Source organism: Pseudomonas sp. NPDC085632 (assembly GCF_044541255.1).
Lineage (GTDB): Bacteria > Pseudomonadota > Gammaproteobacteria > Pseudomonadales > Pseudomonadaceae > Aquipseudomonas.
Window position 1 is genome coordinate 1 of record NZ_JBITSX010000008.1, and the last position, 56,049, is coordinate 56,049.

The 56,049-nt window shown below is 58.6% G+C and carries 55 protein-coding genes and 1 pseudogene (1 of these 56 only partly in view); 33 read left to right on the top strand and 23 right to left on the bottom strand.

Features of this window, described 5'->3' with window-relative positions; all coding sequences use genetic code 11:
* The 8 genes from ACIF4X_RS08705 to ACIF4X_RS08740 all read left to right on the top strand — a co-directional run.
* Positions 1-196: superoxide dismutase (locus tag ACIF4X_RS08705; RefSeq protein WP_397481797.1), on the top strand; the 196-nt coding region annotated here is incomplete at its 5' end.
* A gap of 342 nt (positions 197-538) precedes the next feature.
* On the top strand, positions 539-2,590 hold the full coding sequence (locus ACIF4X_RS08710) for a putative bifunctional diguanylate cyclase/phosphodiesterase (protein WP_397481798.1): 2,052 nt from the start codon (positions 539-541) through the stop codon (positions 2,588-2,590).
* A 230-nt stretch (positions 2,591-2,820) separates the two neighbouring features.
* Positions 2,821-4,167: an imelysin family protein gene (locus ACIF4X_RS08715; protein ID WP_007918935.1), complete on the top strand. Its 1,347-nt coding sequence runs from the start codon at positions 2,821-2,823 to the stop codon at positions 4,165-4,167.
* Between the two features lie 274 nt (positions 4,168-4,441).
* Entirely contained in the window at positions 4,442-5,869 is a 1,428-nt protein-coding gene (locus tag ACIF4X_RS08720) for a di-heme oxidoredictase family protein (RefSeq protein ID WP_397481799.1), read from the top strand.
* Positions 5,870-5,896: 27 nt separating this feature from the next.
* Positions 5,897-6,961: an imelysin family protein gene (locus ACIF4X_RS08725; protein WP_397481800.1), complete on the top strand. Its 1,065-nt coding sequence runs from the start codon at positions 5,897-5,899 to the stop codon at positions 6,959-6,961.
* Positions 6,962-6,975: 14 nt separating this feature from the next.
* The gene (locus tag ACIF4X_RS08730) at positions 6,976-8,076 is read left to right on the top strand and encodes a DUF1513 domain-containing protein (protein ID WP_397481801.1); all 1,101 of its coding nucleotides are present in this window, start codon (positions 6,976-6,978) and stop codon (positions 8,074-8,076) included.
* Between the two features lie 168 nt (positions 8,077-8,244).
* Complete coding sequence (locus tag ACIF4X_RS08735) at positions 8,245-9,393, top strand: efflux RND transporter periplasmic adaptor subunit (protein WP_397481802.1); 1,149 nt, start codon at positions 8,245-8,247, stop codon at positions 9,391-9,393.
* 13 nt (positions 9,394-9,406) lie between these two features.
* Positions 9,407-12,433 carry a multidrug efflux RND transporter permease subunit gene (locus ACIF4X_RS08740; protein ID WP_397481803.1) on the top strand — a complete coding sequence of 1,009 codons (3,027 nt, stop codon included), beginning with the start codon at positions 9,407-9,409 and terminating at the stop codon, positions 12,431-12,433.
* A 135-nt stretch (positions 12,434-12,568) separates the two neighbouring features.
* Here the strand turns inward: ACIF4X_RS08740 and ACIF4X_RS08745 are convergent, their stop codons facing one another.
* The 5 genes from ACIF4X_RS08745 to colR all read right to left on the bottom strand — a co-directional run bounded on the left by ACIF4X_RS08745 (position 12,569) and on the right by colR (position 16,296).
* Positions 12,569-12,796 (bottom strand): hypothetical protein, encoded by a 228-nt coding sequence (locus ACIF4X_RS08745; protein ID WP_034153490.1) that lies wholly within the window; start codon positions 12,794-12,796, stop codon positions 12,569-12,571.
* 2 nt (positions 12,797-12,798) lie between these two features.
* Positions 12,799-13,515, bottom strand: coding sequence for a lipopolysaccharide kinase InaA family protein (locus ACIF4X_RS08750; protein WP_397481804.1), 717 nt, complete (start codon positions 13,513-13,515; stop codon positions 12,799-12,801).
* 4 nt (positions 13,516-13,519) lie between these two features.
* On the bottom strand, positions 13,520-14,188 hold the full coding sequence (locus tag ACIF4X_RS08755) for a class I SAM-dependent methyltransferase (protein WP_397481805.1): 669 nt from the start codon (positions 14,186-14,188) through the stop codon (positions 13,520-13,522).
* Positions 14,189-14,350: 162 nt separating this feature from the next.
* Positions 14,351-15,625, bottom strand: coding sequence for a sensor histidine kinase (locus ACIF4X_RS08760; protein WP_397481806.1), 1,275 nt, complete (start codon positions 15,623-15,625; stop codon positions 14,351-14,353).
* Positions 15,625-16,296 carry a two-component system response regulator ColR gene (colR, locus tag ACIF4X_RS08765; protein WP_095123294.1) on the bottom strand — a complete coding sequence of 224 codons (672 nt, stop codon included), beginning with the start codon at positions 16,294-16,296 and terminating at the stop codon, positions 15,625-15,627. The genes ACIF4X_RS08760 and colR overlap by 1 nt, the downstream gene beginning before the upstream one ends.
* Positions 16,297-16,516: 220 nt before the next feature.
* Between colR and ACIF4X_RS08770 the strand changes: the two genes are divergently transcribed.
* Positions 16,517-17,260, top strand: coding sequence for a phosphatase PAP2 family protein (locus tag ACIF4X_RS08770; RefSeq protein ID WP_397481807.1), 744 nt, complete (start codon positions 16,517-16,519; stop codon positions 17,258-17,260).
* A gap of 13 nt (positions 17,261-17,273) precedes the next feature.
* Here ACIF4X_RS08770 and ACIF4X_RS08775 read toward each other — a convergent pair.
* From ACIF4X_RS08775 to ACIF4X_RS08795, 5 genes and pseudogenes are all read right to left on the bottom strand, one after another.
* Positions 17,274-17,396: pseudogene (locus ACIF4X_RS08775) on the bottom strand (metal ABC transporter ATP-binding protein); the annotation flags it as partial.
* A gap of 57 nt (positions 17,397-17,453) precedes the next feature.
* On the bottom strand, positions 17,454-19,100 hold the full coding sequence (groL, locus tag ACIF4X_RS08780) for a chaperonin GroEL (protein WP_016986670.1): 1,647 nt from the start codon (positions 19,098-19,100) through the stop codon (positions 17,454-17,456).
* A gap of 50 nt (positions 19,101-19,150) precedes the next feature.
* Positions 19,151-19,444, bottom strand: a complete 294-nt coding sequence (locus ACIF4X_RS08785) for a co-chaperone GroES (protein ID WP_007916610.1) — start codon at positions 19,442-19,444, stop codon at positions 19,151-19,153.
* Positions 19,445-19,704: 260 nt separating this feature from the next.
* A complete protein-coding gene (locus tag ACIF4X_RS08790; RefSeq protein ID WP_397481808.1) occupies positions 19,705-20,181 on the bottom strand; it encodes an FxsA family protein in 477 nt (158 codons plus the stop codon).
* A gap of 65 nt (positions 20,182-20,246) precedes the next feature.
* A complete protein-coding gene (locus tag ACIF4X_RS08795) occupies positions 20,247-20,978 on the bottom strand; it encodes a HugZ family protein (RefSeq protein WP_397481809.1) in 732 nt (243 codons plus the stop codon).
* Between the two features lie 164 nt (positions 20,979-21,142).
* On the opposite strand from ACIF4X_RS08795, the gene ACIF4X_RS08800 reads away from it, so the two are divergent.
* Positions 21,143-21,901: an SDR family oxidoreductase gene (locus ACIF4X_RS08800; protein WP_397481810.1), complete on the top strand. Its 759-nt coding sequence runs from the start codon at positions 21,143-21,145 to the stop codon at positions 21,899-21,901.
* 81 nt (positions 21,902-21,982) lie between these two features.
* On the opposite strand, the gene apbC is transcribed toward ACIF4X_RS08800, so the two are convergent.
* Positions 21,983-23,077: an iron-sulfur cluster carrier protein ApbC gene (gene apbC / locus ACIF4X_RS08805; protein WP_397481811.1), complete on the bottom strand. Its 1,095-nt coding sequence runs from the start codon at positions 23,075-23,077 to the stop codon at positions 21,983-21,985.
* 155 nt (positions 23,078-23,232) lie between these two features.
* Between apbC and metG the strand changes: the two genes are divergently transcribed.
* The 8 genes from metG to ACIF4X_RS08845 all read left to right on the top strand — a co-directional run bounded on the left by metG (position 23,233) and on the right by ACIF4X_RS08845 (position 30,229).
* Positions 23,233-25,284 carry a methionine--tRNA ligase gene (gene metG / locus ACIF4X_RS08810; RefSeq protein WP_397481812.1) on the top strand — a complete coding sequence of 684 codons (2,052 nt, stop codon included), beginning with the start codon at positions 23,233-23,235 and terminating at the stop codon, positions 25,282-25,284.
* Between the two features lie 114 nt (positions 25,285-25,398).
* On the top strand, positions 25,399-25,968 hold the full coding sequence (locus ACIF4X_RS08815) for an electron transport complex protein RnfA (protein WP_397481813.1): 570 nt from the start codon (positions 25,399-25,401) through the stop codon (positions 25,966-25,968).
* Positions 25,965-27,173: an electron transport complex subunit RsxB gene (gene rsxB, locus ACIF4X_RS08820; RefSeq protein ID WP_397481814.1), complete on the top strand. Its 1,209-nt coding sequence runs from the start codon at positions 25,965-25,967 to the stop codon at positions 27,171-27,173. Before ACIF4X_RS08815 ends, rsxB begins: the two co-directional genes overlap by 4 nt.
* Positions 27,160-28,143: an RnfABCDGE type electron transport complex subunit D gene (locus ACIF4X_RS08825; RefSeq protein ID WP_397481815.1), complete on the top strand. Its 984-nt coding sequence runs from the start codon at positions 27,160-27,162 to the stop codon at positions 28,141-28,143. The genes rsxB and ACIF4X_RS08825 overlap by 14 nt, the downstream gene beginning before the upstream one ends.
* Positions 28,140-28,745 (top strand): RnfABCDGE type electron transport complex subunit G, encoded by a 606-nt coding sequence (locus tag ACIF4X_RS08830; protein WP_397481816.1) that lies wholly within the window; start codon positions 28,140-28,142, stop codon positions 28,743-28,745. Before ACIF4X_RS08825 ends, ACIF4X_RS08830 begins: the two co-directional genes overlap by 4 nt.
* Positions 28,742-29,311, top strand: a complete 570-nt coding sequence (locus ACIF4X_RS08835) for an Rnf-Nqr domain containing protein (RefSeq protein ID WP_397481817.1) — start codon at positions 28,742-28,744, stop codon at positions 29,309-29,311. Before ACIF4X_RS08830 ends, ACIF4X_RS08835 begins: the two co-directional genes overlap by 4 nt.
* Positions 29,308-29,946, top strand: coding sequence for an endonuclease III (nth, locus tag ACIF4X_RS08840; protein WP_397481818.1), 639 nt, complete (start codon positions 29,308-29,310; stop codon positions 29,944-29,946). The genes ACIF4X_RS08835 and nth overlap by 4 nt, the downstream gene beginning before the upstream one ends.
* 106 nt (positions 29,947-30,052) lie before the next feature.
* Complete coding sequence (locus ACIF4X_RS08845; RefSeq protein WP_178113747.1) at positions 30,053-30,229, top strand: PA3496 family putative envelope integrity protein; 177 nt, start codon at positions 30,053-30,055, stop codon at positions 30,227-30,229.
* 89 nt (positions 30,230-30,318) lie between these two features.
* Here the strand turns inward: ACIF4X_RS08845 and ACIF4X_RS08850 are convergent, their stop codons facing one another.
* The gene (locus ACIF4X_RS08850) at positions 30,319-30,945 is read right to left on the bottom strand and encodes a response regulator transcription factor (protein ID WP_007916656.1); all 627 of its coding nucleotides are present in this window, start codon (positions 30,943-30,945) and stop codon (positions 30,319-30,321) included.
* 538 nt (positions 30,946-31,483) lie between these two features.
* Here ACIF4X_RS08850 and ACIF4X_RS08855 point away from each other — a divergent pair.
* Entirely contained in the window at positions 31,484-32,167 is a 684-nt protein-coding gene (locus tag ACIF4X_RS08855; RefSeq protein ID WP_397481897.1) for a hypothetical protein, read from the top strand.
* A 132-nt stretch (positions 32,168-32,299) separates the two neighbouring features.
* Here ACIF4X_RS08855 and ACIF4X_RS08860 read toward each other — a convergent pair whose 3' ends face one another.
* Complete coding sequence (locus tag ACIF4X_RS08860) at positions 32,300-33,517, bottom strand: argininosuccinate synthase (RefSeq protein WP_016986656.1); 1,218 nt, start codon at positions 33,515-33,517, stop codon at positions 32,300-32,302.
* A gap of 129 nt (positions 33,518-33,646) precedes the next feature.
* The gene (locus tag ACIF4X_RS08865; RefSeq protein ID WP_397481819.1) at positions 33,647-34,558 is read right to left on the bottom strand and encodes an OmpA family protein; all 912 of its coding nucleotides are present in this window, start codon (positions 34,556-34,558) and stop codon (positions 33,647-33,649) included.
* 160 nt (positions 34,559-34,718) lie between these two features.
* Here ACIF4X_RS08865 and pyrC point away from each other — a divergent pair, with 160 nt between their 5' ends.
* The gene (pyrC, locus tag ACIF4X_RS08870; RefSeq protein WP_397481820.1) at positions 34,719-35,765 is read left to right on the top strand and encodes a dihydroorotase; all 1,047 of its coding nucleotides are present in this window, start codon (positions 34,719-34,721) and stop codon (positions 35,763-35,765) included.
* Entirely contained in the window at positions 35,762-36,439 is a 678-nt protein-coding gene (gene rnt, locus ACIF4X_RS08875; protein ID WP_007916667.1) for a ribonuclease T, read from the top strand. The genes pyrC and rnt overlap by 4 nt, the downstream gene beginning before the upstream one ends.
* A gap of 56 nt (positions 36,440-36,495) precedes the next feature.
* Here the strand turns inward: rnt and ACIF4X_RS08880 are convergent, their stop codons facing one another.
* From ACIF4X_RS08880 to ACIF4X_RS08890, 3 genes are all read right to left on the bottom strand, one after another.
* Positions 36,496-36,909 carry a hypothetical protein gene (locus ACIF4X_RS08880; RefSeq protein WP_397481821.1) on the bottom strand — a complete coding sequence of 138 codons (414 nt, stop codon included), beginning with the start codon at positions 36,907-36,909 and terminating at the stop codon, positions 36,496-36,498.
* 2 nt (positions 36,910-36,911) lie between these two features.
* Positions 36,912-37,382 (bottom strand): Panacea domain-containing protein, encoded by a 471-nt coding sequence (locus tag ACIF4X_RS08885; protein WP_397481822.1) that lies wholly within the window; start codon positions 37,380-37,382, stop codon positions 36,912-36,914.
* A gap of 218 nt (positions 37,383-37,600) precedes the next feature.
* The gene (locus ACIF4X_RS08890; protein WP_397481823.1) at positions 37,601-38,203 is read right to left on the bottom strand and encodes a peroxiredoxin; all 603 of its coding nucleotides are present in this window, start codon (positions 38,201-38,203) and stop codon (positions 37,601-37,603) included.
* Positions 38,204-38,517: 314 nt separating this feature from the next.
* Here ACIF4X_RS08890 and ACIF4X_RS08895 point away from each other — a divergent pair, with 314 nt between their 5' ends.
* A complete protein-coding gene (locus ACIF4X_RS08895; RefSeq protein ID WP_003227725.1) occupies positions 38,518-38,736 on the top strand; it encodes a bacterioferritin-associated ferredoxin in 219 nt (72 codons plus the stop codon).
* A gap of 201 nt (positions 38,737-38,937) precedes the next feature.
* Complete coding sequence (gene bfr, locus ACIF4X_RS08900) at positions 38,938-39,411, top strand: bacterioferritin (protein WP_007916671.1); 474 nt, start codon at positions 38,938-38,940, stop codon at positions 39,409-39,411.
* Between the two features lie 188 nt (positions 39,412-39,599).
* On the opposite strand, the gene grxD is transcribed toward bfr, so the two are convergent.
* The 3 genes from grxD to ACIF4X_RS08915 all read right to left on the bottom strand — a co-directional run bounded on the left by grxD (position 39,600) and on the right by ACIF4X_RS08915 (position 42,569).
* Positions 39,600-39,941, bottom strand: a complete 342-nt coding sequence (gene grxD / locus ACIF4X_RS08905; protein WP_159815396.1) for a Grx4 family monothiol glutaredoxin — start codon at positions 39,939-39,941, stop codon at positions 39,600-39,602.
* Positions 39,942-40,038: 97 nt separating this feature from the next.
* The gene (locus ACIF4X_RS08910; RefSeq protein ID WP_397481824.1) at positions 40,039-42,144 is read right to left on the bottom strand and encodes a molybdopterin oxidoreductase family protein; all 2,106 of its coding nucleotides are present in this window, start codon (positions 42,142-42,144) and stop codon (positions 40,039-40,041) included.
* Between the two features lie 134 nt (positions 42,145-42,278).
* Positions 42,279-42,569, bottom strand: coding sequence for a hypothetical protein (locus ACIF4X_RS08915; RefSeq protein ID WP_038369077.1), 291 nt, complete (start codon positions 42,567-42,569; stop codon positions 42,279-42,281).
* Positions 42,570-42,973: 404 nt separating this feature from the next.
* Between ACIF4X_RS08915 and argF the strand changes: the two genes are divergently transcribed.
* A complete protein-coding gene (argF, locus tag ACIF4X_RS08920; RefSeq protein ID WP_045123046.1) occupies positions 42,974-43,894 on the top strand; it encodes an ornithine carbamoyltransferase in 921 nt (306 codons plus the stop codon).
* Positions 43,891-45,000, top strand: a complete 1,110-nt coding sequence (locus ACIF4X_RS08925) for an ABC transporter ATP-binding protein (RefSeq protein ID WP_122589765.1) — start codon at positions 43,891-43,893, stop codon at positions 44,998-45,000. The genes argF and ACIF4X_RS08925 overlap by 4 nt, the downstream gene beginning before the upstream one ends.
* Before the next feature lie 78 nt (positions 45,001-45,078).
* On the opposite strand, the gene ACIF4X_RS08930 is transcribed toward ACIF4X_RS08925, so the two are convergent.
* Both ACIF4X_RS08930 and ybaK read right to left on the bottom strand, forming a co-directional pair.
* Positions 45,079-45,861, bottom strand: coding sequence for a PhzF family phenazine biosynthesis protein (locus ACIF4X_RS08930; protein WP_397481825.1), 783 nt, complete (start codon positions 45,859-45,861; stop codon positions 45,079-45,081).
* Positions 45,862-45,956: 95 nt separating this feature from the next.
* Positions 45,957-46,427 (bottom strand): Cys-tRNA(Pro) deacylase, encoded by a 471-nt coding sequence (ybaK, locus tag ACIF4X_RS08935; RefSeq protein WP_397481826.1) that lies wholly within the window; start codon positions 46,425-46,427, stop codon positions 45,957-45,959.
* A gap of 362 nt (positions 46,428-46,789) precedes the next feature.
* Here ybaK and ACIF4X_RS08940 point away from each other — a divergent pair, with 362 nt between their 5' ends.
* The 4 genes from ACIF4X_RS08940 to glpD all read left to right on the top strand — a co-directional run bounded on the left by ACIF4X_RS08940 (position 46,790) and on the right by glpD (position 51,854).
* Positions 46,790-47,641, top strand: coding sequence for an MIP/aquaporin family protein (locus ACIF4X_RS08940; RefSeq protein ID WP_397481827.1), 852 nt, complete (start codon positions 46,790-46,792; stop codon positions 47,639-47,641).
* 77 nt (positions 47,642-47,718) lie between these two features.
* Positions 47,719-49,221 carry a glycerol kinase GlpK gene (gene glpK / locus ACIF4X_RS08945; protein WP_038369082.1) on the top strand — a complete coding sequence of 501 codons (1,503 nt, stop codon included), beginning with the start codon at positions 47,719-47,721 and terminating at the stop codon, positions 49,219-49,221.
* 95 nt (positions 49,222-49,316) lie between these two features.
* Entirely contained in the window at positions 49,317-50,072 is a 756-nt protein-coding gene (locus ACIF4X_RS08950) for a DeoR/GlpR family transcriptional regulator (protein WP_007916700.1), read from the top strand.
* Between the two features lie 246 nt (positions 50,073-50,318).
* Positions 50,319-51,854 (top strand): glycerol-3-phosphate dehydrogenase, encoded by a 1,536-nt coding sequence (gene glpD, locus ACIF4X_RS08955; protein ID WP_397481828.1) that lies wholly within the window; start codon positions 50,319-50,321, stop codon positions 51,852-51,854.
* Between the two features lie 254 nt (positions 51,855-52,108).
* Here the strand turns inward: glpD and ACIF4X_RS08960 are convergent, their stop codons facing one another.
* Complete coding sequence (locus ACIF4X_RS08960) at positions 52,109-52,996, bottom strand: LysR family transcriptional regulator (protein ID WP_397481829.1); 888 nt, start codon at positions 52,994-52,996, stop codon at positions 52,109-52,111.
* A 105-nt stretch (positions 52,997-53,101) separates the two neighbouring features.
* Between ACIF4X_RS08960 and ACIF4X_RS08965 the strand changes: the two genes are divergently transcribed.
* The 4 genes in view from ACIF4X_RS08965 to ACIF4X_RS08980 are tightly spaced (at most 14 nt apart) and all read left to right on the top strand, a layout consistent with a single transcriptional unit that may run on beyond the window.
* Entirely contained in the window at positions 53,102-54,469 is a 1,368-nt protein-coding gene (locus tag ACIF4X_RS08965) for an MFS transporter (RefSeq protein WP_397481830.1), read from the top strand.
* Entirely contained in the window at positions 54,450-54,866 is a 417-nt protein-coding gene (locus ACIF4X_RS08970; protein ID WP_397481831.1) for a DUF4440 domain-containing protein, read from the top strand. The genes ACIF4X_RS08965 and ACIF4X_RS08970 overlap by 20 nt, the downstream gene beginning before the upstream one ends.
* Positions 54,863-55,795 (top strand): flavin reductase family protein, encoded by a 933-nt coding sequence (locus tag ACIF4X_RS08975; RefSeq protein WP_397481832.1) that lies wholly within the window; start codon positions 54,863-54,865, stop codon positions 55,793-55,795. The genes ACIF4X_RS08970 and ACIF4X_RS08975 overlap by 4 nt, the downstream gene beginning before the upstream one ends.
* A gap of 14 nt (positions 55,796-55,809) precedes the next feature.
* A protein-coding gene (locus ACIF4X_RS08980) for a Rieske 2Fe-2S domain-containing protein (RefSeq protein WP_397481833.1) crosses the window boundary here: on the top strand, positions 55,810-56,049 show its start. 1,059 nt of this gene lie beyond the right edge of the window; 240 of the gene's 1,299 nt are visible here — the first part of the coding sequence; it begins with the start codon at positions 55,810-55,812; its stop codon lies beyond the right edge, outside the window.

The window sequence follows — 56,049 nt, forward strand, 5'->3', positions numbered from 1 at the left end:
GGCCCTGGCCAGCACCATCGGCGCCGGCAACCCGCTGACCAGCGGCGACACCCCGCTGCTGACCTGCGACGTCTGGGAACACGCTTACTACATCGACTACCGCAACGTTCGTCCGAAGTATGTCGAAGCGTTCTGGAACCTGGTCAACTGGAAGTTCGTTGCTGAGCAGTTCGAAGGCAAAACCTTCACCGCTTAAGCTGCGCGCCAGTCAAAAAACCCGGCTTTTGCCGGGTTTTTTTATGGGCGTTCGATGATCGTTCCCACGCTCCTGCGTGGGAACGATCAAGCGGTCTGCCGCTGCTTGCCGCCATGCCACAGCGGGCTAACATCAAAAAGAGGAAAAAATGCGGCGAACCGCTCAAGTTGAGGGCCGAAACTACCGACACAGTACAAATAGGGCTAATACTCCAGACAGCAGCATTTCGGCCAAGGCCACGGGCAAATTATCCCCGGTCTGATTGTCCCTTTGACTGCAAACACGGGATTGCCAATACTCATGGCAACTTGACGCTACCCGCACGGAACAAGGAATAAACCTTTGAAGCTGGAACTCAAGAACAGCTTGTCGGTGAAGTTGCTCCGGGTCGTGCTCCTGTCGGCATTGATCGTCGGCGTAGTCTTGAGCTGCGCGCAGATCGTTTTCGATGCCTACAAAACCCGTCAGGCCGTTGCCGGCGATGCCCAACGCATCCTCGACATGTTCCGCGACCCGTCGACCCAGGCCGTTTACAGCCTGGACCGGGAGATGGGCATGCAGGTGATCGAAGGCCTGTTCCAGGACGATGCCGTACGTCAGGCATCCATTGGCCATCCCAACGAAGCCATGCTCGCGCAGAAATCCCGCGACCTGCAGCAGTCCAACAGCCGCTGGCTGACCGACCTGATCCTCGGCCAGGAACGCACCTTCACCACCCAACTGGTGGGGCGTGGGCCGTACAGCGAGTATTACGGTGACCTGAGCATCACCCTCGACACCGCCACCTATGGCGAAGGGTTTATTGTCAGTTCGGTGATCATTTTCATTTCCGGCGTGCTGCGCGCACTGGCCATGGGTCTGGTGCTGTATCTGGTTTATCACTGGCTGCTGACCAAGCCGCTGTCGCGGATCATCGAACACCTCACCGAGATCAACCCGGATCGTCCCAGCGAGCACAAGATCCCACAGCTCAAGGGCCACGAGAAAAACGAACTGGGGATCTGGATCAACACTGCCAATCAGTTGCTCGAGTCGATCGAACGCAACACCCATCTGCGCCACGAAGCGGAAAACAGTCTGTTGCGCATGGCCCAATACGACTTCCTCACTGGCCTGCCGAATCGCCAGCAATTGCAGCAACAACTGGACAAGATTCTCGTCGACGCCGGCAAGCTGCAACGCCGGGTGGCGGTGTTGTGCGTGGGGCTGGATGACTTCAAAGGCATCAACGAACAATTCAGCTACCAGACCGGCGACCAATTGCTGCTGGCCCTGGCCGATCGTCTGCGTGCTCACAGCGGCCGCCTCGGCGCCCTCGCCCGCTTGGGTGGCGACCAGTTTGCACTGGTACAGGCCGACATCGAACAACCTTACGAAGCAGCGGAACTGGCGCAAAGCATCCTTGATGATCTGGAAGCAGCGTTCGCCCTCGACCATCAGGAAATCCGCCTGCGCGCGACCATCGGCATCACCCTGTTCCCGGAGGACGGTGACAGCACCGAGAAGCTGTTGCAGAAAGCCGAGCAGACCATGACCCTGGCCAAGACCCGTTCACGCAACCGCTATCAGTTCTACATCGCCAGCGTCGACAGCGAGATGCGTCGTCGTCGCGAACTGGAAAAAGACCTGCGTGATGCGCTGTTGCGCGATCAGTTCTACCTCGTCTATCAGCCGCAGATCAGCTATCGCGATCACCGCGTGGTCGGCGTCGAAGCACTGATTCGCTGGCAGCATCCGGAACACGGTCTGGTGCCGCCGGACCTGTTCATTCCGCTGGCCGAGCAGAACGGCACGATCATCGCCATTGGCGAATGGGTACTGGATCAGGCCTGCAAGCAATTACGCGAATGGCACGATATGGGTTTCGCCGACCTGCGCATGGCGGTCAACCTGTCAACGGTGCAGCTGCACCACGCCGAATTGCCGCGCGTGGTCAACAACCTGTTGCAGATGTACCGCCTGCCGCCGCGCAGCCTGGAACTGGAAGTCACCGAAACCGGCCTGATGGAAGACATCAGCACCGCCGCGCAACATTTGCTCAGCCTGCGCCGCTCCGGCGCGTTGATCGCCATCGACGACTTCGGCACCGGCTATTCATCGCTGAGCTATCTGAAAAGTCTGCCGCTGGACAAGATCAAGATCGACAAGAGCTTCGTTCAGGATCTGCTCGATGACGACGACGACGCGACCATCGTTCGCGCGATCATTCAACTGGGCAAGAGCCTCGGCATGCAGGTGATTGCCGAGGGCGTGGAAACCGCCGAGCAGGAAAGCTACATCATCTCCGAAGGCTGCCACGAAGGTCAGGGTTACCACTACAGCAAGCCGCTGCCGGCCCGGGAACTGGGCGCCTATCTCAAACAGGCGCAACGCACTAACGCGGCCATTCTCTAGAAGATCAAAAGATCGCAGCCTGCGGCAGCTCCTACATGAATCGCATTCCCCTGTAGGAGCTGTCGAGTGCAACGAGGCTGCGATCTTTTGATCTGTGCCATCACGCCGACGTAAATAAGAAATATTTCCAGCCACAACCCTTTACACATAATGCGAAAGATTTGCATTATGTCGCAGTTTTGCGCACCCCCAGCGCGAGTCCACTCAACTATCGAAGCAGGATGTTCGCCATGATTCGTATGCCTCTGGCTACCGCCAGTCTGCTGGCCATCGCTATTTCCCTCGCCGGTTGCGGCGAAGGCAAAGACAAGGCTGCCGCACCGGCCGCACCGACTCCAGCCGCCAGCACCACCGCACCTGCGGCTGCGCCTGCCGCTGCCGGTAAAGTCGATGAAGCCGCCGCCAAGGCTGTGGTTGCGCACTACGCCGACATGGTCTTCGCCGTTTACAGCGATGCCGAATCCACCGCGAAAACCCTGCAAACTGCGGTCGACGCTTTCCTCGCCAAGCCGAACGCCGACACCCTGAAAGCCGCCAAGGCTGCCTGGGTCGCCGCGCGCGTTCCGTACCTGCAGAGCGAAGTGTTCCGCTTCGGCAACACCATCATTGACGACTGGGAAGGTCAGGTTAACGCCTGGCCTCTGGACGAAGGTCTGATCGACTACGTCGACAAATCCTACGAGCACGCATTGGGTAACCCGGGTGCCACCGCCAACATCATCGCCAACACCGAAGTTCAGGTCGGCGAAGACAAGGTCGACGTCAAAGACATCACCCCGGAAAAACTCGCCAGCCTCAACGAGCTGGGCGGTTCCGAAGCCAACGTCGCTACCGGCTACCACGCGATTGAATTCCTGCTCTGGGGCCAGGACCTCAACGGCACCGGCCCTGGCGCTGGCAACCGTCCTGCCTCCGACTACCTGGAAGGCGCCGGCGCCACTGGCGGTCACAACGATCGTCGTCGTGCCTACCTGAAATCCGTGACCCAACTGCTGGTCAGCGACCTCGAAGAAATGGTCGGCAACTGGAAGCCGAACGTGGCTGACAACTACCGCGCCACCCTGGAAGCCGAGCCGGGCGAAACCGGTCTGCGCAAAATGCTCTTCGGCATGGGCAGCCTGTCGCTGGGCGAACTGGCGGGCGAGCGCATGAAGGTGTCCCTGGAAGCCAACTCCCCTGAAGACGAGCAGGATTGCTTCAGCGACAACACGCACAACTCGCACTTCTACGATGCCAAAGGCATTCGTAACGTTTACCTGGGCGAGTACACCCGTGTTGACGGCACCAAGATGACCGGCGCCAGCCTGTCGTCGCTGGTGGCCAAGGCTGATCCGGCTGCCGACACCGCGCTGAAAGCCGATCTGGCTGCCACTGAAGCCAAGATCCAGGTCATGGTCGATCACGCCAACAAGGGTGAGCACTACGACCAGTTGATCGCGGCCGGCAACACCGCTGGTAACCAGATCGTTCGCGACGCCATCGCTTCCCTGGTCAAGCAGACCGGTTCGATCGAAGCCGCTGCCGGCAAACTGGGCATCAGCGACCTGAACCCGGACAACGCTGATCACGAATTCTGATCAACCGCGTCTGCGTCAAAAGAGGCGACCTTCGGGTCGCCTTTTTCATACCTGCACTACACAACCCACTGTAGGAGCTGCCGAAGGCTGCGATCTTTTGACTTTGCTTCTAAAAAGACAGATCAAAAGATCGCAGCCTTCGGCAGCTCCTACAGGGGTTTTGCATTGCTCTTCAGATTTGCGTTGTATCAAGCAAACGATAATTCCTCTTATTCAAACCCCCTCGCCCTGTTAGACTTTGCGCCTTTATTTTTGCCCGCCCGCAGGATGTCTGATGCCCTCGCTGCCTCTTCGCTTGTCTGCACTGTTGCTGGCCCTGGGCCTGAGTGCCTGCGATGACGCCCCGCGTTTCACCAAGGCCGAGCCCGGTGAAGCCCGTTCGGGCGGTGCAGCGACCGTGCGCAAGACCGATCAGAATGCGTTCTCCCTGCCTTCGGCGAATCTGCCGCCGTCGCGGCGGGTGGATTTCAGTGTCGGCAACAGTTTCTTTCGCAGCCCGTGGGTGATCGCGCCGTCGACCACCACCGCGCGCGATGGCCTCGGCCCGTTGTTCAATACCAACGCCTGCCAGAACTGCCACATCAAGGACGGTCGCGGTCACCCGCCAACCCCGGATGCGGCCAACGCGGTGTCGATGCTGGTCAGGCTGTCGATTCCCGATGCGCCGGAATATACCCGGCTCATTGAGCAAGTCGGCGTGGTGCCGGAGCCGGTCTACGGCGGCCAGTTCCAGGACATGGCGGTGCCCGGTGTCGCGCCGGAAGGCAAAGTGCGCGTCGACTACACGCCAGTGCCCGTGCGATTCAGGGACGGCACCGAAGTCGAGTTGCGCAAACCCGTCTTGCAGATCACGCAACTGGGCTACGGCCCGATGCACCCGGACACACGTTTTTCCGCACGGGTCGCGCCGCCGATGATTGGCCTTGGCCTGCTCGAAGCGATCCCCGAAGATGCCATCCTCGCTAACGCCGCCGCACAGACCAAAGCGAACAACGGCGTCAATGGCCGCCCCAATCAGGTCTGGGATGACGCGTTGCAGAAGACCGTCATGGGCAGATTTGGCTGGAAAGCCGGGCAACCGAACCTCAATCAACAGAATGTCCACGCGTTTTCGGGTGATATGGGCCTCACCACCAGCCTGAGACCTTTCGATGATTGCACCGACGCGCAAACCGCCTGCAAACAGGCACCGAACGGTAATGGCCCGGACGGCGAGCCGGAAGTCAGCGATAACATCCTGCGTCTGGTGCTGTTTTACAGCCGCAACCTCGCCGTGCCTGCACGCCGTGGTGTCAACGATGCCGAAGTGCTGGCCGGCAAGAACCTGTTTTTCCAGGCCGGCTGCGATTCGTGCCACACCCCGAAATACACCACCGCCGCCAACGCCGCCGAACCTGAACTGGCCAATCAGGTGATTCGCCCGTACAGCGATCTGCTGCTGCATGACATGGGCGACGGTCTGGCCGACAACCGCACGGAATTTCAAGCCTCCGGCCGCGACTGGCGCACGCCGCCGTTGTGGGGGATTGGCCTGACGCAAGCGGTCAGTGGCCACACCCAGTTTTTGCATGACGGTCGCGCGCGCAATCTGCTCGAGGCCGTGCTCTGGCATGGCGGCGAAGCGAAAGCGGCGCAGCAACAGGTTTTGTCTTTCAATGCCGAGCAGCGTGCCGCGCTGCTGGCGTTTTTGAACTCACTTTAAACACTGATAAAGAATCGGGAGCCCGACATGTTCCGTCCCAAGCTACTGTTCACCAGCCTTGCCGCGCTCGCCCTCGGCGCCTGCTCGCCGCAGGATCCGCAAGCGGTCACCTCGGCGGCCATCGCCAAATCGGTGATCCTGCCGACCTACACCCGTTGGGTCGAAGCCGACAAGCAACTGGCGGTCAGCGCCCTCGCCTACTGTCAGGGCAAGGAGACTCTGGAGACCGCCCGCGCCGACTTCCTCCACGCACAGAACGCCTGGGCCGAGCTGCAGCCGCTGCTGATCGGCCCGCTGGCCGAAGGCAACCGTTCGTGGCAGGTGCAGTTCTGGCCGGACAAGAAGAACCTCGTCGGCCGTCAGGTCGAGCAGTTGGTCGTCGCGCAGCCGCAGATCGATGCCGCCGCACTGGCCAAATCCAGCGTCGTGGTGCAAGGCCTGTCGGCCTACGAATACATCCTCTTTGACGCCAAGCCTGACGTGGCCAACGCCGAGCAGAAAGCCAAGTATTGCCCGCTGCTGATCGCCATCGGCGAGCGTCAGAAGCAACTGGCTGAAGAGATTCTGCAGAACTGGAACAACACCGACGGCATGCTCGCGCAGATGACCAAGTTCCCCAACCAGCGCTATGCCGACTCCCACGAAGCGATCGCCGATCTGTTGCGTGTGCAAGTCACCGCGCTGGACACCCTGAAGAAAAAACTCGGCACGCCGATGGGCCGTCAGAGCAAAGGCGTGCCACAGCCGTTCCAGGCCGATGCCTGGCGCAGCCAGTCCTCGCTGACCGCACTGGAAGCCAGCCTCGCCGCGGCGAAAACCGTGTGGGAAGGCGTCGACAACAAAGGCCTGCGCGGTTTGTTGCCGGCTGAGCAAAAGCCTTTGGCCGACAAGATCGATGCCGCCTACGCCGCTTCGCTGAAACTGTTCGACAGTACCCAGCGTTCGCTCGGCGAGATGCTTGAAGACGACGCCGGTCGCCAGCAACTGAACGACATCTACGACAGCCTCAACGTCGTCCATCGCCTGCACGAAGGCGAACTGGCCAAGGCGCTGGGCATCCAACTGGGCTTCAACGCCAACGACGGTGACTGATGAGGGCAACTGCCATGCTGCGACGTCAGGTTCTGACTTTAGGTAGTGCACTGCTGGGAGCAGTGACGCTGGGCGGCTGGACGCTGTTCAAACGCAAGGATCAGAGCCCGCTGCTGCTGTCGGCGCGCGACGACACCGACGGCAAGCATTACGCCGTCGGCTATCGGCTGAATGGCACGCGCGTATTCGCCACCGAAGTCGGCCAGCGTTGCCACGACATCATCAATCACCCGACGCAGCCGATTGCGCTGTTCGTCGCCCGTCGTCCAGGTACCGAGAGTTACCTGATCGACCTGCGCGACGGTCAGTTGCTGCAGACGGTGACCTCGCAGCCGAACCGGCACTTCTACGGGCACGCCGTGGTGCACAAGGACGGCGAATACCTGTACGCCACCGAGAACGACACCCGCGATCCTGGCCGAGGTCTGCTCGGCGTGTACAGGTTCGAAGGTGAGCGGCTGGTGCACAGCGGTGAGATTTCCACCCACGGTCTCGGCCCGCATCAGGTGTCGTGGATGCCCGACGGCGAAACGCTGGTGGTGGCCAACGGCGGGATTCGTACCGAGGCGGAAAGCCGCGTCGACATGAACCTCAACGCCATGGAGCCGAGCCTGGTGCTGATGCAGCGCGACGGTACGCTGCTGAGCAAGGAAACCCTCGCCCAGCAGATGAACAGCGTGCGCCATCTGGGTATCGCCAGCGACGGCACCATCGTCGCCGGTCAGCAGTTCATGGGCGCCTCGCACGAGCGCTCGGAGTTGCTGGCGATCAAGCGTCCGGGGCAGCCGTTCGTGGCGTTCCCGGTGCCGGAGCATCAGTTGCAGTCGATGGGGCATTACACCGCCAGTGTGGCGGTGCACAGCGATCTGCGTCTGGTTGCCCTGACGGCGCCGCGTGGCAACCGCTTCTTTATCTGGGATCTGGACAGCGGCGAAGTGCGCCTCGATGCGCCCTTGCCCGATTGCGCCGGTGTCGGTGCGGTGCAGGACGGTTTCGTTGTGACGTCCGGCCAAGGCCGTTGCCGCTACTACGATTGCCGTCAGGATGAGCTGCTGGCCAAGCCGCTGGAATTGCCGGCAGGGCTCTGGGACAACCATCTACACCTGATGGCCTGAACCCACCGCAAAAGATCGCAGCCTGCGGCAGCTCCTACATTGGAATGCAATCCCCTGTAGGAGCTGCCGCAGGCTGCGATCTTTTGCTGTGCAGGCAGTTGGATTCCCTGCCTGTCTCGGAGTAATGTTCGCGCCTGTCTCACCTGATTTATCCAAGGAACTGGAAATATGCTGCGTCGCCGCATGCTGATCATGTTGGGTGTTGTTTTGCTGATCGTCCTGGTGCTGGGCGGTTACAAAGCCTTTTCGATCTACACGATGATCCAGGGCTTTTCCAAGCCGAAACCGCCGATCAGCGTCGCCGTGGCCAACGCCACCGAGCAACCGTGGCAGATGCGCTTGCCCACCGTCGGCTCTCTCAAGGCGCTGCAAGGGGTCGAGCTGAGCCTGGAAGTGGCCGGCACCGTCACCGAACTCAAGTTTGAATCCGGACAGAAGGTCAAGGCCGGGCAACCGTTGCTGCAACTCGACAGCGCCGTCGAAACCGCCCTGCTGGAAACCGCCAAAGCCGACCTCGGTCTGGCGCAACTGGATTTCGGCCGTGGCGCGCAACTGGTCGACAGCCGCGCGATCTCCAAAGGTGAATACGACCGTCTCTCCGCCGTGCTGCAAAAGAACAAGGCTACGGTCAATCAGCTCAACGCCTCGCTGGCGAAAAAACGCATTCTCGCGCCGTTCAGCGGCACCATCGGCATCCGTCAGGTCGACATCGGCGACTACCTCGCCAGCGGCACCAAAATCGCTACGTTGCAGGATTTGAGCAGCCTCTACGCCGACTTCTACCTGCCCGAACAATCGGTGCCGAAACTGGCGATCGGTCAACCGGTGCAAATCACGGTTGGCGCCTATCCCAAGCAAAACTTCGCCGGCAAGATCAGCGCGATCAACCCGATCGTCGAAAGCACTACGCGCAATATTCTGGTTCGCGCCACCCTGGCCAACCCGGACGGCAAATTGCTGCCGGGCATGTTCGCCAGCCTTGAAGTGCTGCTACCCGATCCGCAGAAACACATCGTCGTGCCGGAGAGCGCAATCACCTACACCCTCTACGGCAACTCGATCTACGTGGTCGGGCAGAAGAAAGCCGAGGACGGCAACGTCGAAAAAGACGACAAGGGCCAACCGGTACTGATCGCCGAGCGCCGCTTCATCGAAACCGGTGAACGCCGCGATGGCCTGGTGATGATCAACAAGGGCGTGCAGAGCGGCGAACAAGTGGTGACGGCTGGCCAGATCAAACTGGACAACGGCGCACACATCGCCATCAGCGACGACAAGACCCTCGGCGAGCAGAACAGTCCGCCCCGCGCCGACTGATCAAGGAATCCCCATGGCTTTTACTGATCCGTTCATCCGCCGCCCGGTGCTCGCCACTGTGGTCAGCCTGTTGATTGTGTTGCTGGGCTTTCAGGCCTGGAGCAAGTTGCCGCTGCGCCAATACCCGCAAATGGAAAACGCCCTGATCACGGTAACCACCGCTTACCCTGGGGCCAACGCCGAAACCATTCAGGGCTACATCACCCAGCCGATGCAGCAGAGTCTGGCCAGCGCCGAGGGCATCGACTACATGACCTCGGTCAGCCGGCAGAACTTCTCGGTGATTTCGATCTACGCGCGCATCGGCTCCAACACCGACCGCTTGTTCACCGAGTTGCTGGCCAAGGCCAACGAGGTCAAAAACAAGCTGCCGCAGGACGCCGAAGACCCGGTGCTGAGCAAGGAATCCGCCGACGCTTCGGCACTGATGTACATCAGTTTCTTCAGCAAGGATCTGAGCAACCCGCAGATCACCGACTACCTGTCACGGGTGATCCAGCCGAAACTGGCAACGTTGCCGGGCATGGCCGAAGCGGAGATTCTCGGCAATCAGGTGTTCGCCATGCGCCTGTGGCTCGACCCGGTGAAACTCGCCGGTTTCGGCCTCAGCGCCAGCGATGTGACCAACGCCGTGCGCCAGTACAACTTCCTCTCCGCCGCCGGCGAAGTGAAAGGCGAGTACGTGGTCACCAGCATCAACGCCAACACCGAGCTGAAATCCGCCGAGGCGTTTGCGGCCATTCCGCTCAAGGTCAGTGGCGACAGCCGGGTGCTGCTCAGCGATGTCGCGCGGGTGGAAATGGGCGCGGAAAACTACGATTCGATCAGTTCCTTCGGTGGCACGCCGTCGGTGTACATCGGCATCAAGGCCACGCCAGGCGCCAACCCGCTGGACGTGATCAAGGAAGTGCGCAAGCTGATGCCGGAGCTGGAAGCACAACTGCCACCGAACCTGAAAAGCGAGATCGCCTACGACGCCACGCTGTTTATTCAGGCCTCGATCGATGAAGTGGTGAAAACCCTGTTCGAAGCGGTGCTGATCGTCATCGTCGTGGTGTTCCTGTTCCTCGGCGCGTTGCGTTCGGTAGTGATCCCGGTGGTGACCATTCCACTGTCGATGATCGGCGTGATGTTCTTCATGCAGATGATGGGCTACTCGATGAACCTGCTGACGCTGCTGGCGATGGTGCTGGCCATCGGTCTGGTGGTCGACGACGCGATTGTCGTGGTGGAGAACATCCACCGGCACATCGAGGAAGGCAAGACGCCGTTTGATGCGGCACTGGAAGGCGCGCGGGAAATCGCCATGCCGGTGGTGTCGATGACCATCACCCTGGCGGCGGTGTACGCGCCGATCGGTTTTCTCACCGGGCTGACCGGGGCGTTGTTCAAGGAATTTGCGCTGACCCTCGCCGGTGCGGTGGTGATTTCAGGGATCGTCGCCCTGACCCTGTCGCCGATGATGTGCGCGTTTTTGCTGCGTCACGAAGAAAACCCCAGCGGCCTGGCGCACCGCCTCGACCGTATCTTCGACGGCCTCAAGCGCCGCTATCAGAGCATGCTGCACGGCACGCTGAACACGCGGCCGGTGGTGCTGGTGTTCGCGGTGATCGTGTTGTGCCTGATCCCGGTGTTCCTCAAGTTCACCAAGTCGGAACTGGCCCCGGACGAGGATCAGGGCATCATTTTCATGATGGCCACTGCGCCGCAGCCAACCAACCTTGATTACCTGAGCACCTACACCGACGAATTCATCAAGATCTTCAAGGAATTCCCGGAGTACTACTCGTCGTTCCAGATCAACGGCTACAACGGCGTGCAGGCGGGCATCGGCGGTTTCCTGCTCAAGCCGTGGAACGAGCGCAGCCGCACGCAGATGCAAATCCTCCCGGAAGTGCAGGGCAAGCTCGAAGGCATTCCGGGCCTGCAGATTTTCGGTTTCAACCTGCCCTCCCTGCCCGGCACCGGCGAAGGTCTGCCGTTCGAGTTCGTGGTCAACACCGCCAACGACTACGAGTTGCTGCTGCAAGTCGCCGACCGGATCAAGAAGCGCGCAATGGAGTCGGGCAAGTTCGCCTTCGTCGACCTCGATCTGGCGTTCGACAAACCTGAAGTGGTTGTCGATATCGACCGCGCCAAAGCGGCGCAGATGGGCGTGTCGATGCAGGATCTCGGTGGCACCCTCGCCACCCTGCTGGGCGAGGCGGAAATCAACCGGTTCACCATCGAAGGCCGCAGCTACAAGGTGATTGCTCAGGTTGAACGGCCGTACCGCGACAACCCTGACTGGCTGAACAATTACTACGTGAAGAACACCCAGGGTGAGTTGCTGCCACTGTCGACGCTGATCAAGGTCAGCGACCGCGCACGACCGCGTCAGCTCAACCAGTTCCAGCAGCTCAACGCGGCGAAGATTTCCGGTTTTCCGTTGGTCAGCATGGGCGAAGCCATCGACACGGTATTGCAGATTGCCCGCGAAGAAGCGCCGGCCGGGTTTGCCTTTGACTACGGCGGCGCCTCACGCCAGTTCGTCCAGGAAGGCAGCGCGTTGTGGGTGACGTTTGCGTTGGCGCTGGCGATTATCTTTCTGGTGCTGGCGGCGCAGTTCGAGAGCTTCCGCGATCCGCTGGTGATTCTGGTGACGGTGCCGTTGTCGATCTGCGGGGCGTTGATTCCGTTGTTCCTCGGCTGGTCGAGCATGAACATCTACACCCAGGTCGGGTTGGTGACGCTGATCGGGCTGATCAGCAAGCACGGCATCCTGATCGTCGAATTCGCCAACCAGTTGCGCAAGGACAAAGGCCTGACGGCGCGTGAAGCCGTTGAGGAAGCGGCAGCGATTCGCTTGCGGCCTGTATTGATGACCACGGCGGCGATGGTGTTTGGCATGGTGCCGCTGATTCTGGCCACGGGTGCGGGTGCGGTGAGCCGTTTTGATATCGGCATGGTGATTGCCACGGGGATGTCGATTGGCACGTTGTTTACGCTGTTCGTCCTGCCATGCGTTTACACCCTGCTGGCGAAACCTGATAAGCCTTGAAAGCAAAAGATCGCAGCCTTCGGCAGCTCCTGCACCGATCCATGCAGGAGCTGCCGAAGGCTGCGATCTTTTGATCTTGCGGGCATAAAAAAAGGCCTCGCAACTGCGAGGCCTTTTATGCTGGCTTCAATCGATTCAACTCTGCGGCCTCATCCCTTGAGAAAGTCCGAACATGAACAACAACAGATCATGATCGGGTTTGGTCGCCACGGAGGCTTTTGCCACCCGTGGGACTGCGCAGTGGGCGTCGTCTACGGACGCGCCAACCACCTGCATGCGGGGCTGCTCCCAGGCAGCTACCGCCAATGACGCAACTGCCAAGGCTCCAACCAAAAACAAACCTCGTGCAATTTCTAGTTTCATCGCTATAAACCTTTGATAGCGCTGCCAAACGCCGTCTCATAAAAGTAGACGAGTTTTTTCCAGTCCGCGTCGCGGAACGACGAATGGCGGCGCAATTGCTTCATGTCATGGGAGGCAGCGCGATAGGCGGTCAGACGCTGGCGGCATTTCTCCAGATCGATCAAGGCAACCTCGACCTTGGCCGACTCGCCTTCGCCCGTCACGCGCACAAACACGTGTTTGATGTAGATGCAGCTGTGCTGCCAACGGCCCTTGTGCATGCGCGCCAGGTTTTCGGCGAGGTCCTTGAGCACACGCTCATAAACCCCGTCGCCACACTGATCGCGACCGCCGGCAGCCGCCAGCCAGTGTTCCAGTTCCTGGAAACCGTCCAGGGACTTGGTGACCAGCAGTGCACGCCACATATGTTGAGGGTCTGGCTGGGCACCGCAGAAAACGATCTCCGGCACGCGCACGCCGAGTTTGCTCACGCCGGTCAGCGCGTCGAGTTCACGCAGAACAGTAGGACGGCCAAAAGGGTGCAACCAACTGCGATAGATATGACCGGTCTGGCGCTTGGCATACAGCAGTTGTCCATCGCGCCCCACGACCCTTTGCACGCCACTTTCCCCGCCGCGTCGAACATTGGGTTCTTCCACCCACTCGCCGCGCTGGTTCCAGTAAAAGTCAAAGCGATCTTGCGGAGCGACATCCGTTTCTGCTGCAAATTGCACTGCCATCCTGTTACCTCTTGCGTAATACGTAAACCCGCCACATGGCGTAGAGCGGAATAAAATCCAGTTGTTCCTGAATCCGAAAACCTGCGTCCTCGAATTCCTTTTCCACCGTAGCGGCCGGTAACACAAAGCGATTCTGATACTCGCGTTTGTCACGGTTGCGCTCGGCTCGCTGGCGTTTCCAGGCTTTGAAATTGCCATCAACCCACAGCGAAACGATCACACTGTCGCGGGTGACGCGCTCGAACTCGCGCAAAATCGCCCGGCGATGCTCGGCTTCACCGATGTGGTGGAGCAGACGCATGCAGAAAATGCTGTCGACGGCATTGTCAGGCAAGGCAATGTCGAAGGCAGATGTGTGCAAGGGTTGTACCCGTTTCACCACATCGGCCGGTTGCGACTGCATGGCCGTCTTGATCATCGACTCGGAATTGTCCGCGCCGATAATCACCCGGTTGGCCTTTTCGCCCAACAAGGGCCAGAAACGCCCGGCACCACAAGGCAGATCCAGCACCAGTCCCGGTTCACCCACCGACGCCAGCGCCTTGCGGGCCATCTGTTCGTCACGCCAGTGGGAGAGACGACGTCCGAGGCTTTCTTTGTGCTTGCGCAGGTATTTCTGCGCATGTTGATCGTCGTACTTCTCGGAAAAATCGAGTTTGATCGGACCGGCCATCACCTGGACTCCTGAATTGCTGATGTCACCACCTTAAGGAGCGGCGTGTCAGCGTCAGGTCATCCGTTTGTGAAAAAAATGTCCGGTAAACAGACAAATTATTACAGCGTTATACAGGATTTAGACAGGAAGGAGGGAGTAGCATCGAGCCACCCCCGTGCGTCAGATTTTGCCCAGATCCACTTCGAAGCGGCAGCCATTGGGCTCCATCGTGCTCAAGCTGACAGTCCAGCCCTGGTTCTCGCAGATCCGCTGAACCAGCGACAATCCCAACCCGAGGCCTTCGCCACGCTTTTCGCTGCCACGCACGAAAGGCTCGAACATGGCTTCGCGTTTTTCCTCCGGAATGCCGACACCGGAGTCTTCCACCACAAAGCCGCTGGCAGTGAGTGTCAGGCGAATGAAACCGCTTTCGGTGTAATGCAGCGCGTTGCGCAACAGGTTGCCCATCACGGCATTCAACAGGGTGGCGTTGTAGCGAATGTCGGATGGATTGCCCGGTTCGAAGATCAGTTTCAGGCCCTTGCTCTCGATCGGCCCGCGCCACAGACACAACAGGCCTTCGGCGACTTGCGAGAGATTTTGCTGAAGCGCCATGCCGGCATCTTCATGCTGGGCGCGCGCCAACATCAGGAAGGTTTGCACCAATTCGCGCATTTCTTCACTGGCGCGGGCAATTCGCTCGACCTGTGAACGACCACGCTGGTCAATCCCCGGGTTTTCCAGCAGCAATTCACAGGAACTGGCCAACACCATAAGCGGCGTGCGCAATTCATGGCTGACGTCGCTGGTGAACAAACGTTCGCGTGTCAGCGCCTGACGCAAACGCCCCAATGTGGCATCGAACGCCACCGCCAGCTCGCCGACTTCGTCTGCCGCGTAATCCGGCGCCAACGGCGGCGCCAACCCGAGTAACTGGTCACGGTGACGCACCTGCCGGGCCAATCGCACCACCGGCGCCATCACCTTGCGCGCCAGTACCCAGCCGAGAAATACCGCCAAGGCCAAACTGAGCACGAAACCTACCAGGACCACGGCAAACAGCACGCGCTCGCGCTCTTCAAAATCGCTTTGATCCTGCAGCAACACGTAACGCCGACCGTCGACGATCTCGACCATCGCGTGATACGACAGTTGCTCGCGGAACACTTCATGGAAACCCGAATCGAGGTGACGCAGGTCCTTGGGCAGCTCGAAATCGCCCGGTCCGCCGCTGAAATAGAACAATTGATCCGGCTCCGGACGGTGGCTCCAGTCCGAAACGTTGTCCATCAGCAGCAAACGCTGCAAATCACCGCCCAGCCCTGCCGAAATCAGCTTTTCTTCGACAAGGTGCACAGTCGCGACGATGCCCATGGCAAAGGCACCGGCGACCAGGGCACTCATCAAGGCAAAGGCGATGATGATCCGCTGGGAAAGGCTTTGCTTAAACTCCATTAGACATCGGCCAACCGGTAACCCACGCCGTGCACGGTGTGCAGCAATGGTTTGGTGAACGGTTTGTCGATCACCTGACGCAGTTGGTGAACATGACTGCGCAGGCTGTCGCTGTCCGGGCAATCATCGCCCCACAGCGCTTCTTCGAGAATTTCCCGACGCAGGACATGTGGGCTCTTCTGCATCAACACCGCCAGCAGCTTGAGGCCGACCGGGTTGAGTTTCAGCAGTTTGCCGTCGCGGGTCACTTCCAGCGTGTCGAGGTCGTAGCTCAGATCGGCGACCTGCAGCGCCCGACGGCCCCCCCCCTGAGCGCGGCGCATCACCGCTTCGACCCGCGCAGCCAACTCGGACAAGGCAAATGGCTTGATCAGGTAATCGTCGGCCCCGGACTTGAAGCCCTGCAAGCGGTCGTCGAGCTGGTCGCGGGCAGTGAGCATGATCACCGGCGTGTCCCGACGAGCGTCTTCGCGCAGGCGTTTGCACAGGGTATAGCCGTCGATGCCGGGCAACATGATGTCGAGCACGATCAGGTCGTAATGCTCGGTGGCCGCCAGATGCAGGCCTGACAGACCGTCCTGGGCGCAATCGACGGTATAGCCCTTGAGACCCAGGTAATCGGCCAGATTGGCCAGGATATCGCGGTTGTCTTCGACCAATAGAATTCGCATGGGCACTCCTCCGTACACAGTAACGGCCGTCATGGCCCGCGCAGCTTACGGCCAAGTGTGGCTCACGGCTAGGCGTGCGTTGGGTTGTTGCGCGAGAAAAACGTTCATTGTTCCAGCCAACGTTTTTTTCACTTTCGATTAACAAATCAACGACGCATAGACGCGCAGACTCCGCGCGGTTGCGCTCCTCAGATCCTACTTACCGACCAAGGAATTGCCCATGGCGTCGACTTCTGCCCGCCCCGTTTCCAGACCGCTGAACTTCTGGCTTTGCCTGGGAATACCCACCGTCGCGGCAATCATTCTGGTGTTGCTCGAACTGACCGATCTGGACATGGATCTGGCCAGACTGTTCTATGACCCCGTTGCCGGCGATTTTATCGGGCGGCACAGCTATTTCCTCGAAGACATCCTGCACGACCGGGCCAAACAGGTGGTCATCGCTTTCTCGGTGTTTGCCATCCTCGGTTTCATCGGGGCGTTTTTCGTCGACAGACTTAAACCGTTCAAACGTGAGCTGGGCTGCCTGGTGCTGTCGCTGGGCCTGGCGACCTCGTTCGTCACCCCGGTGAAAGCCGTGACTGCCGTGCAGTGCCCGTGGAGCCTGGAGCAATTCGGCGGGCATGAAACCTACAGCAAACTGATGGAACATCGTCCACAGACCAACAAGCCCGGCCGTTGCTGGCCCGGTGGCCATGCGGCGACGGGGTTCACCTTGTTTGCGTTGTTCTTTGTCCTGCGGGATCGTCGTCCGCGTCTGGCGCGTCAGGCCTTTATCTTCGCCTTTGCCTTGGGTTCGGTGTTTTCGATCAGCCGGATGATGCAGGGTGCACACTTCTTCTCGCATAACGTGTGGACGGCGATTTTCTGCTGGCTGATTTGTCTGGGGTCGTATTACTGGGTGCTGTATCGCCCGGCGGTGAAAGCCGAGGCCGTGGTCAGGGCACAACCGGTCAGCGCCTGAAATATAGATCTCATTGTGGGAGCGAGCCTGCTCGCGAATGCGGTGTGTCATTCAACATTAATGTTGGCTGATCCGGCGCCTTCGCGAGCAGGCTCGCTCCCACAGGGGATTGGTGTACCGCTGAAATACGGGCGATAAAAAACCCCGCTGACTTTCGCCAGCGGGGTTTTTGCGTTACGGGGGTAAGGCTGGCTTACATCATGCCGCCCATGCCACCCATGCCGCCCATGTCTGGCATACCGCCGCCAGCGCCGCCGTCTTTCTTCGGCGCGTCAGCTACAGCTGCTTCGGTGGTCAGGATCAGACCGCCGATCGACGATGCCGCTTGCAGAGCGGAACGGGTGACCTTGGTTGGGTCCAGGATGCCCATTTCGATCATGTCGCCGTATTCGCCAGTTGCAGCGTTGTAACCGAAGTTACCTTTGCCGTTCTTGACTTCGTTGACCACAACACTTGGCTCGTCGCCGCTGTTGGCAGCGATCTGACGCAGCGGAGCTTCAACAGCGCGGCGCAGAACAGCGATACCGACGTCCTGATCAGCGTTGTCGCCTTTCAGGTCGTTCAGGGTTTGCAGAGCACGGATCAGCGCAACGCCACCGCCAGGTACCACGCCTTCTTCAACGGCTGCACGAGTTGCGTGCAGGGCGTCTTCAACGCGGGCCTTCTTCTCTTTCATTTCTACTTCGGAACCAGCGCCAACCTTGATCACTGCAACGCCGCCGGACAGCTTGGCCAGACGCTCTTGCAGTTTTTCACGGTCATAGTCCGAGGAAGTTTCAGCAGCCTGAGCACGGATCTGAGTGATACGCGCCTGGATGTCAGCTTCAACGCCAGCACCGTCAACGATGATGGTGTTTTCCTTGGAGATGGTCACACGCTTGGCGCTACCGAGGTTTTCCAGGGTAGCGGCTTCCAGGCTCAGACCGATCTCTTCGGAGATTACGGTACCGCCGGTCAGAACAGCGATGTCCTGCAGCATGGCCTTGCGACGGTCGCCGAAGCCAGGCGCCTTGACGGCTGCGACTTTGACGATGCCACGCATGTTGTTCACAACCAGCGTCGCCAGGGCTTCGCCTTCAACGTCTTCGGAAACGATCAGCAGTGGACGGCCGGCTTTGGCAACGGCTTCCAGTACTGGCAGCATTTCGCGGATGTTCGAGATCTTTTTGTCGACCAGCAGGATCAGCGGGCTGTCCAGCTCGGCAACCATGGTCTCTGGCTTGTTGACGAAGTACGGGGACAGGTAGCCACGGTCGAACTGCATGCCTTCAACAACCGACAGTTCGTTTTCCAGGCCAGTGCCTTCTTCAACGGTGATCACGCCTTCTTTACCGACTTTTTCCATGGCTTCGGCAATGATGTCGCCGATGGAGCTGTCGGAGTTGGCGGAGATGGTGCCTACCTGAGCGATTGCCTTGGTGTCAGCGCATGGCTTGGACAGGTTCTTCAGCTCTTTGACGATAGCGATGGTCGCTTTGTCGATACCGCGCTTCAGGTCCATCGGGTTCATGCCGGCAGCGACGGCTTTCAGGCCTTCGTTGACGATCGACTGAGCCAGAACGGTAGCGGTAGTCGTACCGTCACCAGCGTCATCGTTGGCACGGGAGGCAACGTCTTTGACCAGCTGCGCGCCCATGTTTTCGAAACGGTCTTCGAGTTCGATTTCTTTGGCGACGGAAACGCCGTCCTTGGTGATGGTCGGAGCGCCGAAGCTCTTCTCGATGATCACGTTACGGCCTTTCGGGCCCAGGGTCGCTTTTACTGCGTCAGCCAGGACGTTGACGCCCTTGAGCATTTTTTTACGGGCGGAATCGCCAAACAGAACTTCTTTAGCAGCCATGATCGATATTCCTTAAATACTTTGTAGTAGCGGGAAAATGAACGGGGGTATCAGCCTTCGATAACAGCGAGGATTTCGTTCTCGCTCATTACCAACAGGTCTTCGCCGTCGACTTTCACAGTGTTGCTGCCGGAGTAAGGACCGAACACAACCTTGTCGCCTTCCTTCACGGACAGTGCGCGCACTTCGCCGTTTTCCAGAGCTTTGCCCGGGCCTACAGCGAGAATCACACCGTGGTTGGCTTTTTCAGCAGCCGAACCTGGCAGGACGATACCGCCAGCGGTTTTCTTTTCTTCTTCGCTGCGACGGATAACGACGCGGTCATGCAGAGGACGAAGCTTCATTGTCGATCTCTCCTAATTGTGGTTTTCATCGGCCGGTGTATTCCCGGCGGGTTTAACAAATCCGGCCTTCGCCGGTTGCGCCTCGTCGAGCGAGACGCGGAAGACTGACTGGCGCAAATGCCAGAAACCTTTCGGTGACCGATACATAAGGGCGCATAAGCTTATTACAAGGGCGAAGCTAAAATTTTTTCACCGATATGTTGCACAAAAGCAGCCCATAAACGAACACGGCACCCGAAGGTGCCGTGTCAATGCAGATGTTACTTGGAGTCGCGATGTTCGAACTCGCCTTCGATCACATCACCCTCGCGCCCCAGAGGCTGACGCGGTGCAGGACCACCACGGGGTTGCAGGTCGTCGGCGAACGCACGCTGGCGCATGGCCTGTTCTTCGGCGCGCTGACGCATTTTGTTCGCCAGCAGTCGACGGCTGATTGGCAGCAGCATGACCAGACCGACCACATCACTGATGAAGCCCGGCAGGATCAACAGGCCACCGGCCAGCGCCAGCATCAGGCCTTCAAGCATGGTTTGCGCGGGCAGTTCGCCGCGGTTCAGGCTTTCACGGGCACGCAATGCCGTGGCCAGTCCGGCGACGCGCAGCACGAACACACCGAACATCGAGCCGACAATGATCAGCAGCAGGGCCGGGAAAAACCCGATAGCCCCTGCCACTTTGACGAATACGAACAGCTCCAGCACTGGAAACAGCAGAAAGAGCAACAGAAAAGGGCGCATCAAAGTTTCCTCAACGCAAGAAATGCCTTGCAGTAAGCCTTAGATGACGTCGCCCTTTCGTGAATTCAAGCATCGGCCACTGCATTTTTTCCCCAGACCTCGGCATGAGCCAATGAAACCAGCGCTTCGCGCACTTGTGTCGGCGTATTACAAGGTGCAGGGAACGGCAGCCAATACAGCGCCTGACCGATGCGCAGGTGCATGCCTTCGGTGTCGATCCCGGCCAGTTGCGCCGGCGCGGATTTCGGCAGGCCGGCGAGGTCAACGTAATGCGCGATGGCTTTGGCGTGGTCACTGTTCATGTGCTCGACCATGCTGATCTCGGCCTTGCCGGCGAACGGATTGGCCAGGGTCAGTTGATCGACCCAGTGAATCGCGCCGAAACCGCCGATGTAGCGATGACGCACCGGGGTCAGCACCCAGAAATCGAAATCGTGGGCCTTGTGGTAGTTCTGCGAATCCGGGAAATAGCGGTAGTAACGCTCGGCGGCGGCTTCGATGGCTGCTGCGTCTTCGAGCTTTTGCGCTTCGGCCAGATAGGTCAGGCGACCCACCGCTTGCACATCATCGGCTTCGCGCTCACCCACCAGCAGCGAGCATTTCGGGTCTTTTTGCAGGTTGTGGGTGTGCTGGGCGATGCGGCTGATCAGGATCAGCGGCCGACCCTGCTCGTCCAGGCAGTACGGCACCACGGAGCCAAAGGGAAAACCGGGCATCGATTTGGAGTGGGTCGACAACACTCCACGGTATTCCTTGAGAAGCAATTCTCGGGCATTCTTCGCCACTTCAACGCTCAATTTATGACTCCTTAAATAGAATCCGTCGAAAAAACGGACGGGCGCCTGGGATCAAGTCCCCGTCACGCCAGCGGGCAATTCTCATGTGCAACCCTGCCACGGCCGGGGCAGATCGAGAATCGCTGAAAACAAAAACTACTCAGACCTGCTATCGGGGCATGCGAATGCAACTCAACGACAAAGTAATCATTATCACGGGCGGTTGCCAGGGTTTGGGCCGTTCGATGGCCGAGTATTTCGCCGGCAAAGGCGCGAAGCTCGCCCTGGTCGACCTCAATCAGGAAAAACTCGACGACGCGGTCGCGGCTTGCAAGGCCAAAGGCGTCGAGGCTCGCAGCTATCTGTGCAACGTGGCCAATGAAGAGCAGGTCGAGCACATGGTCGCTCAGGTCGCCGCCGATTTCGGTGCGATCCACGGCCTGATCAACAACGCCGGGATCCTCCGTGATGGCCTGCTGCTCAAGGTCAAGGACGGCGAAATGACCAAGATGAGCCTGGCACAGTGGCAGGCCGTCATCGACGTCAACCTGACCGGCGTGTTCCTCTGCACCCGTGAAGTGGCGGCGAAAATGGTCGAACTGAAGACCAGCGGCGCGATCATCAACATCTCGTCGATCTCGCGGGCCGGTAACGTTGGCCAGACCAACTATTCGGCGGCCAAGGCCGGTGTTGCTGCAGCGACGGTGACCTGGGCCAAAGAGCTGGCACGTTATGGCATTCGCGTGGCGGGCATTGCGCCGGGCTTCATCGAAACCGAGATGACCCTGGGCATGAAACCGGAAGCGCTGGAGAAGATGTCCTCGGGGATCCCGCTCAAGCGCATGGGCAAGCCGGAAGAGATTGCGCACTCGGCGGCGTATATCTTCGAGAACGACTACTATACCGGTCGGATTCTGGAAATGGATGGCGGTTTGCGTATCTGAAGCAAGATCAAAAGATCGCAGCCTGCGGCAGCTCCTACATGGGATTTCTGTAGGAGCTGCCGCAGGCTGCGATCTTTTCGGTTAATCGTCGCTGATGGTGATGTTCGGCATCGCCGGGGTTGCCGCTTCCTGCAACACGATCCGCGCGCCGACATGGCGGGCCAGTTCCTGATAGACCATGGCAATCTGGCTGTCCGGCTCGGCGATCACCGTTGGCTTGCCGCCGTCGGCCTGTTCGCGGATCAGCATCGACAATGGCAGCGAAGCCAGCAGCTCTACGCCGTACTGGGTCGCCAGTTTTTCACCACCGCCCTCACCGAACAGATGCTCGGCATGCCCGCAGTTCGAGCAGATGTGCACGGCCATGTTTTCTACCACGCCCAGCACCGGAATGTTGACCTTGCGGAACATTTCCACGCCTTTGCGTGCGTCCAGCAGTGCCAGATCCTGTGGCGTGGTGACGATCACCGCCCCGGCCACCGGGACTTTCTGCGCCAGGGTCAGCTGAATGTCGCCAGTGCCGGGCGGCATGTCGATGACCAGATAATCCAGATCACCCCACGCGGTTTGCGTGACCAGTTGCAGCAGTGCGCCGGAGACCATCGGCCCACGCCAGACCATCGGCGTGTTGTCGTCGGTCAGAAAGGCCATCGACATGACTTCGACACCGTGCGCCTTGAGCGGCACGAACCACTTCTGATCCTTGACCTCCGGGCGGGTGCGCTCGGGAATGCCGAACATGATGCCTTGGCTCGGGCCGTAGATATCAGCATCGAGAATCCCGACCTTGGCGCCTTCACGTGCCAGTGCCAGCGCGAGGTTGGCGGCGGTGGTCGACTTGCCCACGCCACCCTTGCCGGACGCCACGGCGACCACGTTCTTGACGTTGGCCAGCCCGGGAATCTGCGCCTGAGCCTTGTGCGCGGCGATGACACTGTTCACTTCAACCTTGGCGATCACCACACCGTCGAGGTTTTCGATGGCCAGTTGCAGCATTTGCGCCCAGCCGCTCTTGAACAGACCGGCGGCGTAACCGATTTCCAGCTGCACGTTGACGCGGTCACCGACGATCTCGATGTGCTTCACGCAACCGGCGCTGACCGGATCCTGGTTCAGGTAAGGGTCGGTGTATTGGCTGAGGACGGCTTCCACCGCTGCGCGAGTGACGGCGCTCATGGGCAACTCCGATAACAAGACTGGGAAAAGATGGCGGGTATCCTACCCCTTCTATCCTCCGGACGGCACGCCCGGCAACGATTTGCAGGGGTGAAATATCTTGCCCGGCGCTTTATAGTGGCCGACCTCCGTTTCATCAAGTAGCGAAGCCCCACATGTCCGAACCACGCAAGATCCTCGTCACCAGCGCCCTGCCCTACGCCAACGGTTCGATTCACCTTGGCCATATGCTGGAATATATCCAGACCGATATGTGGGTGCGCTTCCAGAAGCATCGCGGCAATCAATGCATTTATGTCTGCGCCGACGACGCCCACGGTTCGGCGATCATGCTGCGCGCGGAAAAGGAAGGCATCACCCCGGAACAACTGATCGCCAACGTGCAGGCTGAACACAGCGCCGACTTTGCCGAGTTCCTCGTTGATTTCGATAACTTCCACTCCACTCACGCCGAAGAAAACCGTGAGCTGTCGAGCCAGATCTACCTCAAGCTGCGTGACGCCGGGCACATCGCCCAACGCTCGATCACCCAGTATTTCGACCCGGACAAGAAAATGTTCCTGGCCGACCGTTTCATCAAGGGCACCTGCCCGAAATGCGGCACTGAAGACCAGTACGGCGACAACTGCGAAAAATGCGGTGCGACTTACGCCCCGACCGACCTGAAGGATCCGAAGTCGGCAATCTCTGGCGCCACCCCGGTGCTCAAGGATTCCCAGCACTTCTTCTTCAAACTGCCAGACTTCCAGCAAATGCTGCAGACCTGGACCCGCAGCGGCACCCTGCAGGACGCTGTCGCCAACAAGATCGCCGAATGGCTGGACGCCGGCCTGCAACAGTGGGACATCTCCCGCGATGCGCCGTACTTCGGTTTCGAGATTCCGGGCGAGCCGGGCAAGTATTTCTACGTGTGGCTGGACGCGCCGATCGGCTACATGGCCAGCTTCAAGAACCTTTGCGACCGTACGCCGGAGCTGGATTTCGACGCATTCTGGGCCAAGGATTCCACCGCCGAGCTGTACCACTTCATCGGCAAGGACATCGTCAATTTCCACGCGCTGTTCTGGCCAGCGATGCTTGAAGGCGCGGGCTACCGCAAGCCGACCGGCATCAACGTGCACGGCTACCTGACCGTCAATGGCCAGAAAATGTCCAAGTCGCGCGGCACCTTCATCAAGGCGCGCACCTACCTGGATCACCTGTCGCCGGAATACCTGCGCTACTACTACGCGGCCAAGCTGGGCCGTGGCGTCGATGACCTCGACCTGAACCTCGAAGACTTCGTGCAGAAGGTCAACTCCGACCTGGTCGGCAAAGTGGTCAACATCGCCAGCCGTTGCGCCGGCTTCATCCAGAAAGGCAACGGCGGCCTGCTGGTCGACACCAATGCCGCGCCAGAGCTGACCGAGGCCTTCCTCGCCGCCGCGCCGAGTATTGCCGACGCCTATGAAGCCCGCGACTTCGCCCGCGCCATGCGTGAAACCATGGCCCTGGCCGACCGTGCCAATGCGTGGATCGCCGACAAGGCGCCATGGTCGCTGAACAAGCAGGAAGGCAAGCAGGATGAAGTCCAGGCGATCTGCGCCACCGCCATCAACCTGTTCCGCCAACTGGTGATCTTCCTCAAACCGGTACTGCCGTTACTGGCCGCCGATGCCGAAGCGTTCCTCAACGTCGCCCCGCTGACCTGGAACGACCACACCACGCTGCTGGCCAACCACCAGTTGAACGAATTCAAACCGTTGATGACCCGCATCGACCCGGTAAAGGTGCAAGCCATGAGCGACGCCTCGAAAGAAGACCTGACCGCCAGCCAGACCGACACCGGCGCAGTCGCCCCGGCCGGCAATGGCGAGCTGGCCAAGGACCCGCTGTCGCCGGAAATCGACTTCGACGCTTTTGCCGCCATCGACCTGCGCGTCGCGCTGATCGTCAAGGCTGAACACGTGGAAGGCGCCGACAAGCTGCTGCGCCTGACCCTCGACATCGGTGACGAGCAACGCAACGTGTTTTCAGGCATCAAGAGCGCTTATCCGGATCCGTCCAAGCTCGACGGTCGCCTGACCATGATGATCGCCAACCTCAAGCCACGGAAAATGAAGTTCGGTATCTCTGAAGGCATGGTGATGGCGGCTGGCCCTGGCGGTGAAGAGATTTACCTGCTCAGCCCGGACAGCGGCGCCAAGCCAGGTCAACGCATCAAGTAACACTCGGCGGCAAATCGATCCCACAGGCGTGCCACGCATGCCTGTGGGATTTTTCATATCTGGCCGGATAATGCCTAACCTTAAGAGACACCCGCCCGTTTCGCTGGCAGAACCATGACCGAATTTGTGCTTACGCTCATCAGTGCTGCGCTGCTCAACAACTTCGTGTTGCACTGGCCGCTGGGCGTCGATCCGCTGTTGGCAGGCAGTCGCCGACAGTTGCATGCGTTGGGGTTGGCGACGTTGTGTCTGATGCTGATCGTAGGTGTCATCGGTTACGCGATCTGGCATTGGCTACTGGTGCCGCTGCAACTTGAAGCATTGCGGCTGTTCGTGTTTCTGCCGTTAAGCGTTTTGCTGATCACGCCGCTGTTGAACCTGCTGGCGCGCTGGCTCCCTGGCCTGCCGTTTGAAGGGTTATGGCCACTGTTGCTGGGTAATGCCGGTGTATTGGGGCTGACGCTGATCAACGTACAAAACGATCAAGGCCTGCTCCACGCGACGGCGCTCAGCCTCGGTGCCGGGCTGGGTTTCTGGCTGGTGCTGAGCCTGTTCAGTGATTTGCGTGAACGCACCGCCGACAACGACATTCCCCTGCCCTTCCGCGGCCTGCCGATCGATCTGATCGGCGCCGGACTGATCGCAGTGATTTTTCTCGGATTCAGTGGACTGATCAAAACATGAGTCTGATTCAACGCATCGATGCCCTTCTGCCGCAGACCCAATGCGGCAAGTGCGGCCATCCCGGATGCAAGCCCTATGCACAAGGTATCGCCGAGGGCGAGCCGATCAACAAGTGCCCGCCGGGCGGTGACGAAACCATCGCCGCGCTGGCGGAGCTGTTGAAAGTACCGGTGCTGGAACTGGACATCCGTCGCGGTTCGGCGCCGCCGCAAGTGGCGTTCATTCGTGAAGCCGAATGCATTGGCTGCACCAAGTGCATTCAGGCCTGCCCGATCGACGCGATTGTCGGCGCGGCGAAACTGATGCACACGGTGATCATTGACGAGTGCACCGGTTGCGACCTGTGTGTCGCGCCATGCCCGGTGGATTGCATTGAAATGCATCCATTGCCACCGAGCACAGTACCGGTGGTGGGCGGTCTGGCCTTCAGTCTTGAAGAACAGCGGGCACGGGCGGCCAAACGCGATCACGCACGCCAACGTTTCGAGCGACGAAACGAGCGCTTGCAACGCGAAGAACAACAAAAGCAGGCAGAGCGTGAAGCGCGGGCGAAACGGGCGGCGCAACCTGAAGTGAGTGCAACCAATCCGGTGCAGGCTGCGCTCGAGCGGGTGCGTGCGCAGAAAGCGGCGAGCGCTGATGCGGCGCTGAAGAAAGCCAAGATCGATGTGGCCATGAGCCGTGCGCAACTGCACAAATCGCTGAAAGCCTTCGGACATCCGCCGACGTTTGAGCAGCAGACGCAACTGATCGTGTTGCAGCAGCAGTTCGAAGCAGCCCAACAGGCCTTGGCGAAACTTGAAAGCAGTCCGGCGCCAGCGCCCAGCGTGCCTGCCCCCGCCAAAGACGCCGATCTGAAACGGGCAAAGATCCAGTTAGCCATGCGCCGCGCTGAACTGAAAAAAGCCCAAACCGCCGAAGCGGCGCCCGAACAGATCGCCGCGCTGGAACAGGCATTGCGCGACGCCGAACAGGCCCTGCACGCCGCCGAAGCCACAAGCGAACAGCCATTGCCTGACTTGGTACGCGTCGAAAAACGTCCGATCGACAGCCAGCTTCGCCAGTTGAAAACCGAATTGGCCTACGCTCGTGCGGACCTCAACAAACTCGAACGACGCGCCGACACGCCCCCCGAAATCCTCGACAAGGCCCGCGCCCGCCTGCAAAACGCCGAGCGTCAGGTACAAGACCATGTCTCCCCTTGAAACACCGGACAATCGCCTGCAACAGGCGATGAAGCTGGTGCTGCTGGCCACGTTGCCGGGGCTGCTGGCGCTGTTCTGGTTTTACGGCTGGGGCGTGTTGATCAATCTGCTGCTGGCTATCGTCGCCGCGCTGACTGTCGAGGCCAGCGTCGCCCGTCTGCGTCGACAGCCAATCCAGCCAGCGTTGAGCGATGGCAGTGCGTTGGTCAGCGCGACATTGCTGGCTGTCGCCCTGCCGCCTTATTGCCCTTGGTGGCTGACGATGACGGCCATTGTTTCGGGTCTGTTGTTCGGCAAGCACGTGTACGGCGGTGTCGGTAGAAATCCGTTCAATCCGGCGATGCTCGGATTTGCCTTGATCATGCTGATGTTCCCGCAACCGATGACCCAATGGCCGGCCCATGGCCTGGACTTGACCGCCGCATTTGAACAGGTTTTCGGCGCCGGACAGTCACCTGACGCCTGGGCACAAGCCACCGTGCTGGACAGCCTGCGCATCAACAAAAGCCTGACCATGGACGAACTGTTCGCCAATAATCCGGCCTTCGGTCGCTTTGGCGGACACGGTGTGGAATGGGTGAATCTGGCGTTTCTCGCCGGTGGGTTGTTTTTGCTGCAGCGCCGGGTCTTCGGTTGGCACGCACCGGCAGGCATGCTCGGCAGCCTGTTTGTGGTCAGCCTGCTGTTCTGGAATGGCTCCGGGTCGGACTCTCAGGGTTCGCCGCTGTTCCACCTGCTCAGTGGCGCGACCATGCTGGGCGCGTTCTTCATCATCACTGAACCGGTCTCGGGTGCTAAAGCCACGCTCGCCCGCCTGCTGTTCGGTGTCGGCGTCGGCCTGCTGACTTATGCGATTCGCACCTGGGGCGGTTACCCTGATGGCGTGGCGTTTGCGGTGTTGCTGATGAACCTTTGCGTGCCGGCGCTGGAGCGGTTTGCCGCTATTCGTCAGCCCCAGGTGAGCTCATGAACCGCAGGGCCAGCGCACTGACGTTATTGTTGTTGGCGGTGGTCGGCATTGGCGCGACGTACTTGCTGCAACGCAGCAGTGCACCGCAGATCGCGGCTGAGCAGCGCTTGGTCGACAGTCGCAAATTGCTCGACGTGCTTCCCGCTGACAGCTACGACAATCAACCGCTGGACCAGCCGGTTACACTGACCGATACGGGGCTGAGCCATAGCACGCTCGCGGCTGGTTACCGCGCAACCAAGAAGGGTCAAACCGTTGCAGTGCTGCTGCGTAACCAGACCGAGGGCTACGCCGGTGTCATTGAATTGCTGATTGCTATCGATGCCAACGGCAAGTTGCTCGGCGTGAAAACCCTCAAGCAAAACGAAACCCCGGCACTTGGCGGGCCCATTGGCGACTGGCCGAACCGCTGGCTTCAGGTTTTCACCGGCAAATCACGCGGTGAACCGAATGACGCTGGCTGGGCATTGAAAAAAGATCAGGGGCAATTCGATCAAATGGCCGGGGCGACCATTACTTCGCGCGCAGCCATCAACGCGATACAGGATGCGTTGCGTTACTTTGACGCACATCGAACGGCGTTATTGGGGAGCGGAGCATGAACCTGTCCAACTCACTGATGCTGGTGCTGTTGCTGGGCACCACCGTTTCTCTGACCGACGCGTTGGGGACGATGTTGATGTTTGTCCTCGTGGTGGTCATTTATGCTTTGGGCATGTCACCGCTGCGCCCGCGCATGTCAGATGGGAGTGCCTTGCTGGCCGGTGTGCTGCTTGCTGCAACGTTAACCAGTTGCGCAGATCTTCTGGTGCAACGCTGGTTTCTGGCGTGGCATCAGTCGTTCGGTCTCTATGGCGGATTGATCGCCTTGCAGTGCGTGGTGCTGGAGCACAAAGGTTTCTTCGCCCGACCGCTGGCCCAGCGCTTCAAACTTTGCGCATTGTTTGGCAGTTTGATGCTGGTGCTCGCGGCGCTGCGTGAAATCATCGGTCAGGGCAGCCTTGGCCGGGAGTTGTTCGAGCATGGCTCCGGACTGGTTGTATTTAGCGAAGGGCTGCACCTGATCACTTTGATCCCCGGTGCTTTTATTTTGTTGGCGCTGCTGCTGGCGGCGCGTCAGGCGATGTTTCGCCCGCACTCGATATCCAAGGAAACGCATCGCCCATGAATGCTGCAAAACGTCTGGAGATTTTTCGCCGCCTGCATGAAGACAATCCGGAGCCGAAGACCGAACTGGCCTACTCCTCGCCATTCGAGCTGTTGATTGCCGTGATTCTTTCCGCGCAGTCGACTGACGTCGGCGTCAACAAAGCCACGGCGAAGCTGTTCCCGGTGGCCAATACGCCGGCGGCGATCCACGCTTTAGGGGTCGAAGGTCTATCGGAATACATCAAGACGATCGGCCTCTACAACAGCAAGGCCAGGAACGTCATTGAAACCTGCCGCTTGCTGGTCGAACGCCATGGCAGCGAGGTCCCGCAAACCCGTGAAGAGCTCGAAGCCTTGCCGGGAGTGGGCCGCAAAACCGCCAACGTCGTACTCAACACGGCTTTCCGCCAACTGACCATGGCCGTCGACACCCACATCTTTCGCGTCAGCAACCGCACCGGCATTGCACCGGGCAAAAATGTGGTCGAAGTGGAAAACAAACTGATGAAGTTTGTACCCAAGGAATTCCTGCTCGACTCTCATCATTGGCTGATTCTTCACGGTCGCTACGTGTGCCTGGCCCGCAAGCCACGGTGTGGGAGTTGCCGGATCGAAGACTTGTGCGAGTACAAAGACAAAACTTCTGACGATTGACCGGCTATTGGAATTATTGATAAGTCGATTGAAAAAATCTTTTTTACCCGCTGCAGGAATGTCGATATAAGGAGCGCCAAAGGCATTCTTAGCCGGGAGTTAGCTTATGAGTAGCGACAAAGAGCCACTGGATGTAGATGACGATATCGCTGCAGAAACTGATGACGCCGAACCTGTGGTCGAAGTCGCCAAGACCAATCTCAGCAAGCGCCGTACGATCGATAACCTGCTTGAGGAGCGCCGACTGCAAAAGCAATTGGCCGATTACGATTTTGATCTCTGATACTTGAAAGCCTCCCGAACCGGAGGCTTTTCTCTTTGCGCGGCTAGCTGAGTTTGATCGGCCCATGACCCTGTCAGCCATCGATAGATTCAGACCAGACCATTACGCTGCGCCAATTCGATCAGGTCAACCAGAGAACGCGCATTGAGCTTCAACAACAAGCGCGTCTTGTAGGTGCTCACGGTTTTGTTGCTCAAAAACATGCCATCTGCAATTTCCTTGTTGGTTTTGCCCCGTGCCAACTGCTGCAGCACCATCATTTCCCGACCGGACAGACGATCCACCATATCGGCTTCACTCGCATTGCCCAGACTGGTACGCACGGTATGCAAAGCCTGATTGGGAAAATAACTGTAGCCGGACAATACGGCCTTGATTGCGCTGAGCAACTCGGTCAAGTCCTGCTGTTTGCACACATAGCCGGCCGCACCCGATTGCATGCAGCGCATGGAAAAGTGCCCGGGAGCCTGGGAAGTCAGTACCAGTACTTTAATAGGCATGGCCGTTGAAGTCAGGCGTGCGATAACTTCAAGACCATCAAGTTTTGGTATTCCAATGTCCAGAATGACAATATCCGGCATTTGTTCTCGAGCAAGTTGTAACGCATCCACACCGTTATCAGTTTCTGCGATGACTTCGTAGCCATGACGTTCCATCAGCATACGTACCGCAAGACGAATGACAGGGTGATCATCCACGATCAGCACTTTATTCATGGGCAAGTCCAGTTTCGCTGTTCGAATTTTTAGAACCCGCACAATAGCCCAGTCACTTGCTCTATGGCGTGCCAGTGTTAACACGCACTCGCATCGAGAGACATGCCCTACATCCATCGCGGATTAATCCTACAAAAAAACCTCTTGTCTCTAAACATCCGACGCCGCAACTTCTTTCGCCGCAGGAAAATTTTCTCTTTTCAACCTGTTACAGATTACGACAACCGTTGCAAAACACACGCCTCGCCGCTGCAGCTCATTGCGCCCGAACGGCATTGGCGCCTGAGCATATGCGCGCGACTGGAAAATCTCGGGGTATTGGAAATACAACGCAATCGCGGCGGCGCCCGCACTATAACACCGAGGAAAACATAAACACTTGAAACAAGATATTTATACCAAGCCCTATAATTTTGCTATAAAAACAAACACTGAAACTCAACTACCAACCTCCAGACAATACGAACTTATTAACCATGAGAAAGACCAGGCAAAAGAGTACGAACATGCTAAAAATAAAAAAAAGATCAGCAACCCAATGACCGTCATTGCCATATTTGCGGCCATCTCTGAAACATCAGCCGCCGTGTCCCTGCCTTTCCTTGACAACGAGGAAAGGGAAATTTATGTGTGGTTCTTGATCAGCTTTCCGTTTTACTTGTTATTTCTTTTCTTTATCACCTTGAACTTCAACTACCGCTCCCTCTATTCACCTTCCGATTTCGATAAAGACAAAAACTTCCTGAAAGTAATCGATACCAATGATCGCGAGAACAAGCGACATGCCTCGACGCAAGAAACTGCCACGCCAGGTACGTTCGGGTTCTCCAGTTGTATCGTGCCGAGCGAATCTGGCACTGTCGAATGCAAAGACTCATGCAAAGTACACAACGCACCTGACCCGCCTGCGGACATCAAGGCAAAACCGAGCCTGATTGTTCAGCACAACATTCAGTTGCCCGCGTCGATCAGTAATCTCCACCTCATAGACGCCAGGGATGTCGATGCATCGAGAGAGTTAGCCACAATGGTCGAAAATATCCGCAAACTGGACAGGAAAACTGCCCGCGTGGTCGTCTTCCTTTCCAATCATGTGTCGGATGTTTTACTGACGCAAAATGCACTACTGCAAATCAGGCACTTAAAAAAAGGCTCTGGCAACACGCTATGTATTGTTTATAACCTGTGCTCACAAGCGGTGACACTAGTAGGGCGGGCCTGAAGGCGGAGTCGTTGCCATACACGCGAAAAACTGAACATGACTCAAACAGAAACACCCAAAGAATTACGCAAAAAGGGCGGCATTGTCTCGATGACAAGGCCGCCCTTTTCATTGCGCGTCAGTCTGCAACGCTTAGAACAGCTTGCGACCCTTGTTGGCCGCAATACGCATGCGCAGCGCATTGAGCTTGATAAAGCCTGCCGCGTCGGCCTGGTTGTAAGCACCACCATCTTCTTCGAAGGTCGCGATGTTGGCATCGAACAGCGAATCGTCGGACTTGCGGCCGGTCACGATCACGTTGCCTTTGTACAGTTTCAGGCGCACAACGCCGTTCACGTTGACCTGCGAAGCATCGATCATCTGCTGCAGCATCAGACGCTCCGGGCTCCACCAGTAACCGGTGTAGATCAGGCTGGCGTATTTCGGCATCAGCTCGTCTTTGAGGTGAGCGACTTCGCGGTCCAGAGTGATCGACTCGATGGCGCGGTGAGCGCGCAGCATGATGGTGCCGCCCGGGGTTTCGTAGCAACCGCGGGACTTCATGCCGACGTAACGGTTTTCGACGATGTCGAGACGGCCGATACCGTGAGCGCCACCGATCTTGTTCAGCGTTGCCAGCACGGTGGCCGGGGTCATTTCGACGCCGTCCAGTGCCACGATGTCGCCGTTACGGTAAGTCAATTCCAGGTACTGTGGTTTGTCAGGAGCGTTCTCCGGGGAGACGGTCCATTTCCACATGTCTTCTTCGTGCTCGGTCCAGGTATCTTCCAGCACGCCGCCTTCATAGGAGATGTGCAGCAGGTTGGCGTCCATCGAGTACGGAGACTTCTTCTTGCCATGGCGCTCGATCGGGATCGCATGCTTCTCGGCGTAGTCCATCAGCTTCTCGCGGGACAGCAGGTCCCACTCACGCCAAGGGGCAATCACTTTAACGCCTGGCTTGAGTGCGTAGGCACCCAGTTCGAAACGCACCTGGTCGTTGCCTTTACCGGTGGCGCCATGGGAAATGGCGTCAGCGCCGGTTTCGTTGGCAATTTCGATCAGACGCTTGGCGATCAGAGGACGTGCGATGGAAGTACCCAGCAGGTACTCGCCCTCGTAAACGGTGTTGGCGCGGAACATCGGGTACACGAAATCACGCACGAATTCTTCGCGCAGATCGTCGATGTAGATTTCTTTGACGCCCATGGCCTGAGCCTTGGCGCGGGCCGGCTCGACCTCTTCGCCTTGACCGAGATCAGCGGTGAAGGTCACCACTTCACAGTTATATGTATCCTGCAGCCACTTGAGGATCACCGAAGTGTCCAGGCCGCCGGAATACGCCAGAACGACCTTGTTTACGTCCGCCATGCCATCACTCCACGGGGTTCTACGGAAAGCCGAGGAGTCTACCGCTCAAACGCGATAATTTACAGAGGCGCGACAGCTTAAGACGACAAAGCGACAGAATCTGTCGAGAGCGCGACGATGACCGGCGGGTCAGGAAGTCGCTGCAGTACTGGCTGGCGTGCTCGCTTGAGGCGCAGGTGCGGGGTTGACCGGCGCCACGCGCGCCAGTTTTACATTGACCCGACGGTTCTTCGCGCGATTGGCCGCATTGGTGTTCGGGACAATGGGATATTGCTCGCCATGGAACCGCACAGTGATTTGCGACTCCTGAATACCATTGGCCTTGAAGAAGTCGACCACGGCCAGCGCGCGGCGGCGTGACAGTTCGCGGTTGGTCAGACGATTACCGCTGTTGTCGGAATGGCCGTCGAGTTCGATGTGATTGACCGTCGGGTCGGCCTTCATGAATTCGAGCATTACTTGCAGCTTGGCCTTGGCGGCGGCATCGAGATCAACGCCCTCGCCGGGGAAGCCGATCTGCGACTGTTTGATCTGCTCGAAATTCTGCGGCAGCAATTTCGCCACACACGTCTGATAATCGTTGAAGGCCTTGCTGAATTTGACCGGCAACAGACGGACTTCAGAGACGCGGCCATCGCCAGACGCGCGACGTACTACGGGGCTGCGACCGTCCAGCAAACCGCTGATCAGACCGCCGGCCTGCGACTGCGAGCTGCTGAACAGTACGTTGCCACTGCCGAGCCGCACGCTGCCCAGATTGATGTCGCCCCGGCCCGGTTGCCAAGGCGCCGCCGCCGCGAGCAAGGTCGCTGAACCGCCGCCAAGCATGGCGTTGTAGGCATTCAGACGAAATATCGCCTGCTCACCGGCCTTGCGCACGAACTCACCCGAGCCGAAATCAGTGATCGGCTGGGTCAGACGACATTCGAACTTGTCCCCGGCGACCGTCCACTCAATGTTCTCCAGACGGGTCTGGTACGTGAGCGCCATCGCGGGAAGGCTGGCAAACACACTGAGCAAGGCTAAATAACGCTGGCGCACGGGAGGCTCCATTGGCTTCTGAAACACAAAGACCGATTCACACTATGTTTACGGCATACCTACGGGATATCGGAAGGTTCCGGCAAAACTTGATAGCGAGTGCCTGCAAGAGTCTTTTCCGGTAGCATTCGCCTCAGTTTGACCCGCCTGGAATCCCCTCATGTCCGACCGCCTGACCCTGCTGCGTCCCGACGACTGGCACATTCATCTTCGCGATGGTGCCGTGTTGACCAATACCGTTGCCGATGTTGCGCGCACTTTTGGTCGCGCCATCATCATGCCCAACCTGGTACCTCCGGTGCGCAACGCCGCTGAAGCCGACGGCTATCGCCAGCGGATTCTCGCTGCCCGCCCGGCCGGCAGTCGCTTTGAGCCGCTGATGGTGCTGTACCTCACCGACCGCACCCAGCCCGAAGAAATTCGTGAAGCCAAGGCCAGTGGTTTTGTCTACGCCGCCAAGCTTTACCCGGCCGGCGCAACCACCAACTCCGACTCCGGCGTGACCAGCATCGACAAGATTCTGCCGGCGATCGAAGCCATGGCCGAAGTCGGCATGCCGCTGTTGATCCACGGTGAAGTCACCCGTGGCGACGTCGATGTGTTTGATCGCGAAAAGATCTTCATCGATGAGCACATGCGCCGCGTGGTCGAGCGTTTCCCGACGCTGAAAGTGGTGTTTGAACACATCACCACCGCCGACGCCGTGCAGTTCGTCAACGAGGCTTCTACCAACGTTGGCGCAACGATCACCGCGCATCACCTGCTCTACAACCGCAACCACATGCTGGTGGGCGGGATTCGGCCGCACTTCTATTGCCTGCCGATCCTCAAGCGCAATACGCATCAGGAAGCCCTGCTCGACGCCGCCACCAGCGGCAGCGCGAAGTTCTTCCTCGGCACCGACTCGGCGCCGCACGCGCAGCACGCCAAGGAAGCCGCTTGCGGCTGCGCCGGCTGCTACACCGCGTACGCCGCCATCGAGATGTACGCCGAAGCCTTTGAACAGCGTAACGCGCTGGACAAGCTCGAAGCCTTCGCCAGCCTCAACGGCCCGCGTTTCTACGGCCTGCCGGCAAACACCGATCGCATCACCCTGGTTCGTGAAGAATGGACCGCCCCGACCAGCCTGCCATTCGGCGAGCTGACCGTTATCCCGCTGCGCGCCGGTGAAAAACTGCGCTGGCGCCTGCTGGAGGAACACGCGTGAGTGAAGACCATTTCGACGACGAACTGGACGGTCAAAGTGGCGGTGGCGGTTCCCGTCACCCGATGGCAGCACGCTTTCGCGGCTATCTGCCGGTTGTCGTTGACGTAGAAACCGGCGGCTTCAACTCGGCCACCGACGCGTTACTGGAGATTGCCGCGACCACTATCGCCATGGATGAAAAGGGTTTTGTTTACCCGGATCACACCTACTTCTTCCGCGTTGAGCCGTTCGAAGGCGCCAACATTGAAGCAGCAGCGCTGGAGTTCACCGGGATCAAGCTCGATCACCCGTTGCGCATGGCCGTCAGCGAAGAAACCGCGTTGACCGACATCTTCCGTGGCATTCGCAAGGCGCTGAAGGCCAACGGCTGCAAGCGTGCGATTCTGGTCGGGCACAACAGCAGCTTCGATCTTGGCTTCCTCAACGCTGCGGTTGCGCGCCTGGACATGAAGCGCAACCCGTTTCACCCATTCTCCAGCTTCGACACCGCGACGCTGGCCGGTCTGGCGTACGGTCAAACCGTACTGGCGAAAGCCTGCCAGGCCGCCGACATCGATTTCGACGGCCGTGAGGCACACTCGGCGCGTTACGACACCGAGAAGACCGCTGAACTGTTCTGCGGCATCGTCAACCGCTGGAAACAGATGGGCGGCTGGGAAGACTTCGACGACTGATCCTCGTTGAGTGAATCCCGCGCATAAAAAACCGGCCACGTGGGCCGGTTTTTTGTTTAATGCTTGTAGAGCTTAAATTCTCGATCAATCCACACGACGTAAAAAACCCGATGGTTCTTGTAACCCACCATCGCTACACGTTCGAAAGCCCGAAACACCAACAATCTGACATCACCTGTTAAAAAAGCAGGAATCCCCACTTTCAGGCTGTTTCTCTCAATTGTTTCACACCCATAGCGATGCCTATGCTCCTTGCGCAATTCTCTCCAAGGCATCTTTCCCAGGATCCTGAGACGCTCAAGCATTTTCGACCGCTCGACGGCCTCGCAATCTTGAATGCACCAGCCATTCTGCAAATACTCAAATGAGAAAACCGAAGGTCGCGCTTCCGATGAATCCTTTTCGATGGTGGACGTCCGTGCCGTTACTGTAACCGTCGCTTCGCGCTCCCTGCGCTTGAACCTGGCCATTTTCAGTTCACCAAATGCTCCCGAAAATACTCCTGCATCTCACCGGCGGGAATTTCTCGGCTGAACTCCCCTTCCTTGTAGTTCCTACGCCAAGGGGCTTCTTCATGCGTCAACTGACGTAGTTTCCACGCCGAGAACTGGCCATAAACGTCGAACACTTCGTGGAGCAGACGTTGTTGTTTGGCACTGAAAACATCTGGATTGAAATCACTTGGAGGAGGAATGGCACTCGATCCAAATTGGCTGAATCTTCGATACAGATCCGGGACCACTGGCCCGTGCATCCACGCTTCCAGCTTTTCAGGGAAGAGAGCCTCACCATGGACGGCCAGACTGAACCCTTGAGCGTAATAAACCATTTTTTGAATCTTGAGATTGGAGATCTCGCCCTCATGCCCTTCCAGGCAGAGGAAATAATCCGCAACGTCCAAGCTACTCGGCATTTGAATCCCCTTCTGCATCATGCAATCCATTGCACCGTCCTTACTGAAGTGAGGCGCGATCGAGGCTAAGGCAACCGCCCTCGTGACCCGTTATCGCTTGACCACCACCCTATCCAGCCACTGTTCAGTCATCCAGTGTTTTTTCCCGAGCTTTTGAAACAAATAATGCCGAGAGATTGTTCCTCACAATCCCACGCACAAAAAAACCGGCCACATGGGCCGGTTTTTTTGTACCTCGACGTTGCGCCTTACAGGGCGGCAGCGTTCTCGGTCAGGTATGCAGCAACGCCTTCTGGCGAAGCGTTCATGCCTTTGTCGCCTTTTTTCCAGTTGGCAGGGCAGACTTCGCCGTGCTCTTCGTGGAATTGCAGAGCGTCGACCAGGCGGATCAGCTCTTCCATGTTACGGCCCAGCGGCAGGTCGTTGATGATCTGCGAACGGACAACGCCTTTGTCGTCGATCAGGAACGCGCCACGGAAAGCTACGCCGCCTTCGGATTCAACGTCGTACGCCTTGGCGATGTCGTGCTTCATGTCGGCAGCCATGGTGTATTTCACCTGGCCGATGCCGCCATTGTTCACTGGGGTGTTGCGCCATGCGTTGTGAGTGAAGTGCGAATCGATCGACACAGCGATCACTTCAACGTTGCGTGCCTTGAAGTCGGCCATGCGGTTGTCCAGAGCGATCAGCTCGGACGGGCAGACGAAGGTGAAGTCCAGTGGGTAGAAGAACACCAGGCCGTATTTGCCTTTGATGGCCGAGGACAGGGTGAAGCTGTCAACGATCTCGCCAGTGCCGAGTACGGCCGGGACGGTGAAGTCAGGGGCTTGTTTGCCTACGAGTACGCTCATTGATATCTCCTGGTGTAAAAACTTGAAGTTCAGGGTCCGCGCCAGCCTGCCACCCTCAGGCGACAGCCCTGTGACACGAACCCCCTTCGCAAGGGCCGACCATCATACACTGCGAATTTGGCCTGTCCTTAACGGTTTTTCAAAGCAGACGCAGAACGGCGCTGCATTTACGGGGCCAGGCAAATCGCCAGCAAATACCGTTCGTCAGTCATGCCTGTTAATCAGCTGAAGCGTTCCGAAAGCACTTTGACAATCATTCTCGTTAACATTAAGATCCATCGCAATTGAGTCACAACCAGCGACGGTTCTCACTTATGTATGTTTGTCTCTGCACTGGCGTCACCGACGGACAGATCCGCGAAGCGATCTATGAAGGTTGCTGCAGCTATAAAGAAGTTCGCCAGGCTACCGGCGTGGCCAGCCAATGCGGCAAATGTGCCTGCCTTGCCAAGGAAGTGGTCCGCGAAACCCTGACCAAGCTGCAAACCGCTCAGGCCGCGATCCCCTATCCGGTAGAATTTACTGCCGCGTAATAACACCCCATTTCAAAGAACCGGACTTATGTCCGGTTTTTTTATGCCTGTAAATCAATTGGTTAGGCTCCAGACGCGGAACACAAACATTCTTATTCCGATTAATTTTCATATATTATTCAATAACTTAGGTTTGACACTTATAAATACGAAGCTCAAACTCTGCCGTATATACAACGAATACAGGGCAGGACTCCGATCATGAAAGGCGACATTACAGTCATCCAGCATCTCAACAAGATCCTTGCCAATGAGCTGGTCGCGATCAATCAGTACTTCCTGCATGCGCGCATGTATGAAGATTGGGGTCTGAACAAGCTCGGCAAACACGAGTACAAAGAATCCATCGACGAGATGAAACACGCCGACAAGCTGATCAAGCGCATCCTGTTTCTCGAAGGCCTGCCGAACGTGCAGGACCTGGGCAAGCTGCACATCGGCGAGCACACCAAGGAAATGCTGGAGTGCGACCTGCGTATCGAGAAGACCGGCCACGCTGACCTGAAGACCGCGATCGCACATTGCGAAACCGTTGGCGACTTCGGCAGCCGTGAGCTGCTGGAAGACATTCTCGAATCCGAAGAAGAACATATCGACTGGCTGGAAACCCAACTGGGCCTGATCGATAAAGTCGGTCTTGAGAACTATCTGCAATCGCAGATGGGCGAAGAGTAGGAGCTGCCGAAGGCTGCGATCTTTTCAGATTGCACCGGCACCTTGCAGTAACGTTTCGGACGCACTAAAAAGCCCCGCCCTCTTTCGAGGTGCGGGGCTTTTTATTGGCTGAAGATCAAAAGATCGCAGCCTCGTTTCACTCGACAGCTCCTACACAAGCAGGAGGTGTCGGGTGAAACCCAGCCTTATCAAGCTTCGGACTTGTTCGCAGTTGCCGCTTCAACAGCCGACTTGATGGTGGTTTGCAGCGAACCGTCTGCAGCCATCTCGGTCATGATGTCGCTACCGCCGACCAGCTCACCGCCGACCCACAGTTGCGGAAAAGTCGGCCAGTTGGCGTACTTAGGCAGGTTGGCGCGGATTTCCGGGTTCTGCAGGATGTCCACGTACGCAAACTTTTCGCCACATGCCATCACAGCCTGCGCAGCTTTCGCGGAGAAGCCACACTGTGGGGCATTCGGCGAGCCTTTCATGTAAAGCAGAATGGTGTTGTTGGCAATCTGCTCTTTAATCGTTTCGATGATATCCATGGAGCACCTCGGCTGAACTTTCCGACTCATGGGTCGGCACGGTGACGCATTGTAACGGAATCCCGAGCGCCATGCTCGGTCTCCCCGACAGTCACGTTCAAGCGGCCGCCACCGTCACTGGCACACCATTAAGGGCCGCATTACCCGACAATTCATCGAGCTGGCATTCATCGGTCAGATCATTGGCACTCGAACCCGGCTGGCCACTGGCAATCGCCATCTGCACACCCGGGCGCGCATGGCCCCAGCCGTGCGGCAAACTGACCACGCCTTTCATCATGTCCAGACTGCCGAGTACCTCCACCTCGATCTGGCCGACCCGCGAACTGACGCGCACCCGTTGACCATCGTTAAGCCCACGACTGGCGAGATCGTCCGGGTGCATCAGCAACTGATGACGCGGCTTGCCCTTCACCAGACGGTGATAGTTGTGCATCCACGAGTTGTTGCTGCGTACGTGGCGGCGGCCAATCATCAACAGTTCATCGGCGACCGGCGCCTGCAAGGCAGCGAAACGTGTGAGGTCAGCAAGAATCTCTGGCGGCGCGGCCTGCACTCGCTGATTCGGCGTTTTCAGCCGCGACGCCAGATTCGCTTTCAGCGCCCCCAGATCGATCCCGTGCGGATGATCGAACAACGTCGCCAGTGACAGCTTTCGCTCAGACCCGTCACCGTACAGACCCATACGCAGGCCCATGTCGATCATCTTCGCCGGCGGCATGGTCGGTTTCAGTTCTTTGCCGGTCTTCTCGGCAAACGCCTTGGCCAGACCGACGAAGATCTCCCAGTCATGTAAAGCGCCCTCAGGCTTGGCGAGGATCGCGCGGTTGAAGCGGGTGACGTTGCGCACCGCGAACAGATTGAAGGTGGTGTCGTAGTGATCGTTCTCCAGCGCCGAGGTCGACGGCAGGATCAGATCGGCGTAGCGCGTGGTTTCATTGATGTAAAGGTCGATGCTGACCATGAACTCCAGACCGTCCAGCGCCTGTTCCAGTTGACGCCCGTTCGGCGTCGACAGCACCGGGTTGCCCGCAACGGTGATCAGCGCGCGAATCTGGCCTTCACCGTCGGTAAGCATCTCTTCAGCCAGCGCCGAGACCGGCAACTCTCCGCCGTATTCAGGACGACCCGAGACACGGCTCTGCCATTTGTTGAAATGCCCGCCCGAGGTCGACGCCACCAGATCCACGGCCGGCTCAGTGCACAAAGCGCCGCCAACCCGGTCGAGATTACCGGTGACCAGATTGATCAATTGCACGACCCAGTGGCACAAGGTGCCGAAGGCCTGTGTTGAAACGCCCATACGCCCGTAACATACCGCACTCGACGCAGCAGCGAAGTCACGCGCCAGCTGACGGATCTGCTCGGCAGGCACGGCGCACAGCGGACTCATCGCCTCAGCCGTGAACGCCGCCACCGCCGCGCGTACGTCGTCCAGGCCATCAATCGGCAAATGACTGTCGCGGGTCAGCCCTTCGCTGAACAACGTGTTGAGCAGGCCAAACAACAACGCCGCGTCGCCCCCCGGACGCACGAACAAATGCTGATCAGCCATCGCCGCCGTCTCACTGCGCCGTGGATCGACCACCACCACTTTACCGCCGCGCGCCTGAATCGCTTTCAAGCGTTTTTCAACATCCGGCACGGTCATGATGCTGCCGTTGGACGCCAACGGGTTCCCGCCGAGGATCAGCATGAAATCGGTGTGATCGATGTCCGGAATCGGCAGCAGCAGACCGTGGCCATACATCAAATAGCTGCTCAGGTGATGCGGCAACTGATCGACCGACGTCGCTGAAAAGCGGTTGCGCGTCTTCAACAGACCCAGAAAATAATTGCTGTGGGTCATCAGCCCGTAGTTGTGGACGCTCGGGTTGCCCTGATAAACCGCAACGGCGTTCTGGCCATGACGTTCCTGAATCGTCGCCAGTTTCTCGGCCACCAGCGCAAACGCTTCATCCCACTCGATCGGCAGCCACTCGCTACCAACGCGGCGCATTGGCTGGCGCAGGCGGTCCGGATCGTTCTGGATGTCTTGCAGGGCTACGGCTTTGGGGCAGATGTGGCCACGGCTGAAGGTGTCGAGGGCATCACCCTTGATCGAGGTGATAGCAACATGGCCATCAGTTTCGGTGGTCTCGATGGTCAGACCACAAATGGCTTCGCACAGGTGGCAGGCACGGTGATGGAGAGTCTTGGTCATGGCCAGTCTCTGTCTTGTTCTGGGCGGACAATCACGCCCGCGGGAACAAAACTATGGCCCCGCCGCCGTCCAGGCGCCAGCGACGTTCGTCTTGTGAATCGACGACTATCAGGTGAGCCGATAGATCGCCACGTTTAACTGGAAGGGAGCTGAGGCGGCGCCGCCAACTGGATTTCCTGAATGGTTTCAATCTGCTCGTGGGCGACATGTACGCCGGTCAGTTCGCCAATCAATCGCCAATGCTCGTCGAGCCCGGCGCTGATGGTGGCCATGCGATCAATCATGTGGCGGCCGGCCGTCTTGACCACTTCGTCTTCGCTACGCAGCAGTTCGAAGGACATTGAGGTGACCGACGCGGTGAGATGGGTCAGTGAGCGAGCCGTGTGGCCCAGCAATTCCATTAACAGTTTTTCTTTCGATTCCATGCGGAGGCTTCCTGCGTCGCTCGAAACTTATTTATAACCCAGCACTTTGCTTTAGCAAATGTTTCAGGCTGAACATCCGACCAAGTGATGGCATGGCGCCACGACCGGAAACCGACTCAGCCTGCCCGATCCCCGCCACCCCGCATTGCCAACCCTTGCGAGGCCAGTGTACAAAGGGACTCGCTGCTGCCCTGAACCCGGCTTCAAATGCGCGACTGCAACATCCGGTGTGCCCTTCGATTCTCGCAAAAACCGTAGTCTATTGGAAAAACGCGACATTTAGTGTCAATATCGCGCCTCCCCCTATTTCGTCGCCCCGTGCGGCTTACGCCGCAGGTCTCGCCCGTTGTTCCGATAAACAAGGCTTTGAGCATCTGCGGTTTGTAGCAAAAAGGTAGTCAATGATGAGCGCAAGGCACTTTCTCTCCCTGATGGATTGCACGCCCGAAGAGCTGGTCAGCGTGATCCGTCGAGGCGTTGAGCTCAAGGACCTGCGTAACCGCGGCGTACTGTTCGAGCCTCTGAAAAACCGCGTGCTGGGTATGATCTTCGAGAAGTCATCGACCCGTACCCGGATCTCGTTCGAGGCCGGCATGATCCAGCTCGGCGGCCAGGCGATCTTCCTCTCGCCGCGCGACACCCAACTGGGCCGTGGCGAACCGATCGGCGACTGCGCCATCGTCATGTCGAGCATGCTCGATGCGGTGATGATCCGCACCTTCGCCCACAGCACTCTGACCGAATTCGCCGCCAACTCGCGCGTCCCGGTGATCAACGGCCTGTCCGATGACCTGCACCCGTGCCAGTTGCTGGCAGACATGCAGACCTTCCTTGAACACCGTGGCTCGATTCAGGGCAAGACCGTGGCCTGGATCGGCGACGGCAATAACATGTGCAACAGCTATATAGAGGCGGCGATCCAGTTCGACTTCCAGTTGCGCGTCGCCTGCCCGGAAGGCTACGAGCCCAACCCAGAGTTCGTGGCCAAGGCTGGCGATCGTGTGACCATCGTCCGCGACCCGCAGGACGCCGTGCGCGGCGCGCACCTGGTGAGCACCGATGTCTGGACTTCGATGGGCCAGGAAGAGGAAACTGCCAAGCGCCTCAAGCTGTTCGCGCCGTTCCAGGTCAACCGTGCCCTGCTCGACCTCGCTGCCGAGGACGTGCTGTTCATGCACTGCTTGCCTGCGCACCGTGGCGAAGAAATCAGCCTCGACCTGCTTGATGACCCGCGCTCCGTCGCCTGGGATCAGGCAGAAAACCGTCTCCACGCACAGAAGGCCCTGCTCGAGTTCCTCGTCGAACCGGCATATCACCACGCATGAGCCATGAATTACTGCTGAACCTGCGCAACCTAGCTTGCGGCTATCAAGATCAACGTGTGGTGCAGAACCTCAATCTGCACCTCAACGCCGGTGACATCGGCTGCCTGCTGGGCTCGTCCGGCTGCGGCAAGACCACCACCCTGCGCGCCATCGCCGGTTTCGAACCGGTGCACGAAGGTGAAATCACCCTCGGTGGCGAAACCATTTCCAGCGCCGGTTTCACCTTGGCGCCGGAGAAGCGCCGGATCGGCATGGTGTTCCAGGACTACGCGCTGTTCCCGCACCTGAGCGTCGCCGACAACATCGCCTTCGGTATTCGCAAGCACCCGAACAAGGAGCGCGTCACCGAAGAGCTGCTCGAACTGGTCAACCTGAAAAACCTCGGCAAACGCTTCCCGCACGAGTTGTCCGGCGGCCAGCAACAGCGCGTCGCCCTCGCCCGCGCCTTGGCGCCGGAGCCACAATTGCTGCTGCTCGACGAGCCGTTCTCAAACCTCGATGGCGAGTTGCGCCGCAAGCTCAGCCACGAAGTGCGCGACATCCTCAAGGCCCGTGGCACCAGCGCGATTCTGGTGACCCACGATCAGGAGGAAGCCTTTGCCGTCAGCGATCACGTTGGCGTGTTCAAGGAAGGTCGACTCGAACAGTGGGACACGCCGTACAACCTGTATCACGAACCGGCCACGCCGTTTGTAGCGAGTTTTATCGGACAGGGTTACTTCATTCGCGGCCAGCTCGGCAGCCCGGAATCGGTGCAGACTGAACTGGGCGAGCTGCGCGGCAATCGGGCTTACACCTGGCCGATTGGCGGCGCGGTGGATGTGTTGTTGCGTCCGGATGACATTGTTTATGCGCCGGACAGTGCGTTGAAAGCGCGGATTGTCGGCAAGACGTTCCTTGGGGCGTCGACGCTGTATCGTTTGCAACTGCCGACGGGTGCGCAGCTGGAATCGATTTTCCCGAGCCACGCTGATCATCAGGTGGGGGCGGAAGTGGGGATTCGTGTCGCCGCTGAACACCTCGTACTTTTCCAGGCTTCGGGCAGCACCGCTGCACAAATCCCGGCAGTGGAAAACGGCGTCCGCCGCTATAGCACCGCGCTTTAAAGATCAAAAGATCGCAGCCTTCGGCAGCTCCTACAGGGATCAATGTAGGAGCTGCCGAAGGCTGCGATCTTTTCGCTTTTAACCGAGGATCAGGGTGCCGCTGGCAACCAGCGTCGCATTGCCGCCAATCTTCACCCGCTCGCCCTCCAATCGACAGAACAACTCCCCACCCCGCGCCGAACGCTGGCACGCAGTCAGGCTCGATTTGCCCAGTCGCTTCGACCAATACGGAATCAGGCTGCAATGTGTCGAGCCGGTCACCGGATCCTCATTGATGCCAATTGCCGGTGCGAAATAGCGCGAGACGAAGTCATGTTGATTGCCGCGCGCCGTGACGATCGCGCCCAGCCAAGGCAGCTTGGCCAACGCGACCATGTCCGGCTTGCAATCAAGCACCGCCTGCTCCGATTCCAGCACCACAAACAGTTCGTTTGAGCCGAGCACATCAACGGCTTCAACGCCCAATGCTCGTTCGACATCCAGCGTCACACCAATCTCTGACGGCACGATGCAAGGAAAATCCAGCCACAACCGATCACCTTCCCGAGTGACGCTCAACGGGCCGGATTTAGAGGTGAAGTCGATACGCTCGACGGTTTCCTTGTAGATCTCGAACAGCACATAAGCACTGGCCAGCGTAGCGTGCCCGCACAGCGGCACTTCAGTGGTCGGGGTGAACCAACGGATGTGCCACGCCTGACCTTCGCGGACCAGAAACGCGGTTTCCGCCAGATTGTGTTCCGCGGCGATGTTCTGCATCAGCTCATCCGCGAGCCAGGCATCCAGCCGATAAATCATCGCCGGATTACCACTGAACGGCCGATCACTGAATGCGTCGACCTGATGAAACTCGAGCTGCATAACCTTCTCCTTAAGTCAGTCGCCCGAGCATGCAACCACGAGGCGATCAGCGCCAGTGACAGAACCGGCCAATTTTCCACATACAGCAATAACGGCTATGGACGGCCGATGTCGGCAAATTTCGCCTGGGTATGTTCGGCGAGCACGGCGGGTGCCAATTCCACTTCCAGCCCACGCCGGCCGGCGCTGACATAAATAGTCGCAAAACCCTGAGCCGAGTGATCGATGAAGGTGCGCAGTCGCTTCTTCTGCCCCAACGGGCTGATGCCACCCAACAGATATCCGGTGGAACGCTGTGCTGCTGCCGGGTCGGCCATCTCGACTTTTTTCACACCGGCGGCATGCGCCAGCCCCTTGAGGTCGAGGCTTCCGACGACCGGCACTACTGCAACCAGCAATTCACCTTTTTCGCTGGCGGCAAGCAAGGTCTTGAACACCTGCGTCGGCTCAAGTGCCAGTTTTTCTGCGGCCTCCAACCCATAGGACGCGGCTTTGGGGTCATGTTCGTAACTGTGCACGCGATGTTCGGCACGAACTTTTTTCAACAAGTCCAACGCAGGGGTCATGGCAGCTCCGGGCTCGGCAGTGACGGAAAAACACTGTGCCGGATTCTAGGTGATCAGCCCCTAAAAGGCTCTATCCCAAGCCGTGATTCCCGTGACTTGCAGACACTCTGAGCGCGCCGTTCTGCATCGACGGCAAAGGATCATTCACACAGCGAATAGTTTTATTGTGACCGATGGTTCACTTTCGACCTTTGACAGGTTTGTTTCTTGTCTATATTTTTTCGAATCTGAATAATGTAAGAATTATCGTCATCGCAGCACCCCGCAGTAAACCGGGAAAGGAATGGGGATTTCTGACCGGGGAAAATCGCGCCCTGCCCTATCGGCAAGACGCCAGACAACAACAAAAACCGAGGTTTTCAATGACAACTGCTTTACAGCAACCATCGCTCTCGAGCCAATGCATGGCCGAACTTCTGGGTACTGCACTGCTGATCTTTTTCGGCACTGGTTGTGTTGCCGCGCTCAAAGTCGCGGGCGCCAGCTTCGGCCTGTGGGAAATCAGCATCATCTGGGGCGTCGGCGTGAGCATGGCGATCTACCTCACCGCCGGGGTTTCCGGCGCACACCTGAACCCGGCGGTCAGCATCGCGCTCGCGATCTTCGCTGACTTCGAAAAGCGCAAACTGCCGTTCTACATTCTTGCCCAGATCGCCGGCGCCTTCTGCGGAGCGCTGCTGGTTTACACGCTGTACAGCAATCTATTCTTCGATTACGAACAAACTCACCAAATGGTTCGCGGTTCGGCTGCCAGCCTTGAGTTGGCCTCCGTGTTCTCGACCTTCCCGAACCCGGTGCTGTCGACTGCTCAGGCGTTCCTGGTCGAGATGATCATCACCGCCATCCTGATGGGCGTGATCATGTCCCTCACCGACGACAACAACGGCCTGCCGAAAGGCCCACTGGCGCCGCTGCTGATCGGTTTGCTGATTGCCGTGATCGGCAGTTCGATGGGCCCGCTGACCGGTTTCGCGATGAACCCGGCACGTGACTTCGGTCCGAAACTGATGACTTTCTTCACCGGCTGGGGTGAAATTTCCTTCACTGGCGGCCGCGATATTCCGTACTTCCTGATTCCGATTTTTGCACCGATTGTCGGTGCCTGCCTCGGCGCTGCCGGGTATCGCGGGCTTATCGCTCGTCACCTGACCGGCGCCACACCTGCTACAAAGGATGCAGAACCGGCCATTGACGGCAAACCAAGAACTTCTTGAAACAGTCGGCGCCGGCTCCTGCCCAATAGAGCCTGCGCCACGGCCCACTCTCCCTTATTTCGTCCAAGGCAATCGACATGACCGACATTCAGAATAAGAACTACATCATTGCCCTCGATCAGGGTACGACCAGCTCCCGCGCGATCATTTTCGACCGCGATGCGAACGTGGTCTGCACCGCGCAGCGCGAATTCGCTCAGCATTACCCGCAGGCCGGTTGGGTCGAACACGATCCGATGGAAATCTTCGCCACCCAGAGCGCGGTGATGGTTGAAGCGCTGGCCCAGGCCGGTCTGCACCACGACCAGGTCGCAGCCATCGGTATCACCAACCAGCGCGAAACCACCGTGGTCTGGGACAAGACCACCGGTCGCCCGGTGTACAACGCCATCGTCTGGCAGTGCCGCCGCAGCACCGAGATCTGCCAGCAACTCAAGCGTGACGGCCACGAAGAGTACATCCGCGACAACACCGGTCTGGTCACCGACCCGTACTTCTCCGGCACCAAACTGAAGTGGATCCTCGACAACGTCGAAGGCAGCCGCGAGCGTGCACGCAACGGCGAACTGCTGTTCGGCACCGTCGATAGCTGGCTGATCTGGAAATTCACTGGCGGCAAGGTGCACGTCACCGACTACACCAACGCCTCGCGCACCATGCTCTTCAACATCCATTCGCTGGAATGGGATTCGAAGATGCTTGAGATCCTCGACATCCCGCGCGAAATGCTCCCGGAAGTGAAGGCTTCCTCGGAAATCTACGGTCGCACCAAAAGCGGCATCGCCATCGGCGGTATCGCCGGCGACCAGCAAGCGGCACTGTTCGGTCAGATGTGCGTTGAGCCGGGCCAGGCGAAAAACACCTACGGCACTGGCTGCTTCCTGCTGATGAACACCGGCGACAAAGCGGTGAAATCCCAGCACGGCATGCTCACCACCATCGCTTGCGGTCCGCGTGGCGAAGTCGCTTACGCACTGGAAGGCGCGGTGTTCAACGGCGGTTCGACCGTACAGTGGCTGCGTGATGAACTGAAGATCATCAACGACGCCCACGACACCGAATACTTCGCCAATAAAGTGAAGGACAGCAACGGCGTGTACCTGGTACCGGCATTCACAGGTCTGGGTGCTCCGTACTGGGACCCGTATGCCCGTGGCGCGCTGTTCGGGCTGACGCGCGGTGTGCGTGTGGATCACATCATCCGCGCTGCGCTGGAATCGATCGCCTACCAGACCCGCGACGTGCTCGACGCCATGCAACAGGACTCCGGCGAACGCCTCAAGGCCCTGCGCGTGGATGGCGGTGCGGTGGCGAACAACTTCCTCATGCAGTTCCAGGCCGATATCCTCGGCACTCAGGTCGAGCGCCCGCAAATGCGCGAAACCACGGCGCTGGGTGCGGCGTATCTGGCCGGTCTGGCGTGCGGTTTCTGGGGCAGCCTGGACGAACTGCGTGGTAAAGCGGTGATCGAGCGTGAGTTCGAGCCAAGCCTGGACGAAGTGGAGAAAGAGAAGCTGTACAAAGGCTGGAAGAAAGCCGTCAGCCGTACCCGTGACTGGGCGCGTGAGGACGCTGAATAAGCCAACCTGCAGAGACTGATAGGTAACTAACTGGTCGGGAGGAGATTCCTGCGGCATCATGGGCAAATTTTGCACGGCAGCCCAAAGGAAGCCCCATGAATCTGCCTCCCCGTCAGCAGCAAATCCTCGAGCTGGTCCGCGAACGCGGCTATGTGAGCATCGAGGAAATGGCCACGCTGTTCGTTGTTACCCCGCAAACCATCCGCCGCGACATCAATCAGCTCGCGGAAGCCAATCTGTTGCGTCGCTACCATGGCGGCGCCGCTTACGACTCCAGCGTCGAAAACACTGCCTATGCGATGCGCGCCGATCAGATGCGCGACGAAAAACAACGCATCGGTGAAGCCATCGCCGCACAGATTCCCGATCACGCCTCGCTGTTCATCAATATCGGCACGACCACCGAATCGATTGCTCGCGCCCTGCTCAATCACAATCACCTGAAGATCATCACCAACAACCTGCACGTAGCGTCGATGCTCAGTGCCAAGGATGATTTCGATGTGCTGCTGACTGGCGGCAATGTCCGTCGTGATGGCGGTGTGGTCGGTCAGGCGAGTGTGGATTTCATCAATCAGTTCAAGGTTGATTTCGCCCTGGTCGGGATCAGCGGGATCGATGAAGACGGCAGTTTGCTGGATTTTGATTATCAGGAAGTGCGGGTTTCGCAGGCGATCATTGCCAATGCACGGCAGGTGATTCTGGCCGCGGACTCGAGCAAGTTCGGGCGTAACGCGATGATCCGGTTGGGGCCGATCAGTCTGATCGATTGCCTGGTGACCGATCAGCAGCCGGTGCCGGCGTTGGCGCAGTTGTTGAGCCAGCACAAGATTCGCCTGGAAGTGGTTTAACCCCCCCAAGATCAAAAGATCGCAGCCTTCGGCAGCTCCTACATGGGTTCACTTGACCTGTAGGAGCTGCCGAAGGCTGCGATCTTTTGCATTTAATGTTCGAAAATTTTCTTTTAACCGCCCTTCGATGAGTTTTTTCAATCGAACGCGACTGGCTGCGCGCGTCTTTATGGGCTACCATTTTCGCAAATGAACATTCATGTTCGATTTCCAATATAGAAAATCAAAAGAACCCGAGGCCAGCCGATGTCCACCTCTACCTTGCGTACGCCCCCAATCTCCGAGATCTACGACATCGCCGTGATCGGTGGCGGGATCAATGGCGTGGGAATCGCAGCGGATGCCGCCGGTCGCGGGCTTTCGGTGTTCCTTTGCGAAAAGGACGATCTGGCCAGCCACACCTCGTCGGCCAGCAGCAAGCTGATCCACGGTGGCCTGCGCTACCTCGAACATTACGAATTCCGTCTGGTGCGCGAGGCGCTGGCTGAACGCGAAGTACTGCTGGCCAAAGCGCCGCACATCGTCAAACCGATGCGCTTCGTGTTGCCGCACCGTCCGCACCTGCGCCCGGCGTGGATGATTCGTGCAGGCCTGTTCCTGTATGACAACCTCGGCAAGCGCGAAAAACTCCCAGGTTCGAAAAGCCTGAAGTTCGGCGCCGACAGCGCGTTGAAAAGCGAAATCAAGAAAGGCTTCGAATACTCCGACTGCTGGGTCGACGACGCCCGCCTCGTGGTTCTGAACGCCATGGCCGCCCGCGAAAAAGGCGCCCACGTGCACACCCAGACTCGCTGCGTCAGCGCTCGCCGTACCAAGGGCCTGTGGCACCTGAACCTGGAACGTGCCGACGGCAGCCTGTTCTCGATCACTGCCAAAGCGCTGGTAAACGCCGCGGGCCCGTGGGTCGCCAAGTTCATTCGTGATGACTTGAAGATGGAATCGCCGTACGGCATCCGTCTTATTCAGGGCAGCCACATCATCGTGCCAAAGCTGTACGAAGGCGATCATGCGCACATCCTGCAAAACGAAGATCAGCGCATCGTTTTCACCATTCCTTACCTGAACCACTTCACCCTGATCGGCACCACCGACCGTGAATACACCGGCGATCCGGCGAAAGTCGCCATCACTGAAGGCGAAACTGATTACCTGCTGAAAGTGGTCAACGCGCACTTCAAACAGCAGATCAGCCGCGACGACATCCAGCACAGCTACTCGGGTGTACGCCCACTGTGCAACGACGAATCCGACAACCCGTCGGCCGTCACCCGCGATTACACCCTGGCCCTGTCGGCTGGCGGCGAAGAAGCGCCACTGCTGTCGGTGTTCGGCGGCAAGCTGACCACCTACCGCAAACTCGCCGAGTCGGCGATGGCGCAGTTGCTGCCGTTTTTCACCCAGATGCGCCCGAGCTGGACAGCCACCGCCACCCTGCCCGGCGGCGAAGACATGACCACGCCACAGGCTCTGTGCGCGCAGATTCGCGACAAGTTCGACTTCGTGCCGACCGAGATCGCCCGTCGCTGGTCCACCACTTACGGCAGCCGCACCTGGCGCATGCTTGAAGGCGTGGAAACCCTGGCCGACATGGGCGAGCACCTGGGCGGCGGACTCTACACCCGTGAAGTCGATTACCTGTGCAGCGAAGAATGGGCGACCACTGCCCACGACATTCTGTGGCGCCGCAGCAAACTCGGCTTGTTTACCACGCCGGCAGAGCAGGAAAAACTCGCAACCTATCTGGGTAAGGTTGAACAGAACCGCAAGATCGAAGCGGCCTGATTTTCGGATCAACGCTTAAACGAAAGCCCCTGAATTGAGAGATTCAGGGGCTTTTTGTTGTGCCAATGAGATCCAGCCCCCCTCACCCCAACCCTCTCCCCCCAAGGGGGGCGAGGGGAAAAGGGAGCAGATCGGCGAAGATTTCCAATCCTGAGGTCGACTCGATATTTCAGGTCGGCATACTCGCAAGGGCAACGCGGTCAGTCCCCTCTCCCCCTGGGAGAGGGCTAGGGTGAGGGGCTTTTGGGCCAGCATCACTGCGCCAGGTGCAACAACAGAAAATCAATGAACGCCCGTGACTTGTGTGGCAGATGCGGGGTGTTCGGAAATACCACATTGATCGACTGCGAAGGCAACGAATACTCCGGCAGCAAGCGCACCAGATGCCCGGCAGCAATGTCATCGGCCACCACCCAGGCCGGCAGAACCGACACCCCCAGCGACGACAACGTCATCGAGCGAATCGCCGTCGACGAGTTCGACTCGAAGTGGCTGGTACCGCCAACCTCGACGCCCTGCCCTTGGCCATGACGCAATGTCCAATGGGTCGGCGCCTGCAAATTGCTGTTGGCAATCCACGGCACGCTGTTCAGGTCCTGCGGCTCACGCACCGGATGTCGGACCAGGAATTGCTCGGTGGCCACCAGCACGATTTCATAATCGGCCAACTTGCGGCTCTTGAATGCCGAATCCGCCAAGTTGCCCAGACGGATCACCAGATCAAGTTTTTCCGCGACCAGATCATTCAACGAAGAGTTGAAGTTGTAGCACAGGCGAATTTCCGGATAACGCTCGGAGAACAGAGGGATCAACGGCAGAATATACTTTTCACCGTATTCACTGGTTGAACTAATTCGTAACTTTCCGGACACCCGATTATTACCTTTCAGGACATTATCAAACGCATTGTCGATGTCTGCGACAATGCCCTTGAACTCTTCATAAAACTCCTGACCTATTTCGGTCAGCGATATATTGCGGGTATTGCGGATCAACAGCGTCGCCGACAAAACTTCTTCCAGCGCCTTGACATGCAGGCTGGCCATGGCTTTGCTGATACTCAGATAGTTTGCAGCCTTGGTATAAGAACCAAAATCCACCACCGCAAGGAACGTCTGAACCCGATTAAGATGAGAGTGCATGGCGCTATGGCTCACTGTTAAATCCTGTCAAACATTGTTTTAAGCATAGTCGTATCGACACTTCAAGTCCATCGCCCCTATGCTGCGCGGCAAAGGGGATTCAACATGAACTATCGCTATAAGATCGCGCTGATCTTTCTGATCGGCTTTTTTATTGACTGTATAAACATATTTATGTCGGCGGTGGCACTGCCCAGTATATCGGCAACTTTACAGGTCAGTACTTCATCGGTGGCGTGGGTCGCCAATGCTTATATTCTTGGCCTGACCCTGATTATTCCGGTCAGCACCTGGCTGGCCGGGCGTTTTGGCAGTCGCGAAATTCTCACCGCTTCGATGCTGGTGTTCACCGGCTCTGTGTGGATGTGCGGCATGGCCGACAGTTTCCACGAACTGGTGATCTGGCGCTTCGTTCAGGGCGTCGGTGGCGGGCTGCTGATTCCGGTCGGTCAGGCGCTGACCTTCAATCTGTTTCAGGGCGAGCAGCGGGCGAAGATATCCACACTGGTGATGGCCGTCGCGCTGATTGCCCCGGCCATTTCACCGACGGTCGGCGGCATCATTGTCGACAGCAGTTCATGGCGTTGGGTGTTCTACAGCAACATTCCGTTCTCGTTGATCGCCGCCGGGCTGTCGTGGTTCTGGATCAAGGAAAGCAAACCGGCCGATCTGCCACGCCCTGACATCAAAGGCCTGCTGTTGGTCAGTGCCGCGCTCGCCAGCCTGCTGATGGGCATGTCGCTGTACGGCGGCGACTACCCGGCGCTGGCCGCGTTGAGCTGTGTCGCGGCGGGCTTGCTGTTCATCGTGCTGTACCTGCGGCACTACCGCCGCTGCAACAACGCGATCATCGAATTGAGCCTGCTTAAAAGCAAAAAACTCAGCACCTCGATCCTCATCTATTACGCGATTCCCGGCGTGTTCACCGGGGTCAACCTGATGAGCATTTTCTTCCTGCAGAACACCCTGCACTTCAGCGCCCGACTGACCGGGATGTTCATGATCCTCTATGCCATCGGCGCCTTCATTGCGATGACGATTTGCGGCCGGGTCTACAACCGCGTCGGCGCGAAACGCCTGTTCACCCTCGGCATGCTCCTGCACAGCGCCGGCATCGCCACGCTGATGCTGGTCAGCGCGCCAACGGACCTGTGGGTGATCGTCATCGCTTACAGCTTGATGGGCATCGGCGGTGGCATCGGCGCCAACACCGCGCAGACCACCTCGCTGATGGACTTTGCCGGCGGCGATACGCACAAGGCCAGCGTGATCTGGAACATCAATCGGCAGATGTCGTTCAGCCTCGGTGCCGCGTTGTTTCTGATGATCTTCAATGTGCTGCTCAAGCAGTTCGATACCACACAGGCTTACCACGCGACCTTCGCGATTGCCGCTCTGGTCGGGCTGTTCCCGCTGTTTCAGATGAGTCAATTGAACCCTCCAAAGGAATGCCATGAACAACAACCTGGTTGAACGAGCGCAACACAGTATTCACCACGTGCACGAACTGATTCATCGCGTCTTCACCGATGCCGACGGTGCCGGCGCAGACGCCATCGCGCCGCTGATGGACGTGTTCGCCGAGCACTTCAGCATGGTCACCACCTCGGCCGCCGTGGTCGGTCGGGCACAAGTCGAGCAACTGTTCAGCGGCGCCGTCGGTGCCCGCAAAGGTCTGGAGATCCTGATCAGCGAGCTGCACACGGTCTGGCACGAAGGCACGACCGTGGCCCTGCGCTACAAGGAAACCCATCGCCTGAACCAAAGCGAAACCTCGCGTATTTCGCTGGCGATCCTGCGTGTCCAGCACCACGACGTGCAGTGGTTGTACCTGCACGAAACACCGCTGAGCCAGGAAAATCCTGCATGAAATACACCGTCACCCACTGCCGGATGCTCTCGGCGTCGATCAAGGAAGTCACCGTCAGCGGCCCGCCTTCCCTGATCGACATGAGCCATGCCGGGACACATTTCAAATGGCTGATCCCGGGGCTGGAAGATGGTCGGCATTACTCGACGGTGCATGTGAACGAGGGTGAGGATGGTCAGTTCACCTTCGCCATTCGCCTCTCGCCGGACTCCGCCAGCAGCCAGTACATCGACACCTTGGCCGTCAATGACAGCGTGGAACTTGAAGGTCCGTTGAACACCTTCAACTACCCGATCGACGCTGACAGCGGGCGTGACATCGCGATTGCCGGCGGCATCGGCATCACGCCGCTGACCGGCATCCTGCGCCATCTCGACGCGTTGAACCGCCCTGCGCACCTGCATTACTTCGCCAAGAGCGCCGACGACGCGGTCTACGCCCGGCACCTGCAAGAACACCTGAAAGAGCGCATGCAACTGCACCTCTCCGGCAGTCGTCCGGCGATCAGCGAAGTGCTCGCCGATCTGCGCGCCGATGACCGTCTGTATGTCTGCGGCCCGGCGGCGATGCTCAACGCAGTGCTCAGCCACGCCGAGAGCGTCGGCCTGGCGCGTGAGCAGATCCATCTGGAAGTCTTCAACGTTGCCCGCGATGACGCCGCGCAAGGCTTTGTCATCGAGGCGGCCGACTCCGGCGTCAGCGTCAATGTCGGCCCGCAACAGTCGCTGCTCGAAGCTTTGGAGGCGGCAGGACTCGATCCGCTGTACGACTGCCGTCGTGGTGAATGCGGCGTCTGTGCGCTGGACGTACTGGAAGGCGAAGTCGATCACCGCGATTTCATCATGAGCGAACAGGAAGCGGCGTGCAGTGCGCGAATCTACCCCTGCGTCTCCCGCGCCAAAAGCCCGCGCCTGAAACTGGCGATCTGAGAGAGGACACCCCGTTGGACAACTATTTCAATGGCAGAGAAGTGCATAAATCTCTGTTCCTTGATCAGGCGCTTTTCGAACAGGAACAGCAGCGCGTATTCGCTGCGAGTTGGTGTTACCTGGGTCACGACAGCCTGATCCCCGAGACCGGCGACTACTTCACCACCACCCTCGCGCAACAGCCGCTGGCGATGGTGCGGCAAAAGAACGGCGCCATCGTCGTCCTGCACAATCGCTGCCCGCACAAAGGCGTG

Excerpts from the sequence above, each read along its gene's own strand:
- colR (WP_095123294.1), bottom strand. The coding sequence starts at position 16,296 with ATGCGAATTCTATTGGTCGAAGACAACCGCGATATCCTGGCCAATCTG.
- ACIF4X_RS08830 (WP_397481816.1), top strand. The coding sequence starts at position 28,140 with ATGAACCGCAGGGCCAGCGCACTGACGTTATTGTTGTTGGCGGTGGTC.
- bfr (WP_007916671.1), top strand. The coding sequence starts at position 38,938 with ATGAAAGGCGACATTACAGTCATCCAGCATCTCAACAAGATCCTTGCC.
- argF (WP_045123046.1), top strand. The coding sequence starts at position 42,974 with ATGAGCGCAAGGCACTTTCTCTCCCTGATGGATTGCACGCCCGAAGAG.
- ACIF4X_RS08960 (WP_397481829.1), bottom strand. The coding sequence starts at position 52,996 with ATGCACTCTCATCTTAATCGGGTTCAGACGTTCCTTGCGGTGGTGGAT.
- ACIF4X_RS08895 (WP_003227725.1), top strand. The coding sequence starts at position 38,518 with ATGTATGTTTGTCTCTGCACTGGCGTCACCGACGGACAGATCCGCGAA.
- rsxB (WP_397481814.1), top strand. The coding sequence starts at position 25,965 with ATGAGTCTGATTCAACGCATCGATGCCCTTCTGCCGCAGACCCAATGC.
- ACIF4X_RS08855 (WP_397481897.1), top strand. The coding sequence starts at position 31,484 with ATGACCGTCATTGCCATATTTGCGGCCATCTCTGAAACATCAGCCGCC.
- pyrC (WP_397481820.1), top strand. The coding sequence starts at position 34,719 with ATGTCCGACCGCCTGACCCTGCTGCGTCCCGACGACTGGCACATTCAT.
- ACIF4X_RS08815 (WP_397481813.1), top strand. The coding sequence starts at position 25,399 with ATGACCGAATTTGTGCTTACGCTCATCAGTGCTGCGCTGCTCAACAAC.
- ACIF4X_RS08785 (WP_007916610.1), bottom strand. The coding sequence starts at position 19,444 with ATGAAGCTTCGTCCTCTGCATGACCGCGTCGTTATCCGTCGCAGCGAA.
- ACIF4X_RS08850 (WP_007916656.1), bottom strand. The coding sequence starts at position 30,945 with ATGAATAAAGTGCTGATCGTGGATGATCACCCTGTCATTCGTCTTGCG.
- ACIF4X_RS08950 (WP_007916700.1), top strand. The coding sequence starts at position 49,317 with ATGAATCTGCCTCCCCGTCAGCAGCAAATCCTCGAGCTGGTCCGCGAA.
- ACIF4X_RS08930 (WP_397481825.1), bottom strand. The coding sequence starts at position 45,861 with ATGCAGCTCGAGTTTCATCAGGTCGACGCATTCAGTGATCGGCCGTTC.
- ACIF4X_RS08845 (WP_178113747.1), top strand. The coding sequence starts at position 30,053 with ATGAGTAGCGACAAAGAGCCACTGGATGTAGATGACGATATCGCTGCA.
- ACIF4X_RS08730 (WP_397481801.1), top strand. The coding sequence starts at position 6,976 with ATGCTGCGACGTCAGGTTCTGACTTTAGGTAGTGCACTGCTGGGAGCA.
- ACIF4X_RS08745 (WP_034153490.1), bottom strand. The coding sequence starts at position 12,796 with ATGAAACTAGAAATTGCACGAGGTTTGTTTTTGGTTGGAGCCTTGGCA.
- ACIF4X_RS08880 (WP_397481821.1), bottom strand. The coding sequence starts at position 36,909 with ATGGCCAGGTTCAAGCGCAGGGAGCGCGAAGCGACGGTTACAGTAACG.
- apbC (WP_397481811.1), bottom strand. The coding sequence starts at position 23,077 with ATGAGCGCCGTCACTCGCGCAGCGGTGGAAGCCGTCCTCAGCCAATAC.
- groL (WP_016986670.1), bottom strand. The coding sequence starts at position 19,100 with ATGGCTGCTAAAGAAGTTCTGTTTGGCGATTCCGCCCGTAAAAAAATG.
- ACIF4X_RS08940 (WP_397481827.1), top strand. The coding sequence starts at position 46,790 with ATGACAACTGCTTTACAGCAACCATCGCTCTCGAGCCAATGCATGGCC.
- ACIF4X_RS08915 (WP_038369077.1), bottom strand. The coding sequence starts at position 42,569 with ATGGAATCGAAAGAAAAACTGTTAATGGAATTGCTGGGCCACACGGCT.
- ACIF4X_RS08910 (WP_397481824.1), bottom strand. The coding sequence starts at position 42,144 with ATGACCAAGACTCTCCATCACCGTGCCTGCCACCTGTGCGAAGCCATT.
- ACIF4X_RS08720 (WP_397481799.1), top strand. The coding sequence starts at position 4,442 with ATGCCCTCGCTGCCTCTTCGCTTGTCTGCACTGTTGCTGGCCCTGGGC.
- ACIF4X_RS08885 (WP_397481822.1), bottom strand. The coding sequence starts at position 37,382 with ATGGATTGCATGATGCAGAAGGGGATTCAAATGCCGAGTAGCTTGGAC.
- ACIF4X_RS08740 (WP_397481803.1), top strand. The coding sequence starts at position 9,407 with ATGGCTTTTACTGATCCGTTCATCCGCCGCCCGGTGCTCGCCACTGTG.
- ACIF4X_RS08790 (WP_397481808.1), bottom strand. The coding sequence starts at position 20,181 with ATGCGCCCTTTTCTGTTGCTCTTTCTGCTGTTTCCAGTGCTGGAGCTG.
- ACIF4X_RS08835 (WP_397481817.1), top strand. The coding sequence starts at position 28,742 with ATGAACCTGTCCAACTCACTGATGCTGGTGCTGTTGCTGGGCACCACC.
- ACIF4X_RS08750 (WP_397481804.1), bottom strand. The coding sequence starts at position 13,515 with ATGGCAGTGCAATTTGCAGCAGAAACGGATGTCGCTCCGCAAGATCGC.
- ACIF4X_RS08975 (WP_397481832.1), top strand. The coding sequence starts at position 54,863 with ATGAAATACACCGTCACCCACTGCCGGATGCTCTCGGCGTCGATCAAG.
- ybaK (WP_397481826.1), bottom strand. The coding sequence starts at position 46,427 with ATGACCCCTGCGTTGGACTTGTTGAAAAAAGTTCGTGCCGAACATCGC.
- ACIF4X_RS08770 (WP_397481807.1), top strand. The coding sequence starts at position 16,517 with ATGGCGTCGACTTCTGCCCGCCCCGTTTCCAGACCGCTGAACTTCTGG.
- ACIF4X_RS08735 (WP_397481802.1), top strand. The coding sequence starts at position 8,245 with ATGCTGCGTCGCCGCATGCTGATCATGTTGGGTGTTGTTTTGCTGATC.
- metG (WP_397481812.1), top strand. The coding sequence starts at position 23,233 with ATGTCCGAACCACGCAAGATCCTCGTCACCAGCGCCCTGCCCTACGCC.
- ACIF4X_RS08760 (WP_397481806.1), bottom strand. The coding sequence starts at position 15,625 with ATGGAGTTTAAGCAAAGCCTTTCCCAGCGGATCATCATCGCCTTTGCC.
- ACIF4X_RS08970 (WP_397481831.1), top strand. The coding sequence starts at position 54,450 with ATGAACAACAACCTGGTTGAACGAGCGCAACACAGTATTCACCACGTG.
- ACIF4X_RS08800 (WP_397481810.1), top strand. The coding sequence starts at position 21,143 with ATGCAACTCAACGACAAAGTAATCATTATCACGGGCGGTTGCCAGGGT.
- glpK (WP_038369082.1), top strand. The coding sequence starts at position 47,719 with ATGACCGACATTCAGAATAAGAACTACATCATTGCCCTCGATCAGGGT.
- ACIF4X_RS08890 (WP_397481823.1), bottom strand. The coding sequence starts at position 38,203 with ATGAGCGTACTCGTAGGCAAACAAGCCCCTGACTTCACCGTCCCGGCC.
- ACIF4X_RS08965 (WP_397481830.1), top strand. The coding sequence starts at position 53,102 with ATGAACTATCGCTATAAGATCGCGCTGATCTTTCTGATCGGCTTTTTT.
- ACIF4X_RS08755 (WP_397481805.1), bottom strand. The coding sequence starts at position 14,188 with ATGGCCGGTCCGATCAAACTCGATTTTTCCGAGAAGTACGACGATCAA.
- ACIF4X_RS08715 (WP_007918935.1), top strand. The coding sequence starts at position 2,821 with ATGATTCGTATGCCTCTGGCTACCGCCAGTCTGCTGGCCATCGCTATT.
- ACIF4X_RS08925 (WP_122589765.1), top strand. The coding sequence starts at position 43,891 with ATGAGCCATGAATTACTGCTGAACCTGCGCAACCTAGCTTGCGGCTAT.
- ACIF4X_RS08860 (WP_016986656.1), bottom strand. The coding sequence starts at position 33,517 with ATGGCGGACGTAAACAAGGTCGTTCTGGCGTATTCCGGCGGCCTGGAC.
- nth (WP_397481818.1), top strand. The coding sequence starts at position 29,308 with ATGAATGCTGCAAAACGTCTGGAGATTTTTCGCCGCCTGCATGAAGAC.
- ACIF4X_RS08825 (WP_397481815.1), top strand. The coding sequence starts at position 27,160 with ATGTCTCCCCTTGAAACACCGGACAATCGCCTGCAACAGGCGATGAAG.
- ACIF4X_RS08725 (WP_397481800.1), top strand. The coding sequence starts at position 5,897 with ATGTTCCGTCCCAAGCTACTGTTCACCAGCCTTGCCGCGCTCGCCCTC.
- grxD (WP_159815396.1), bottom strand. The coding sequence starts at position 39,941 with ATGGATATCATCGAAACGATTAAAGAGCAGATTGCCAACAACACCATT.
- glpD (WP_397481828.1), top strand. The coding sequence starts at position 50,319 with ATGTCCACCTCTACCTTGCGTACGCCCCCAATCTCCGAGATCTACGAC.